This is a genomic window from Neisseria sp. HMSC065C04, assembly GCF_001815375.1.
Lineage (GTDB): Bacteria > Pseudomonadota > Gammaproteobacteria > Burkholderiales > Neisseriaceae > Neisseria > Neisseria flavescens_D.
Genome location: NZ_KV820419.1, coordinates 309025 through 364044 on the forward strand (window position 1 = coordinate 309025; position 55020 = coordinate 364044).

The 55020-nt window shown below is 49.0% G+C and carries 58 protein-coding genes, 3 tRNA genes and 2 pseudogenes; 27 read left to right on the plus strand and 36 right to left on the minus strand.

Annotation, left to right across the window (positions count from 1 at the left end):
• From HMPREF3022_RS11770 to HMPREF3022_RS08445, 23 genes and pseudogenes are all read right to left on the minus strand, one after another.
• Window positions 1-444, minus strand: a pseudogene (locus tag HMPREF3022_RS11770) (hypothetical protein); the annotation flags it as partial.
• Window positions 444-950, minus strand: coding sequence for a phage major tail tube protein (locus HMPREF3022_RS08335; RefSeq protein ID WP_070765445.1), 507 nt, complete (start codon window positions 948-950; stop codon window positions 444-446). The gene HMPREF3022_RS08335 and the pseudogene HMPREF3022_RS11770, both read right to left, overlap by 1 nt.
• A gap of 24 nt (window positions 951-974) precedes the next feature.
• The gene (locus tag HMPREF3022_RS08340; protein WP_070765446.1) at window positions 975-2177 is read right to left on the minus strand and encodes a phage tail sheath subtilisin-like domain-containing protein; all 1203 of its coding nucleotides are present in this window, start codon (window positions 2175-2177) and stop codon (window positions 975-977) included.
• 93 nt (window positions 2178-2270) lie between these two features.
• Window positions 2271-2750 (minus strand): hypothetical protein, encoded by a 480-nt coding sequence (locus HMPREF3022_RS08345; RefSeq protein WP_070765447.1) that lies wholly within the window; start codon window positions 2748-2750, stop codon window positions 2271-2273.
• A complete protein-coding gene (locus tag HMPREF3022_RS08350; RefSeq protein ID WP_070765448.1) occupies window positions 2751-3374 on the minus strand; it encodes a hypothetical protein in 624 nt (207 codons plus the stop codon).
• Entirely contained in the window at window positions 3355-5949 is a 2595-nt protein-coding gene (locus HMPREF3022_RS11920; protein WP_083315836.1) for a phage tail-collar fiber domain-containing protein, read from the minus strand. Before HMPREF3022_RS11920 ends, HMPREF3022_RS08350 begins: the two co-directional genes overlap by 20 nt.
• A 3-nt stretch (window positions 5950-5952) precedes the next feature.
• Window positions 5953-6573 (minus strand): phage tail protein I, encoded by a 621-nt coding sequence (locus HMPREF3022_RS08365; protein WP_070765449.1) that lies wholly within the window; start codon window positions 6571-6573, stop codon window positions 5953-5955.
• Window positions 6566-7480, minus strand: coding sequence for a baseplate assembly protein (locus HMPREF3022_RS08370; protein ID WP_070765450.1), 915 nt, complete (start codon window positions 7478-7480; stop codon window positions 6566-6568). Before HMPREF3022_RS08370 ends, HMPREF3022_RS08365 begins: the two co-directional genes overlap by 8 nt.
• Before the next feature lie 5 nt (window positions 7481-7485).
• A complete protein-coding gene (locus HMPREF3022_RS08375; protein WP_070765451.1) occupies window positions 7486-7818 on the minus strand; it encodes a GPW/gp25 family protein in 333 nt (110 codons plus the stop codon).
• Window positions 7815-8438: a phage baseplate assembly protein V gene (locus HMPREF3022_RS08380; protein ID WP_070765452.1), complete on the minus strand. Its 624-nt coding sequence runs from the start codon at window positions 8436-8438 to the stop codon at window positions 7815-7817. Before HMPREF3022_RS08380 ends, HMPREF3022_RS08375 begins: the two co-directional genes overlap by 4 nt.
• A 127-nt stretch (window positions 8439-8565) precedes the next feature.
• Window positions 8566-9237: a phage virion morphogenesis family protein gene (locus HMPREF3022_RS08385; RefSeq protein ID WP_070765453.1), complete on the minus strand. Its 672-nt coding sequence runs from the start codon at window positions 9235-9237 to the stop codon at window positions 8566-8568.
• The gene (locus tag HMPREF3022_RS08390) at window positions 9234-9677 is read right to left on the minus strand and encodes a phage tail protein (RefSeq protein WP_070765454.1); all 444 of its coding nucleotides are present in this window, start codon (window positions 9675-9677) and stop codon (window positions 9234-9236) included. The genes HMPREF3022_RS08385 and HMPREF3022_RS08390 overlap by 4 nt, the downstream gene beginning before the upstream one ends.
• Window positions 9649-9879: a TraR/DksA C4-type zinc finger protein gene (locus tag HMPREF3022_RS08395; protein ID WP_070765455.1), complete on the minus strand. Its 231-nt coding sequence runs from the start codon at window positions 9877-9879 to the stop codon at window positions 9649-9651. The genes HMPREF3022_RS08390 and HMPREF3022_RS08395 overlap by 29 nt, the downstream gene beginning before the upstream one ends.
• A complete protein-coding gene (gene lysC / locus HMPREF3022_RS08400; protein ID WP_070765456.1) occupies window positions 9876-10127 on the minus strand; it encodes an Rz1-like lysis system protein LysC in 252 nt (83 codons plus the stop codon). Before lysC ends, HMPREF3022_RS08395 begins: the two co-directional genes overlap by 4 nt.
• Window positions 10128-10169: 42 nt before the next feature.
• Complete coding sequence (locus HMPREF3022_RS08405) at window positions 10170-10478, minus strand: hypothetical protein (protein ID WP_070765457.1); 309 nt, start codon at window positions 10476-10478, stop codon at window positions 10170-10172.
• A gap of 10 nt (window positions 10479-10488) precedes the next feature.
• On the minus strand, window positions 10489-10980 hold the full coding sequence (locus tag HMPREF3022_RS08410) for a M15 family metallopeptidase (protein WP_070765458.1): 492 nt from the start codon (window positions 10978-10980) through the stop codon (window positions 10489-10491).
• 13 nt (window positions 10981-10993) lie between these two features.
• Complete coding sequence (locus HMPREF3022_RS08415) at window positions 10994-11284, minus strand: phage holin family protein (RefSeq protein WP_070765459.1); 291 nt, start codon at window positions 11282-11284, stop codon at window positions 10994-10996.
• Window positions 11281-11667, minus strand: a complete 387-nt coding sequence (locus tag HMPREF3022_RS08420; protein ID WP_283119067.1) for a putative holin — start codon at window positions 11665-11667, stop codon at window positions 11281-11283. Before HMPREF3022_RS08420 ends, HMPREF3022_RS08415 begins: the two co-directional genes overlap by 4 nt.
• 5 nt (window positions 11668-11672) lie before the next feature.
• Complete coding sequence (locus HMPREF3022_RS08425) at window positions 11673-11891, minus strand: tail protein X (protein WP_070765461.1); 219 nt, start codon at window positions 11889-11891, stop codon at window positions 11673-11675.
• A 12-nt stretch (window positions 11892-11903) separates the two neighbouring features.
• A complete protein-coding gene (locus HMPREF3022_RS08430; RefSeq protein WP_070765462.1) occupies window positions 11904-12380 on the minus strand; it encodes a head completion/stabilization protein in 477 nt (158 codons plus the stop codon).
• Between the two features lie 103 nt (window positions 12381-12483).
• The gene (gpM, locus tag HMPREF3022_RS08435) at window positions 12484-13140 is read right to left on the minus strand and encodes a phage terminase small subunit (protein WP_070765463.1); all 657 of its coding nucleotides are present in this window, start codon (window positions 13138-13140) and stop codon (window positions 12484-12486) included.
• Window positions 13141-13186: 46 nt separating this feature from the next.
• Window positions 13187-14212 (minus strand): P2 family phage major capsid protein, encoded by a 1026-nt coding sequence (locus HMPREF3022_RS08440; protein WP_070765464.1) that lies wholly within the window; start codon window positions 14210-14212, stop codon window positions 13187-13189.
• Between the two features lie 46 nt (window positions 14213-14258).
• On the minus strand, window positions 14259-15134 hold the full coding sequence (locus HMPREF3022_RS08445; protein ID WP_070765465.1) for a GPO family capsid scaffolding protein: 876 nt from the start codon (window positions 15132-15134) through the stop codon (window positions 14259-14261).
• Between the two features lie 158 nt (window positions 15135-15292).
• Here HMPREF3022_RS08445 and HMPREF3022_RS08450 point away from each other — a divergent pair, with 158 nt between their 5' ends.
• Both HMPREF3022_RS08450 and HMPREF3022_RS08455 read left to right on the plus strand, forming a co-directional pair.
• A complete protein-coding gene (locus HMPREF3022_RS08450; RefSeq protein WP_070765466.1) occupies window positions 15293-17107 on the plus strand; it encodes a terminase large subunit domain-containing protein in 1815 nt (604 codons plus the stop codon).
• Window positions 17108-17122: 15 nt separating this feature from the next.
• A complete protein-coding gene (locus HMPREF3022_RS08455; protein ID WP_070765467.1) occupies window positions 17123-18130 on the plus strand; it encodes a phage portal protein in 1008 nt (335 codons plus the stop codon).
• A gap of 249 nt (window positions 18131-18379) precedes the next feature.
• Here HMPREF3022_RS08455 and HMPREF3022_RS08460 read toward each other — a convergent pair whose 3' ends face one another.
• The 4 genes from HMPREF3022_RS08460 to HMPREF3022_RS08475 all read right to left on the minus strand — a co-directional run bounded on the left by HMPREF3022_RS08460 (window position 18380) and on the right by HMPREF3022_RS08475 (window position 20143).
• Window positions 18380-19606 (minus strand): tyrosine-type recombinase/integrase, encoded by a 1227-nt coding sequence (locus tag HMPREF3022_RS08460; protein WP_070765468.1) that lies wholly within the window; start codon window positions 19604-19606, stop codon window positions 18380-18382.
• Window positions 19607-19779: 173 nt separating this feature from the next.
• Window positions 19780-19870 (minus strand) — tRNA-Ser (locus tag HMPREF3022_RS08465).
• 61 nt (window positions 19871-19931) lie between these two features.
• A tRNA-Leu gene (locus HMPREF3022_RS08470) sits at window positions 19932-20018 on the minus strand.
• Window positions 20019-20056: 38 nt separating this feature from the next.
• Window positions 20057-20143, minus strand: a tRNA-Leu gene (locus HMPREF3022_RS08475).
• A 79-nt stretch (window positions 20144-20222) separates the two neighbouring features.
• Between HMPREF3022_RS08475 and rnr the strand changes: the two genes are divergently transcribed.
• The 4 genes from rnr to recR all read left to right on the plus strand — a co-directional run bounded on the left by rnr (window position 20223) and on the right by recR (window position 25835).
• Window positions 20223-22718, plus strand: coding sequence for a ribonuclease R (rnr, locus tag HMPREF3022_RS08480; RefSeq protein WP_070765469.1), 2496 nt, complete (start codon window positions 20223-20225; stop codon window positions 22716-22718).
• Between the two features lie 81 nt (window positions 22719-22799).
• Window positions 22800-23147 (plus strand): ArsC family reductase, encoded by a 348-nt coding sequence (locus HMPREF3022_RS08485; RefSeq protein WP_070765470.1) that lies wholly within the window; start codon window positions 22800-22802, stop codon window positions 23145-23147.
• A gap of 145 nt (window positions 23148-23292) precedes the next feature.
• On the plus strand, window positions 23293-25146 hold the full coding sequence (locus HMPREF3022_RS08490; RefSeq protein WP_070765471.1) for a SurA N-terminal domain-containing protein: 1854 nt from the start codon (window positions 23293-23295) through the stop codon (window positions 25144-25146).
• Between the two features lie 83 nt (window positions 25147-25229).
• Window positions 25230-25835 carry a recombination mediator RecR gene (gene recR / locus HMPREF3022_RS08495; RefSeq protein WP_070765472.1) on the plus strand — a complete coding sequence of 202 codons (606 nt, stop codon included), beginning with the start codon at window positions 25230-25232 and terminating at the stop codon, window positions 25833-25835.
• A gap of 67 nt (window positions 25836-25902) precedes the next feature.
• Here the strand turns inward: recR and HMPREF3022_RS08500 are convergent, their stop codons facing one another.
• Entirely contained in the window at window positions 25903-26190 is a 288-nt protein-coding gene (locus HMPREF3022_RS08500) for a hypothetical protein (protein ID WP_070765473.1), read from the minus strand.
• Window positions 26191-26404: 214 nt separating this feature from the next.
• On the opposite strand from HMPREF3022_RS08500, the gene HMPREF3022_RS08505 reads away from it, so the two are divergent.
• The 4 genes and pseudogenes from HMPREF3022_RS08505 to HMPREF3022_RS08520 all read left to right on the plus strand — a co-directional run bounded on the left by HMPREF3022_RS08505 (window position 26405) and on the right by HMPREF3022_RS08520 (window position 31522).
• Window positions 26405-27655 carry a lipoprotein-releasing ABC transporter permease subunit gene (locus tag HMPREF3022_RS08505; RefSeq protein ID WP_049333767.1) on the plus strand — a complete coding sequence of 417 codons (1251 nt, stop codon included), beginning with the start codon at window positions 26405-26407 and terminating at the stop codon, window positions 27653-27655.
• Window positions 27648-28331, plus strand: a complete 684-nt coding sequence (lolD, locus tag HMPREF3022_RS08510; protein ID WP_049333768.1) for a lipoprotein-releasing ABC transporter ATP-binding protein LolD — start codon at window positions 27648-27650, stop codon at window positions 28329-28331. The genes HMPREF3022_RS08505 and lolD overlap by 8 nt, the downstream gene beginning before the upstream one ends.
• 135 nt (window positions 28332-28466) lie before the next feature.
• Window positions 28467-30226, plus strand: a pseudogene (gene recD, locus HMPREF3022_RS08515) (exodeoxyribonuclease V subunit alpha).
• A 96-nt stretch (window positions 30227-30322) separates the two neighbouring features.
• Window positions 30323-31522 (plus strand): hypothetical protein, encoded by a 1200-nt coding sequence (locus HMPREF3022_RS08520; protein ID WP_070765474.1) that lies wholly within the window; start codon window positions 30323-30325, stop codon window positions 31520-31522.
• Window positions 31523-31616: 94 nt separating this feature from the next.
• Here HMPREF3022_RS08520 and HMPREF3022_RS08525 read toward each other — a convergent pair whose 3' ends face one another.
• The gene (locus HMPREF3022_RS08525) at window positions 31617-32018 is read right to left on the minus strand and encodes an RNA-binding S4 domain-containing protein (RefSeq protein WP_003679090.1); all 402 of its coding nucleotides are present in this window, start codon (window positions 32016-32018) and stop codon (window positions 31617-31619) included.
• 204 nt (window positions 32019-32222) lie between these two features.
• Between HMPREF3022_RS08525 and HMPREF3022_RS08530 the strand changes: the two genes are divergently transcribed.
• The 6 genes from HMPREF3022_RS08530 (at window position 32223) to HMPREF3022_RS08555 (ending at window position 37571) form a co-directional block, all read left to right on the plus strand.
• Window positions 32223-33182, plus strand: coding sequence for an acetyl-CoA carboxylase carboxyltransferase subunit alpha (locus HMPREF3022_RS08530; RefSeq protein ID WP_049333774.1), 960 nt, complete (start codon window positions 32223-32225; stop codon window positions 33180-33182).
• Between the two features lie 88 nt (window positions 33183-33270).
• The gene (gene tilS / locus HMPREF3022_RS08535; protein ID WP_070765475.1) at window positions 33271-34599 is read left to right on the plus strand and encodes a tRNA lysidine(34) synthetase TilS; all 1329 of its coding nucleotides are present in this window, start codon (window positions 33271-33273) and stop codon (window positions 34597-34599) included.
• Window positions 34600-34813: 214 nt separating this feature from the next.
• On the plus strand, window positions 34814-35413 hold the full coding sequence (gene rpoE / locus HMPREF3022_RS08540) for an RNA polymerase sigma factor RpoE (protein ID WP_036493687.1): 600 nt from the start codon (window positions 34814-34816) through the stop codon (window positions 35411-35413).
• Between the two features lie 5 nt (window positions 35414-35418).
• Window positions 35419-35967, plus strand: coding sequence for a sigma-E factor negative regulatory protein (locus HMPREF3022_RS08545; protein WP_049333778.1), 549 nt, complete (start codon window positions 35419-35421; stop codon window positions 35965-35967).
• Between the two features lie 118 nt (window positions 35968-36085).
• Window positions 36086-36877 (plus strand): TrmH family RNA methyltransferase, encoded by a 792-nt coding sequence (locus HMPREF3022_RS08550; RefSeq protein WP_049333878.1) that lies wholly within the window; start codon window positions 36086-36088, stop codon window positions 36875-36877.
• A 34-nt stretch (window positions 36878-36911) separates the two neighbouring features.
• Entirely contained in the window at window positions 36912-37571 is a 660-nt protein-coding gene (locus tag HMPREF3022_RS08555; RefSeq protein WP_049333780.1) for a YecA family protein, read from the plus strand.
• A 60-nt stretch (window positions 37572-37631) separates the two neighbouring features.
• Here HMPREF3022_RS08555 and HMPREF3022_RS08560 read toward each other — a convergent pair whose 3' ends face one another.
• The 4 genes from HMPREF3022_RS08560 to HMPREF3022_RS08575 form a co-directional block, all read right to left on the minus strand.
• The gene (locus tag HMPREF3022_RS08560) at window positions 37632-38120 is read right to left on the minus strand and encodes a DUF456 domain-containing protein (RefSeq protein ID WP_049333782.1); all 489 of its coding nucleotides are present in this window, start codon (window positions 38118-38120) and stop codon (window positions 37632-37634) included.
• Between the two features lie 143 nt (window positions 38121-38263).
• Entirely contained in the window at window positions 38264-39499 is a 1236-nt protein-coding gene (locus tag HMPREF3022_RS08565; protein ID WP_070765476.1) for an MFS transporter, read from the minus strand.
• A 100-nt stretch (window positions 39500-39599) separates the two neighbouring features.
• The gene (locus tag HMPREF3022_RS08570) at window positions 39600-39998 is read right to left on the minus strand and encodes a hypothetical protein (protein ID WP_049333786.1); all 399 of its coding nucleotides are present in this window, start codon (window positions 39996-39998) and stop codon (window positions 39600-39602) included.
• Between the two features lie 96 nt (window positions 39999-40094).
• Window positions 40095-42140, minus strand: coding sequence for a TonB-dependent receptor (locus HMPREF3022_RS08575; protein WP_070765477.1), 2046 nt, complete (start codon window positions 42138-42140; stop codon window positions 40095-40097).
• 395 nt (window positions 42141-42535) lie between these two features.
• Here HMPREF3022_RS08575 and HMPREF3022_RS08580 point away from each other — a divergent pair, with 395 nt between their 5' ends.
• Complete coding sequence (locus HMPREF3022_RS08580; protein WP_070765478.1) at window positions 42536-43156, plus strand: TetR/AcrR family transcriptional regulator; 621 nt, start codon at window positions 42536-42538, stop codon at window positions 43154-43156.
• A 91-nt stretch (window positions 43157-43247) separates the two neighbouring features.
• Here the strand turns inward: HMPREF3022_RS08580 and ttcA are convergent, their stop codons facing one another.
• Both ttcA and HMPREF3022_RS08590 read right to left on the minus strand, forming a co-directional pair.
• Window positions 43248-44207 (minus strand): tRNA 2-thiocytidine(32) synthetase TtcA, encoded by a 960-nt coding sequence (gene ttcA, locus HMPREF3022_RS08585; protein ID WP_049333792.1) that lies wholly within the window; start codon window positions 44205-44207, stop codon window positions 43248-43250.
• Between the two features lie 128 nt (window positions 44208-44335).
• Window positions 44336-44689 (minus strand): RidA family protein, encoded by a 354-nt coding sequence (locus tag HMPREF3022_RS08590; protein ID WP_049333795.1) that lies wholly within the window; start codon window positions 44687-44689, stop codon window positions 44336-44338.
• Window positions 44690-44788: 99 nt separating this feature from the next.
• Here HMPREF3022_RS08590 and HMPREF3022_RS08595 point away from each other — a divergent pair, with 99 nt between their 5' ends.
• The 5 genes from HMPREF3022_RS08595 (at window position 44789) to hemB (ending at window position 48658) form a co-directional block, all read left to right on the plus strand.
• A complete protein-coding gene (locus tag HMPREF3022_RS08595) occupies window positions 44789-45274 on the plus strand; it encodes an aminoacyl-tRNA deacylase (protein ID WP_049333797.1) in 486 nt (161 codons plus the stop codon).
• A 15-nt stretch (window positions 45275-45289) separates the two neighbouring features.
• Window positions 45290-45877, plus strand: a complete 588-nt coding sequence (locus HMPREF3022_RS08600) for a DnaJ domain-containing protein (protein WP_004519715.1) — start codon at window positions 45290-45292, stop codon at window positions 45875-45877.
• 3 nt (window positions 45878-45880) lie between these two features.
• Entirely contained in the window at window positions 45881-46753 is an 873-nt protein-coding gene (locus tag HMPREF3022_RS08605) for a DMT family transporter (RefSeq protein ID WP_049344792.1), read from the plus strand.
• A gap of 160 nt (window positions 46754-46913) precedes the next feature.
• Window positions 46914-47624 carry a DUF6973 domain-containing protein gene (locus HMPREF3022_RS08610; protein ID WP_070765479.1) on the plus strand — a complete coding sequence of 237 codons (711 nt, stop codon included), beginning with the start codon at window positions 46914-46916 and terminating at the stop codon, window positions 47622-47624.
• 32 nt (window positions 47625-47656) lie between these two features.
• A complete protein-coding gene (gene hemB / locus HMPREF3022_RS08615; RefSeq protein ID WP_049333805.1) occupies window positions 47657-48658 on the plus strand; it encodes a porphobilinogen synthase in 1002 nt (333 codons plus the stop codon).
• 193 nt (window positions 48659-48851) lie between these two features.
• Here the strand turns inward: hemB and HMPREF3022_RS08620 are convergent, their stop codons facing one another.
• Entirely contained in the window at window positions 48852-49382 is a 531-nt protein-coding gene (locus HMPREF3022_RS08620; RefSeq protein ID WP_049333807.1) for a hypothetical protein, read from the minus strand.
• Between the two features lie 419 nt (window positions 49383-49801).
• Between HMPREF3022_RS08620 and HMPREF3022_RS08625 the strand changes: the two genes are divergently transcribed.
• The 5 genes from HMPREF3022_RS08625 to HMPREF3022_RS08645 all read left to right on the plus strand — a co-directional run.
• Window positions 49802-50449 carry a heteromeric transposase endonuclease subunit TnsA gene (locus HMPREF3022_RS08625; protein ID WP_070765480.1) on the plus strand — a complete coding sequence of 216 codons (648 nt, stop codon included), beginning with the start codon at window positions 49802-49804 and terminating at the stop codon, window positions 50447-50449.
• On the plus strand, window positions 50446-52308 hold the full coding sequence (locus HMPREF3022_RS08630) for a Mu transposase C-terminal domain-containing protein (RefSeq protein WP_070765481.1): 1863 nt from the start codon (window positions 50446-50448) through the stop codon (window positions 52306-52308). The genes HMPREF3022_RS08625 and HMPREF3022_RS08630 overlap by 4 nt, the downstream gene beginning before the upstream one ends.
• Window positions 52305-53198, plus strand: coding sequence for a TniB family NTP-binding protein (locus tag HMPREF3022_RS08635; protein WP_070765482.1), 894 nt, complete (start codon window positions 52305-52307; stop codon window positions 53196-53198). The genes HMPREF3022_RS08630 and HMPREF3022_RS08635 overlap by 4 nt, the downstream gene beginning before the upstream one ends.
• On the plus strand, window positions 53195-54220 hold the full coding sequence (locus HMPREF3022_RS08640; RefSeq protein WP_070765483.1) for a TniQ family protein: 1026 nt from the start codon (window positions 53195-53197) through the stop codon (window positions 54218-54220). Before HMPREF3022_RS08635 ends, HMPREF3022_RS08640 begins: the two co-directional genes overlap by 4 nt.
• A gap of 60 nt (window positions 54221-54280) precedes the next feature.
• On the plus strand, window positions 54281-55020 hold a 740-nt coding region (locus HMPREF3022_RS08645), incomplete at its 3' end, for a DNA cytosine methyltransferase (protein ID WP_070765484.1).

The window sequence follows — 55020 nt, forward strand, 5'->3', positions numbered from 1 at the left end:
AGTCAGCCGTTGCTTGATGTCGCTGTCGTCGTAGGCCGTCTGGCTTTGGTTGCCAGCCGTGCGGATGATGGCGGCTTCGGAAACGGCAACGCTGACGGCCTCTTCGTGGATTTCGCCGCCTTCGCCAGCGGTCACGGGCGTGATGCTCGGCGTGATGTGCAGTTGTCCGCGCAAATAGGTTTTGACGTACTGGCCGCTGATGGCGCGTAGGTCGTATTCGGCGGTTGTGTGCGTGATGGCGGCGGTCAGGGCGGAGGGAAACAGCAGGCTGACGATGTTGCCGTCAACGGTCAGCTCGGGCGTGATGGTTGCGCCGTCTGGAAATTTGACGGCCAGCGCAAAAGACAGGCCGTCGGTTTGCAACGGCTCGCCTGCTTCGTTGGTCAGGGCGACTTTGAATAAATAGGTGTCGCCCTGGTAGATGGCCAAATTCTTGGTTTTCATCACAAGCCCAAAGCGGCGCGCAGTCCTGCGCGTTCGTCTTGGCCGCCGAAAGCGGCTTTATTGCCGATGACGTCAATTTCGACGATGGGGCTGCCGTCCACGCTTTCTTTCCAATAGACAAGCTCGACGGTAAATTTATGCTCGCCGCCTTCGCCTTGTTTGTCGCTGCCGGGGTCGGCTTCGGTAATGCGGCCGCGCGCTTCGCCTTTGAGGACTTGGTATCCGGTGCCGTCTTCTTCTTGCAGCGCGCCTTGATAGCGCAGCAGCTTGCCGTCAATGCTGCTTGACATAGATTTGAGCATATCGGCGTCGTAGCCTTTGGATGTGATTTCCATCGTCAGCTTTTCAAAGCCGTGGACGACGGTCATCTCGGTCATCGCGCCGCCCGGCGTGTAGGTTTCGGTTTGGCGGCTGATTTTGGGACGCGTAATATCGACGACGACGCCGTATTGGTTCTCGCCATCGACGAATAAGTTAAAGCCTTTGAGGACTTTTGGCATTTTCATGGGGTGGGTTTCCTTTCAGACGGCCTAGACGGTGGTCGGTTTCAGTGTGTTCGCGAATGTGATGACCTTGTCAACCAAATTAACAAAGAAGGTGTCAGTGACGTGTTGGTTGAAAACCATGTTTTCCAATGGCGGCACCCATGTGAACTCGTAACTAATCGTGAATTGACCGGCTTGTACGGTTTCGGAGGTGTTGAGGGTTTTGTCGATAAACACGCGCGCGCCCAAGATGTAGCCTTTGTTAACGTACTGCGCCAATTTGGCGTTGATGGCCATGATGATGTCTTCCATCAGGCTTGGGTGCATCGGCTTGTCGAGCGCCCACATGAAGGCAGAAGCGATGGTCTCTTGGATGATTTGAGCGGTACGCGTGGCAACTTCAAAAGCCATCATGCTGTCGTTTGTGCAGGTGCGGTTGCCCCAAACACGGAAGCCGTCTTCGCGTATCAGGGTGGTGACGTCTTTGTTGTTTAGGGTGTTGGCGTCGCAGTTTTTGTCCAAAAGGTCGAAGCTGCGCGCGAATTTGAGGCCGGAGACGCCGTTGATTTCGGTATTGGAGATTGATTTGTGCCAGCCGACATTTTTGTCGAGTTTGGCACGCGCGCCCAAGACGCGCGCAATCGTTGCGGCGGTTTCGGTTTTCTTGGTGGTCTGGTCGAACGCCATAAATTCGTTGTCAATCAACATCAGCTCACGCTGGCCGAAGTTTTTGCGGTAATTGCCCACTTCCGTGATGTCGGGATTGCCGCCTGCGCTGCCGTAGGCAAAGGCGCGCGTCGCTTGGGCAACTCCAACCAATTCGGTCAAGACGTCTTGGCTGTCAAGCTCGGGGCAGCCCAAGATTTTCGGGGTATAGCCTGTCACTGCTTTGGCGCGGCGCAGGGCTTTGAGGCCGGTGTAGTTGCCGCCCTCGGCTGTGCCGATGACGTTGGCTTTTTGTTCTTCAGTATTTTTGCTTTCGGCAACGCGCACGATGACGACTTGCGCGTCGGCTTGGTCAACAATCGCGTCGAGGGATTTGGCGAGCGTGCCTTTTGTGCCTGCTTTTGCCAGCAGGTCGTAGGCTGATGTCGCAAAAATCGGCGTATTGAGCGGAAATACCTTTGCGTCTGCATCTTCGGCGGTACAAACCATGCCGATGATGGCTGTCGAGATGTCGCTGATACTGCGCACGCCTTCGGTGTATTCGTTGGCTGTGATGCCATGATGGCGGTTTGCTTCTGCCATTGGGGCTTCCTTTTTGATGGGTTAGTCGATTGATACACTATTAAAAATTAATCCCACGCGTGTGGCGAGCGCTTTGGATTTTTTGGGGATTTTTTAAAATTGTTCCTGCTTCATGGCGGCGGCAAGGTCTGACGGCGAATATTTGGACGGCTCGCCAAAGCCGATGACGGCCGCGCACCATTCGGAGCAAAACCATTTGTCCGGCGCTTGGCGGAATTTCAGGCGGCGGAAAACCGACTTGACGGCCAAAACGCCTGACAGGTCATATTTCTTGCCTTTGGTTTCGCGCCATAGTTTCATCGTGCGGCCGTAGGTCAGATTGGGCTTGGGCAGTTCAATCAAATCCCACTTGTCAGACGGTAGCTCCATGCGCTTGCAGCGGACGCCGCCGTCCCGATGGGACGAGGTGTAGCAGTCAAACTGACCGTCAGGCAGTCGGACGGCGATTTCGCAGTGCGAATATTCGCCGCGCGTCGCTTTGCGGATGGCCCAATCAGTCAAGCGGTAGATGATGTCTTTGGGCGATTTGATTTGTTTGCGGCCTTTGTACAATGCCAAATAAATTTTACTCATTCAGACGGCCTCCGGCAGCTTAAACTCGATTTTGATTTTGTCTAAGGCTGATTTGGTTTTGGCAGCCTCGATTTGGTCTTGGATCGCTTGGCGTTGACCGGCAACGATGGCAGACATGGCAGAATATGCCAGAGATTTTTTTAGAGCGGCGGCCTTGAGCTTGTCTTTGTCCAAGCCGCGCGCGGCGGCAATGCCGTCTAGGATTGGGGTAGTGGCTGATTTATCGGCCGCCCACGCCTGCGCCTCGGTTGACTGGAGCGGCCATGTAGCCAGCTCGAAATCGGGAACTTGGCTCGCGCCGGAGTGGGCGTCAACAAAGTTTTGGGCGGCGGCATTGAGGTTTGTCAGCATGGCATCTTTTAAATCTGCCAGATTTGCCGTTTCCAATGGGGTCAGGCTGACGCCGTCAGGCAGACTGCCGATTTCTTTCCATACTTTCTCGCCGTCTTTGCTAAAGACAACCGCGCCGCGATAATCTGGGAGGACTTCCCAGCTCTCGCCCGTCCATCTTGCCGCTTGGTTTTCTTGTAGTGTCGGCACTTCGGCTTCGATACTTTGACGGCCGTCGTCAAAATATTGCTCTTCCACAAAAAGTCCGTCTGAATCAATTACGCATCGTGTCATTTTTTAATTCCTTGTTTTCGTTTTCCAATTTTTCAACTTTCTCGGCCAGCTCTTGGATGGCTTTTGTCAAAACCGGGATAAAGGTCTCATATTCGATGGTGTAGGTGTCGTTCTTAATATTGACCATCGGCAGGCGGCCGTATTCTTGCTCCAGCTCGGCGATGTCCTGGGCAATAAACCAATGCTGCTGACGGTCTTCTTTGTGTCGTCCGTCTTTGGTTGGGTTTTTCCACCATGCGCGCACTTTGGCGGCGCGCTCTTCTTCTGGCAGGTCGTTGAAAAGCTCGTCAACGTAGGCATCACGGCGGTCGTAGTAGCCTGTTACCGGCTTCAATTTCATGACAAATTTCAGGCCGTCTGAAAGCGGTTTGATGTCTGTTTTGTCGCGGCCGTCAGAGCGTATGTTGACAGTGGTCGGGGCGTATAGGGTTTGCCCGGTTGTGCCGATTTGGATTTCATTGTCGCCGTTGATTCGCGCGCCGTAGCCGATAGCGATGGAGTTTGTGATTTTGTTTTTTAAAATATCGCCTTGAACATTTCGATATCCGGCACTATCGCCGATGGCAACGCATTTCTCACTACTCGCTGTCGGCATCGTCCAATACCCGATGGCGGTCGTTGATATATGACCACCAGTCCGCAATGATGATGCCCCAATGGCGGTTGATTTTTGATAATTTTCTCCCGATAACGCAGCATCTGCGCCGATGATGGTCGAATAACCTGCGGTGACTGCCTTATTCATGGCGTTCGTGCCGATGACTGTCAGCTCTTCGTTTAGGGTTGCTGATGAGGTATCAGAAAAAACGAACTTCAGCTCGGCAGAGCCGGAGGCAGTCAGCTCTTTTGAGCTGCGAATTGTCAGAGTATTGCCGCCAACCGATACTACTTTCACGGGTATAACGTCGTTTTGTAAGGTTTGCGCCGCTCCTGATGTCAGGCGAATGCCTACCCAATAGTTAACCTTAGCCCCACGAATATTATTAAATGTCAAGGTAATAGTATCCGCCGATTGTGTGTAACTGCCTGTTTCTGTGCCTGTCCAGACAACATTTCCGCCGTTTGGGGCGCGGTTTTGTTCGAGGCTTTCCATTGCGTTCGCGCCGATGACTGTCACTTTCTCGGCGGTTTTCATATTTCTTGCCGCGTTGCCGCCGATTGCGGTTTGAGCGGCGCGGCCTTGATATGTTTGCAAGACGGCCTCGCCGATTGCGATTGTTTTCGATGTTGGAGACGGCCAGAAAACTTCGATGTCGCCAGTCAAACCGACTGGGGCCGTCCCTGCCAGCGCGCCTGCGCCAAGTGCAATATTTGATGATCCCTCGCCCAAGCCTTGCCCGGCGTTGCGGCCGATGGAAACATTGGCAAAACCGCTTGTGATTCCTCGGCCGGCATTGCCGCCGATGCCGATGTTTCGCGTGCCTGCCATTTTTGACTGGTCGTACCATTCCGTCTCGGCCTGTACGTTGATTAGGCTGTCTGCGCCGATGGCGATGTTGTCGCGGCTGATGCGTGAAAAGCCCTGCGCGCGGTCGCCGATGGCGATGCCGGAAACGCATTTCTCGGTTTTTGCCATAGCGCCCTCGCCGATGACGATGATTCCTGCGCCTGTCCATTCGTTGGATTTGAGATTCGCTGCCGCGCCTGTGCCGCTAATAAATCGCCCGATGCCGCTGCGGATTGGTTGGTATGGCATATCAACGGTAGCGCCGTTGACGGTAAATTGGCCGTTGCCGTATTTGTTTTTTGTTTGATATTTTTTATTTGTGTCGATTTTTAAGCCTAAGCAATCAACAAACACGCCCAAAGCGGCGCGCTCGGCTGCTTCGATAGTTTCGGCGGCGTTGTTTTTTGATTCTGCATAGCCAAAATCGCGAATACTCAAGGCGGTGTATTGGCGCAGCCAGCGTGCGCCGGATTCGCCGACGATGACTGTGGCGGCGTTGTCGGCTAATGCTTGGTTGTCAGATTTGACAAACACGCCGCCGCCGCCGTTGATGCCGTCATGATAGTTTTCGACGATGACGACGGATGCGCCGGGCTTATTAAATTCGCGCAGGGCGGCGATGCTGGGGACGCGGTAGGCGACGTTGCCGAATTTTTTATTTACTGTTTGCTCCACAAATTCACGCGTCGCCAAAACGACAGCCGGGTCAACCTTGAGGCCGACGGCGTCGGTGTTGTCGATTTGGATGACCATTCGGATGATTTGCTGGCTTGCCGTGCCGCTGGAGAGGCGCGGCTTGTAGCTGTCGGCGATGCTGCCGATGGCGATCAGGTTGTTGTTGTTGTCAAAGAGGCCGACTTCGCGGATTGTAAAATCGCCTTCTTCTTCTGGGATGAGCAGCTCGGCGATGACTTGCTTTTGGTTATTTTCGTCAACCTCCAACATATTGAGGCTGGCGCGGTACACTTCGCGCGTCAGGGCGGTGGCGGTGGCTGACGGCGTGATGGGTTGGCCGCCGCCGTCGCCGACTGCCATTTGGCTTAAATTAACGACTGTACCCAGCGCGGTCGCTTTGGCGATGCGCGCGGCGCCGATGTTTGTGACTAGTGTGTAGTATTGTTGGCTCATGGTTTAAACCTTTGGATTAATTGTGATGACGTCGATTTGTTGTAATGCGGCTGCGGCGCGGCCTGCCGGTTTTAAATTAATTTGCGGCTTAATGTATGGGTAAATTGTCGTGCGCTGGCCGCTGATGGTAATGCCGCTGGCTTTGAGTTTTCCGTAGGTCATAACGCCGACTGTCAAGCCGCTTAAATGACGGCTTACCGGCTTGACCTTTTGGACGATACGCAGCATTTCCTGATAGTCGGCTTGGCTGATGGCTTCTTCTGCCATCAGGGTTAAGCCGAAACTGGCAGGCGAGCCGATGGGCTTGGTCTGAAACCATTCTGTTATTTTTGCGGTCACGCCGAAGGGCTTTAGGGCTTCTTCGATTGCGCCGTTCGTGCCTTTAAATTTATGGGTGCGGTAGGCTGATTTGATGACGTCGCGTTTGCGCTGCTCGTCCCATGTGTCATTCCAGTAGTCAACCGACAGCGCCCAGGCGAGATACGGCAGCAGATGCGCAGGGATTCGGTCGGGGTTCCATAGGTCGGAGACGACGGCGTAGGGGACGGGGTAGATTTCGGCTTCGCCGAATTTCTTCTCAAAAGCCGTCCGCGTTGATGGCTGGGCGGTTTGGTATTTATTCATTTTGGCCGCCGTAGTTGATATTTATTTGCGTACACAAGGCCGCCTGATATTGTGTGACCGGCAGGGCGGCGGCCGGCTGGCTGATGACGACGCTCTGCACGCCTTCGACGCGCAGGGCAGCGTAAATCATGGAGAGGTCAACGTCTCGGCCCAGCTTGAAATTTTCGGCGACGGCTTCGCGCATACGCGTGCGCGCGTTTTCAAAAATCGGCTCATAGTCGGGAGTGGGATAGACGATGATTTGGGCGTTGATTTGATACTCGATGATTTGCGCGGCTTTGACGGTCACGCGGTCGGCGGTCGGGCGGCGGTATTTAGCATTGACGGCCTCGGTCACGGCTTTGATGACGGCTTCAGACGGCACGCCGCCTGCTTGATTGGAGAGGACTACAATATCGACAACCGCGCCGCTCGGGCTGATGACGGCGATGTCGGCGACTTGGCCGTGCGCGGATTTGGCGTGTTGGTAATAAGATTCTTCGCTGCCTGCCGTGGTCAGGGTTTCAAACGCGCCTTGCACGCGGCGGCGCAGGGATTCGTCGGATTCTAAAACCTGCTGAATGGGCGGCTCGACGGTGTAGTCGGCCTCGGTAATAACGAGGCGCTGAATATCGACATTGGCGGCGAGCTGGTCCAAGTCGCTGCCTGTTGCATATGCCAGCATCAGCCCTTTGGCGCGCTCGTTGAAATCTTGGCGCATGAGCATTTCGGAATAGGCGCACTCTTCCAGCAATTTGACAACCGGCTCGGATTCCAGCTCCAAGACTTTGCGCCAATAGTCGCGCTCGGCCGCCGTTTGGTATTCTGCGATGAAACGCTCCTTGCGCGCGGCAAGGATTTTCTCGAAGTCAATCTCTTCGATGACGTCGGGGGCAGGGATTTTCGATAGGTCGGCAATTTGCGGCATTTTTTTTACTTTCTAATGCTGTATGTCTCAAGTGTGCCGGTCGAGATGTTGACGGCTTCGATGTTGATGATGACTTTTGCGTCGTTGGCGGCGGCTGCCGATACGGTGGCCGCCTGAATTTCAATGCGCGGCTCCCACTTTGCGAGGGCGGCGATGGCGGCCGCTTGGCATTGCAAGAGCAGGGCGGGGGTAATCGGTTGGTCTAATAATTCGGGCAACAGGCTGCCATATTCTTCGCGCATCAGGCGCGTGCCGATGCGCGTGAACAGAATGTTTTTTATTGACTGGCGGATGTGGTCGTAGAGGCCGATCTGACGGCCTGTTTCGCTGTTGGTCATTCGGGTTTGCCTGTCTTGCCGCCGCTGTCGCCGGTGTGAATGTGGGTATCGAGGACGATGCCGTTGGATTCGATTTTGCCGGAGTTGGTCAGCGTGCCTTCGTGGTTGATTGCGCCCTTAATGGTTGTTCCGCCGCCTTCGCCTTCGCCGCCGCTGCCGCTCATGCCTGACGTGTAGGTCAGCAGGCCGTTGCTTGTTGTCATTTTTTGGATGACGACGTTGCCAGTGATTAGGGTGTCTGGCGCGTCGATGGTCAGCTTGGCGACGGCTTTTAATGTCATTTGTCCTGCGCCGTGGTTGTAATTAATGATTGCGCCGTCGGGGAATTTGACGACGGTCTCGTCAGCCGATTGGGCAGGGCTTGGGAATGAGGCCGAGGCCATGCCGCACAAAACTAGGCCGTTGGCGGTCTCGCCGCTTGGCGACAAGATGATGCAGTTTTCGCCGACGCTCGGGGGGCGGTGTACGGATACGCCGCCTGCGAATGGGACGAAATAGGGCAGCCAGTCGCTCGTCAGCTCGCCATGTTGCACGCGTACCAATGCGCGCGCAGGGTCTGATTCGGCAATCACGCCCTGCTTGATGATGTTGGCGATTTTGCGGTTTAGTTCGGCAGTCATTTGGTTTGTCTCGCGTGCGGGGGAATGGGCATAGTTTGGCAACGGAAACGCGGATTTTCTATTTTTGGCGGTTTTGATGGATTTTTTTAAAAGAGAGGCCGTCTGACAACGGGTTCAGACGGCCTTTTTATTCGTGGGCTGCTATGTGGCTGATGACTAGATTCTCGATGATTTCGAGGTCGTCATCGCTGAAACCTAAGAGATGACGCTCTGGACGGCCGTCGTCGCCGTATTGGTGTGCGGCGGCGATGTAGGCGGTCAGGCCGCTGACGAATTTGATGGCGACGCCCATGCTGTCGATTTGTGAGCGCAGGTATTTTGCGCGGTGGATTTTGGTGAACATGCGCGTTTTCAGCCGCTCTTTGGTGGGCTTGCCGTCTAAGACGCGGATGTAGTCGCGGTTGAATTTTGACACGCCGCGTGTTTCCAATTCGTAGCCCCACTCGTATTGCGGATCGTAGGCCGCCGTATTTGCGCGCGATTTCTTGGCGGCAGATGCGGCGGTCTTGATGTTTTTAAATTGTCGGATTCGTCCGGCGTGTTTGCCGGAGAGATAGATAAAACGCTGGCCGACTTTGAGCCGCTCGCCGTCTTTGAGCTTTCGCCCTTCTTCGCCGTGTCCGGCGCGTGGCGTCATGGCGTTGCCTTCAGGCTCGACGTTGGCGCGGATGCGATGGCGGTTGGCTTTGAGGACGACTTTGCCAATGTCGCTTTTCAGGCGGCGCAGCTCTGCAGGGGAGAGTTTGGCAATGTATTCGTCGATGTTCTTGATGTAGAGATTTAAGGCGTCGGCGGTCATTTTCGGTCTGTTCCGATGCCCAGCGCGGTCATCAGGTCTGAATGGTTGGCGTTGCGCGGATGGCCGATGACGATGTTGCCTTGGTCGTCGGTCAGCACGGTGGTGCGCTCGGTCAGGTTTAACTCAATCAAAATGTCGCAGGTGTCGTTGCTCAAAAGCTCAACCTCGAAACTGTAATCTGTCGGCGTGGTTGCGCCTGGGCCGATGATTTGGGGGTTTTCTTCTTGCAGCCAGGCGATGACGACGGCGTTCAAGACGTCGATGTTTCCGGTAAAGTCGGTAATCATGACGCTCAACCGGTATTTTGTCTCATGGCTTAATGTGCCTTTTGAGGCGACGATTTGGCCGTTTGTTACAAACATCGTCAGCTTGTCGGGATTTTGGCGCAGCTCCGGCAGGTGCTTTTGGATTTCAGCGCGCAGTAAAGCTGGTTTTTCCATATTTTTCCTGTTCGCGTTGGCAGTCGATACAGAGGCGGCAGCCGGGGACGGCTTGGCGGCGCGCTTCGGGGATGGGTTCGCCGCATTCTTCGCACTCAAATGCGGATGGGTAGTTTTGCTCGGCGCGGTCGGCCTGGCGTGCGAGGGCGTGGGCGCGTTGCATTTCTTCCAACGCGCAGGCGCGGTCGATGTAGTCGGTCATTTCTCGGCCTCCGCGTCGGGGTTAAGGCAGGCGGCGAGGGTGTCGCGGTAGAGGCGGCATTGATTAAAGGCGGTCTTGTAGGCGGAAATGGTATAAACCAAGTCGGCATTGGTTTTTATTTCGGCCGGCGGATTGACGGTGCATTTCGGCACGGGTGGGCAGGTGTCGGCGGCTTGGATGGTCAGCGGTTCTTTAGCGGCACATGCGGTCAGGGCGGCGGCGAGTAAGATGGGGAGGATCGTTTTCATGGCTGCGCTTTCTAAGATAGGGCGTGTTGAACACGCCCTTTTTTATTTGATGGATTTGGCTAGGTCTTCGGGGACTGCTTGATTTGCCCAATCGTGATTTTTTTGGATGGCCGTCTGAATCTGCTCATTGTGTCCGGCGGCTTCGGCGGTCAGTCGGTCGAGCTGCTCTTGCAGGGTGCGGCTGCGCTGGTGGTAGAGATTCATGGCGGCTTCTTTTTTCTTGATGGTCTCGGCCTGCGTTTTGATTTCCTGTTCTTTTGCTTTGATGGTGCGGTTGGCTTTGAGCAGGCCGTTCATCAATAGGGCGCAGGCAAGGAATAGGGCGATGCAGAATGAAATAACGGTTTTCATAGCGCGTCCTTTAGGAAAGCTCGAAATGTGGGCCATCGATAAACGCGCGTTTACCGGCGGCGCGGCGTTCGGCGACGTAGTCGGCGACAAGTTGGGTTGTCGGCTTGGTGGTGTCGTTGAGGGTTTCCCAGCAGCCGCCCCAACGGACGCGGATGTTTAATTCTTTGGCGGCGGCGCGCATGGCTTCTGCGATGGGGTAAAAGTTTTCCCATGCCCATGAAATCTCTTTTGTGCCGTTGCCGTCGAAGTCGCCCCACGGAATGAGGTCGGAGGCGTGGCCGTAGCCGTCTGTTTGTTTCAGGTGTTTGCTGTTGAGGGTACGGCTTGCACCGGCGGCGACAAGTCGCTTTTGTCGGTCGAGTGTGCGCAGCCCTTCGTTTACGCTGAAATCTTGGCTGGTCAGCTCAATCGCGCGCTGGATGACTTTAACGAGGTTTGGATGGACGCCGTTTAATTTTGACAGGCTGGTTTTTCCCAGGGTGTAGGTTTGTTTTTCAGTCATTTGTGAGGCTTTCTTATGGGTTGGTTTGATGTTTGGTCGAGGTCGGCAAAATACTGTTGACGTTGCCGCCGTGCCAAATTAATGCTCCGGTATGGAGGGCTAATCCGAAAATCAGCCCCCACACGGCGACGGAGTAGAGTTTGAAAATCACGGCTATCATCAGCCCGATCATCCAGGCGAATTTGAGCCAGGCAATAAAACAAATGAGGGGCTTGTGGGTGCGGCCGCGCGTATCGAAAAACAGGATGCGCCATGCTCCGGCAGCAGTCAGGGAGATGATGGCGGCGGCTTGCATTGGGGTCATTCGCTCTCTCCTTTCTTTTGGTTGGGTTGGCTTTTAATCTTGGCTGTGCCGACAAAGTCGATCAGGCGGTTGACGATGACGACGACGAGGGCGGAAAACAGGGCGGCGCCCAAAAATTCGTTAAATTTCAGCGGCGGCGCATCGGGTCGGATGATGCTTAATACCCAGTTGAAAATCCCTGCGGCGGTTTCGCCTCCAAAGATGCCGCTGAAAAAGGAAACGGCGAAGAGCCAAGCCTTAGTCAGTGGACTGTGTTGGTTTTGGCTCAAAATAAACAGGCTGGCGCCGACGGCTGCGCCGAAGGCAACAGAGGCGGCCATGTGATAACTGCCGATGACGATGACGGCAGCGTTGATGGCGGTGGTGGTTTTGGTTTCGTTCACGTTTTCTAATCCCATAAATTAATAGTTTTGATTGTTTGGTTTTGTTCGATTTTTGGCATGACGATGGTCAGCCCGGCTGGCAGTTGCACGGCTTGGCGGCTTAGTTTTGGATTGGCAGCGAGGATTTGCTCAACCATGCCGCTGGATTTGCCGTAATACTCGTAGGCGATGCGGCTAATGGTGTCGCCGTCGCGCGTGATGATTGTGTTGTTTTGGGTGTGCATTTCAGACGGCCTTTAGATTAGCTCGCAATCGATGCGCGGCTTTTTGAGCAGCTCGGCGATGGCGTGATGACCTTCGCGGCGGTAGTCTTCGGCGGTCTCTTGTTTGGCGTCGCTGCGCGCGGCTGTTTTGCCGGTACTGTCGTAGTCGTTGTAGATCTCTAGGAGCAGGGCTTTGGTGTAGCTGTACACGGCGCGGCGGTAGCGGATGTTGGCGAGCGGCTCGCCGTTGATTCGGCGTGGGTCGGTTTGGCTGATGTGTTGCGCCAATGGGACGATGGCGATGATGTCTTTGAGCTGGTCGTTGACGTAGGCGACAGCGTTGATGGCGGTGTCGAAGAGGCGGTCTGGCGTGATGGTGGTGTCGATGCGCATGTCGCGGCGCAGTTCGTCCAGGTCGATGACCGGCCAAAAGTCGCCGCTGTCGATGTGTTGTTTGTCGATGGTTTGTGTGTTGGCTGGGGCGGCGGTATTAAAGTTAAATCCGGTCATTTCAGACGGCCTTTTTTATTGGGGTATGGCAGGGGCGGCGGCGCAGGCTGGAAGGGATTGGGCTTGCAGACAGGCCGCCGTCTGCCATACGGCGGGGGAGCTTTTATTTTTCGAGCTGTTTTTTCAGGGCGTCGATGCGTTTTTTGACGCCGCTGCGCGCGTTGTAGGCGTAGGCTTGCTCGTAGAGGGCAAGGGCGTGTTCGTCTTCGCCTTGCTCTTCGGCGCGCTCGCCTGCGGCTTTGAGCAATTTGGCGCGGATTTGGTCGGGCATGTTGTTGATGTGCAGGCCGTTGTCTGCTTTGGCTGTGACCCAGTCAATCAGGGTTTGCAGGTTGGGCAGGCTGATGTCGCTTCCTGCGCTGATTTGTTCGGCCATTTGCTCGATGATGATTTCGGGCATGGTGCGGCTGTATTCGTCGGTCGAGGCCATTTGTGTCTCGATGGCGAGCTGCGCCAACGGCATGGCGGCATCGAGCGCGCCTGTGTCAATCATCCAAACCAAGAGCGTCGGGGTCACTTGGTCGTCTTCGGCGGCGCGGCCGGTATCGATGACGCCTTGAATCCAGTCGGAATAATTGGGAATCATGGCGGCTTTGGCGATGATTTTGTCTTGGATGGAATCGATATTTTTTAAAATCGCTTTGTCGTCTTTGAGGCTTTTGTAGAGGCGCTGATAGACGGTCAGGGCGTTGATGTCGATGCTGTCCGTCGAGGCGGCAGCGGCAATGCTTTGGTCAAAGTGTTGGCGAATGAGGGTCATTTCAGACGGCCTTTCTTTTTGTCTTCGGGGCTTGCGCCCCCTGTTTTTATTCGGTGTATTTCAGGTTTTCAATCAAGACGGCCGCGCCGTATTCTTCGACGATGAAGTCGATGTTTTTTGATTGCAGGCTTTCAAGCTGGTCTTTTCGTGGGTTGTCCACGATTAACCGGCGCTCGCCGCTGATTTGGTAGTAAATCGACAGATTCGATACTGGGGTAATCAGCAGGGTGTTCTGCGGCATATTGGGGACGTACATAACCGGCAGGCCGCCCAGTGTGCGCTCTTTGTTCAGACGGCCGCCTGCTTCGATTTCGGTGGCGGTGTCGCCTGATTTGTTGACAATGCGCAGGTATTTGTCGCCGACGGTACGGCGGCTGGCCAAGACAACAAAGTCGGAGCGGTCGGCGAAGCGTTCGTCCATGATGTTGAGCGCGTCAGTGACGACGGCATCGAGGTTTTTGTAATTGGTTGCGCCGGGGCCGTATGGGACGGCTGTGACCGATGTGCCTGCCGTGCCGATGCAGCGTGCTTTGTTTTCCTCGCGCATTTTTTGCAGCCAGCCTTTGGCAACGTCTTGCAGCATTGGGTTGGCGGAGGCGTCGGAATCATCGGCGCGGCTGGTGCCGTTCATGCCGATGGTGACCAAAGACAGGGCGATGGATTCGGCGATTTTTTTGTTGATGTGTTTCGGGAAATCGGTCAGGTGCGCCCATTGGTCGATTTCGTCATAGCGCAGGGCGGCGTCGAAGTTGGTTTTTTCGAGCGAGTATTTGCGTCCGCTCAAGTTGTGGATTGGCTTCGGTTTGCGTTCTTTGCCTGCGCCGGTGGTGTCGGTATTGCTGCCGATCAGGCCGGATGAGAGGCCGATGACTTCGCCGACTTTTTCAGTTTTCGGGCGCAGGTTGATTTTTTGCAGCAGTTCGGTGTTTTGTGCGATTTCGTCGTACATGGTCTGCACGGCGGTCGGGGCGATGGTGTAGCCGTTGCTGACTTGCTCTTTGCTGATGCCTTGGGCGGCGGCAACTTCGGAAATCATCGCGGCGATGGCGAGACTTAATTTAGTTTGGTTCATGATGCGCTTTCTGTGGTATTGGGGGGATGGGTGGATTTCGGTTTGCTTACCAAACGATGCGGTCGGCAGTTTGGCTGCCGCTGTGTTCTTGGCGGTGGCCGGTGTATGGGCTGGCTTCGATGTCGGCTTTGAATTTGTCAAACTCGGTGCGCAGGGCGTTGTATTCGGTTTGCTGGGCTTCGATTTTTTCGTCCAGTTTTTCGATTAATTGGGCGGCTTTGCCGAAACCGTTCCAGCCATCTTGCTTGAATTGCTGGCCGTCTTTTGGCTCGCTTGGCTGCTCCGGATTGATGGCCGTGGTTTCGGTCTGCTCCGGTTCTTTTTTGCCGAAGTATTTGGCAAACAGGCGGCTAAAAACGCTTTCTGCGTGTTCTTCGGTCATCGGTTTGTCGGTGGTAGCGGCTTGGTTGCTGTCTTGGTTGTTGTCTTGAGGCTTGGTCATGGCGGTTTCCTGCGTTTCGGTTTGTCGGTAGGCGGTAAAGATTTTTTCTTCGGCCTTGGTCTTGGCGGCGGTGTAGTTTGCGGTCGTTCCAAGGCTGGCCGGGGTGTCGGTAATGGCGAGGCCTGTCAGGTAGGCTTTTTTGGTATCGGCAAAGCGTGGCGTAATCTCCATGCTTGTGTAGATTTTTTGGCCGCTGTCCCAAAGTTTTTGGAGGCTTTCGGTAATATTCAGCTTGGCCAGCAGGGCGGTTTTGGTTTCGTCTTTTGCCCACGGCTCGGCTTTAAGCTCAATCACGTCGCCATAGCCGCCTGCGAAATCGGGGAACAGAAAATTCATGTGTTCTAAATTAATGCGCGCGCCGTAGATTTCGGGGTCGTATTGGTCGGCCATTTCTTGCAGCTCTTTGGCTGAAATGGTGCGGCCGTCTGCGGTTTCTCCGCTGACGCCGATTACGCGCCAATCGGTTTTTTTATAGGTCATAGGTGGATGTCTCGCGTGTGGATGGGCATAGTTTGGCAAGCGTTAAGCTCTTTATCTATGCTTTGCGATTTTTGAGGATTTTTTTAAAAGGCGTTTGGGTTTAAGGCGGTCTGAAAATCATTGATTGTTTGGTTTTCAGACTTTTTTATTTTTGAGAGATGACAAAAGAATCGTTAATCAAACCAAATGTCGATCCGCGCTTGATGGCGCGTGAGCTTTATTGGCAGGGCTGGCGGATTTCGGAGATTGCCCGACATCTTGGTCTTAAGGCTCCGGCGGTTTACTCGTGGAAAAGCCGCGATAATTGGGACGGCGGCAGTCCGGCGGTGCGCGTGGCTGCGTCTGCGGAAATGCGGCTGCATGTTTTGATTGCGCAGCCGAAGAAATCGGACGCGGACTATAAGGAAATGCGGCAGCTTTTTGCGCTGGTATCTGGCGGAAAAAAATCCGATGCGCGTCAGCCTGATTTAAATGAGGTCGAGCAGGCGGCCGCGCCTGTGGTTTCAGACGGCCTGCCCTGGGATGTGCCGACTATCGACAAGCCGCCGCGTGAGCGTCGGGAGCGTGAGAATGTGCGCGCGGCAACGAAGCCTGCGCCGAATAGTTTCACGGCAGAGCAGGTCTTGCGCTTGCAGGAAATCTTCAGGGAGCAGATGTTTGAGTATCAGCGGATTTGGTACGACCAAAAGGTACGTTTCCGCAATCTGCTCAAAAGTCGTCAGATCGGGGCGACGTTCTTTTTTGCGCGTGAGGCATTGGTTGACGCGTTGACGACTGGAAAAAATAAGGTGTTTCTGTCTGCGTCTAAGGCGCAGGCGTTTCAGTTTAAGCAGTATCAGATTGATATGGCGCAGATGGTCGGCGTTGAGTTGAAAGGCGCGGATATTCGTTTGGGCAATGGCGCGGTCTTGTATTTCTTGGGGACTAATTCGCGCACGGCTCAAGGCCGTCATGGCGACTTGTATGTTGACGAGTATTTCTGGATTCCCGATTTCAAGGAATTGACGCGCCTGGCGAAGCCGATGGCCTCTCAAAGACAGTATCGAATTACTTATTTTTCCACGCCGTCGGCTGTTTCCCATCCGGCTTATTCGTTTTGGAATGGGGAGCAGTTCAATGAGGGGCGCGAAAAATCGGAGCATATTAAATTAGATGTCAGCCATTCTGCTTTGGTTGATGGTCGCGCCTGCGAAGATGGGCAATGGCGCCAGATTGTGACGCTCGACGATGCGGAGCGTCGAGGCTGTAATTTGTTTGACCGCCAGCAGCTCCTGCTTGAAAACTCGCCGGCGGAATTTCGTCAGCTCTTTATGTGTGAGTTTGTCGAGGACGGCGACAATGTCTTTGACTTCACGGCATTGCAACGCTGCGCGGTCGATTCGTGGGACGAGTGGGCGGATTTTTATAAACCGTTCGCGGCGCGGCCTGTTGGAAATTTGCCTGTTTGGTTGGGCTATGACCCGGCCGATTCAGGCGATGCGGCGGCTTTTGTGGCTGTCGTGCCGCCTCGCTTTGCTGGCGATAAGTTCCGAATTGTTGAGCGTCAGATGTTGCATGGCAATGATTTTCAGAGCCAGGCGGCCTTTATTAAAAAGGCTTTCGAGCGGTACAACGTGCAAAAGGTTGTCATCGATAAAACTGGATTGGGCGCGGCAGTCTTCCAGATTGTGCAGGGATTTTATCCGCCTGTTGTCGGGGTTCAGTATTCGATGCAGGAGAAATATCTGATGATTAATAAGATGCACGCGCTCATGCGTGAGCGTCGCGTTGAGTGGGAGCTGGATTGGAAGGATTTCACGGCGGCTTTTATGAGTATCCGCACGGCTGTGACCGGCAGCGGACGCAATGTGACTTATGTCAGCGGTCGGACGAAAGAGTTGAGCCATGCGGATGTCGCGTGGGCGGCGTTGCAGGTATTCTACCAAGAGCCGCTCGACGGCTCGGCGGCGCGTGGTTCGGTTGATGTTTTTTAATGAGAGGGTTTTATTATGAGTAATGAGATTCTGAAAGAGGGTCAGTTTGACTGTGATGTCTTTTCTTTTGAGGACTACCAAGACGTTTACAGTCTTTTCGACTTTATCGGCTGCGTTGACAATGGGACGTGGTACGATCCGCCTGTCAATTTGTATGATGTCGAGCGTCTGCTGACCAAGGGGCTGCACCATGCTTCGGCGCTGCTTGCCAAGCTGAATATTTTGAAAGTCACTTTCAAGCCGACGGAGTTTTTGAGCCGCTCGGAATTTGAAAAGCTGGCTTTTAATTATTTGGTTTTGGGCAATGGCTATCTTGAGATGCAGCGCAATCGCTTGGGCAAGGTGGTCGGGATGAAAAGCCGCTTGGCTTTGTACATGCGCCGCGCGTCCAATTTAAAAGACTTTGTCTATTTGCGGAATAATTTTTTACAGTTGGACTATGAAGAAATCAAAGGCAGCGATGTGATTCATATCATGCAGCCGAATCTGAAACAGGAAATCTATGGCGTGCCTTATTATTTGGCGGCAATGGATTCGATTGATTTAAATTCGGCGGCTACAAAATTCCGCGTCCGCTATTATAAGAATGGTTCACATGCCGGCTTTATTCTTTACTCGACTGACACTCAAATCGACGAGAAGGGCTGGGATGCGGTCAAGTCGCAGCTCCGTCAGTCAAAAGGCGACGGCAATTTTAAAAATGTTTTGCTGCGCGCGCCGGGCGGAAATCCTGACGGCATTAAACTGATTCCCATCGCGGAGGTCGCGGCGAAGGACGAGTTTCTCAATATCAAGGCTGTCAGCGCGGAAGATATGATGGCGATTCATCGCGTACCGCCTGCGTTGATGGGGATTGTGCCTAAGTCTGCCGGTGGTCTTGGCGACGCGATGACCGTGGCAAAAGTGTTTGCAACCAATGAGGTCAAGCCGTTGCAGCAAAGTTTTATTGACGTCAATGAGCGGATCGGGCTTAAAGTTTTTGACTTCGACAGCTATCAGGTTGAGGAGCCAACGCCGAAATAAAATCAAACCAAAAAGCAAAGCTGAATCCAAAAAAAATGGATTCAGCTTTTTTTATTTTTGGAAATTTTGACCGGCCGCGGAGCGGCTCGCCGCGCACTGCCCTCCGCGCCTCCGCATTAAAAAAATCCTCTGCATTTTTATGCAGTCGGGCGAAATACTCAAAGTCTTATATTCAGGCGGCCTCTGGCATATTTTTTATTACGCGTTTTTTATGCGTTTTTACGCAAAATTCCGCGTTTTCTGTCTAAATTATTCGCCCGCTTTTCGGCGGCGGTATTTTTCGCGTAATGCCATCACATCACGGCCGAATAATTCCAATGCTTCTCGGCGTTCTTCGAGTAATTCGGAGCGGTCATAGGCGCGCTCGGTTTTGTCTGCAATGCCGTGAGAAAGCAATAATTCCCCCACATCGCGGCGGATTTTGTGTTTTTCTCGGAGATATGTTCGGGCAAGGCTTCGGAGGCCGTGGGCGGTCGTGTCTAGTTTCATTTTCCGCCGCAGTTTCAGACGGACGGTTTCACGGTCGAGCGATTTTTTAAATCCGCTTCCTTCAAATAAATAAATTCCGTTGACGTTGAGTTTGATCGCCTCGTTATAAATTTTCAGCAGAGCCGATGATAACGGCACGATGTGCGGCCGCGTCTTCATCCGCTCAAGTGGGATTTCCCATGTTTTCTGCTCAAGGTTAATTTCTTTGAGTAGCGTCCCAGCGGCTTCAGACGGCCGCGTCATGCTTAGGAGTTGCCAATAAATCAGCAGGCGCGCACGGTCGCCGATACCGTCGGCGGTTTCTAGCTTTTCGATTAGTACCGGCAGCTCGTCATATTTCAAAGACTTAAAGTGTCGTTCTTTGGGTTTGTCAAAAACCTGCTTTCCGATAACGGTCACGGGGTTGCTTCTTAGCGTTCCGTCGGCGACATAGTAGTCAAACATCAAATTTAAATTTCCTTTGACGCGTCGCAGATATTCCAACACGCCGCGCGCTTCCATTTTGCGGAGCATTTCTACAATCTCGGCCGTCTCGATTGTTCGGATGTCCCGGCCTTTAAAAACTGGTATCGCGTTCAGTTCTAGCGCCGACAATACGGCTTTGGCATAACGCGGCGCTTTTCCGTTGCCATCTTTGCCGCCCGATCTAGCCCAGCGGTCATACCAAACCGCCAAACAATTCTCGAAGCGATATTTCGCGGCTACATCATCAGATATTATTTTGGGGTCTTTCCCTTCGCCAATTTTTTTTAATATCTCTTCTCGCCATTGTCTGGCATCTGCAAGCCCAAATTTAGGAAAAAGTCCCAGTGTCAGAGTGTCTGCCTTGCCATCGGTAGGGCGGCGGTATTGGAGCCGCCATGACTTTTTGCCCGATGGTAGCACCCAAAGAGCAAGGCCGCCGCCGTCAGGTAGCTTGTACATTTTGTCTTTTGCTCTCGCAGCTTTGACTTGTGCCAGCGTCAACGGGGTCACGATTTTTGGCATTTTTTAATCCGTTTTTGGTCGATACCAAATAAAATACCACAAAAAAACAAAAAAGATTTAAACCTTTTTAAAAGCGTTTGATATGCTTAGACAAACAAAAGCCCCTTAAATTCTTAATATTTAAGGGGCTTTTTCTGTTTTTGAAAAGTTCGTAAAACTTTTAAAAGTATCTATGGCAGAGAGGAAGGGATTCGAACCCTCGATACGCTATTCACGTATACACGCTTTCCAGGCGTGCGACTTAAACCACTCATCCACCTCTCTGTGGACTATTATCCTGACTTGTTATCAGAATAATGTAAAACTTGACTGATTGATTTATCAGTGGTGCCCAGGAGAAGACTCGAACTTCCACACCCGTGAGGATACTAGCACCTGAAGCTAGCGCGTCTACCAATTCCGCCACCTGGGCAATTTAAATTTTCTTAAGCAAAGAAGCACCAAATTATTTGGTGCCCAGGAGAAGACTCGAACTTCCACGCCCGTGAGGACACTAGCACCTGAAGCTAGCGCGTCTACCAATTCCGCCACCTGGGCTTTGCTTTATTCTTCAATTTAAGGTAGAGTTGACTACCTGAACTGCGAAGAAGCAGCTATTATATATTTTAAAAAAAGAATGTCAACTATCAAAATGAACAAAAATACTAAATCTTTAAATTTACGAGAAAAAGACCCATATTTGGAGCGGGAGAAACAACGTTACGCTCATCCGTTGCCCAGCCGTGAATGGGTTATTGAATTATTGGAACAAAAAGGTGTGCCGACAAAAATTGAAGCTTTGGCACATGAATTGTCGATTGCAGAAGATGAATATGAATTCTTCGAGCGCCGTCTGAAAGCGATGGCGCGCGATGGTCAGGTGTTGATCAATCGACGTGGTGCGGTATGTGCGGCAGAAAAATTGGCATTGGTTAAATGCCGTGTCGAAGCGCATAAAGACGGCTTTGGTTTTGCCGTGCCGCTAACGCCGACAGGCGAGGGCGATTTCGTTTTGTATGAGCGTCAGATGCGCGGCGTGATGCACGGGGATATTGTTACCGTTCGTCCTGCCGGTATCGACCGCAGAGGCCGTCGTGAAGGTACGGTTTTAGATGTGGTGGAGCGTGCGCAGTCTAAAGTGGTCGGCCGTTTTTATATGGATCGCGGTGTGGCTATTTTAGAGGCAGAAGACAAGCGTTTGAGTCAAAGTATCGTGTTAGAGCCTGAAAGCGTGGCGCAATTTAAACCGCAATCCGGTCAAGTGATTGTGGCTGAAATTGAGACGTATCCTGAAGCGCATCGTCCTGCAGTGGCTAAGCTGATTGAAGTGTTGGGCGATTATGCCGACAGCGGTATGGAAATCGAAATCGCTGTACGCAAGCACCATTTGCCTCATCAATTCAGCGAAGCATGTGTCAAAGCTGCGAAGAAAATTCCCGATCATGTGCGTAAAACCGACTTGAAAGGGCGCGTGGACTTACGTGATTTGCCTCTGGTAACCATTGACGGTGAAACTGCGCGGGACTTTGACGATGCGGTTTTTGCTGAAAAAGTCGGCCACAATTACCGTTTGGTGGTGGCGATTGCCGATGTCAGCCATTATGTCCGTCCTGATAACGGAATTGATGTAGATGCTCAGGAACGCAGTACCAGCGTGTATTTCCCACGCCGTGTGATTCCGATGCTGCCGGAGAAGTTGTCCAACGGTATCTGCTCGCTCAATCCTGATGTCGAACGCCTGTGTATGGTGTGCGATATGGTGATTACCTATGCCGGCAATATCAAGGAATACCGTTTCTATCCGGCAGTAATGCGTTCGCATGCGCGACTGACTTATAATCAAGTTTGGGATTGGATTTCAGACGGCCGGGATCATCCGTTTAAACCGCAAATCGATACTCTGTATAAGTTATTTAAAATCTTGCAGAAAAAACGTTTTGAGCGTGGCGCGGTTGAGTTTGAGAGCGTTGAGACTCAGATGGTTTTTGACGACAACGGTAAAATCGACAAGATTGTTCCCGTTGTCCGCAATGATGCGCACAAGCTGATTGAAGAATGTATGTTGGCGGCGAATGTTTGCGCGGCAGAATTTTTGTTGAAAAACAAACATACGACTTTATTCCGCAATCACTTGGGCCCGACTCCTGAAAAACTGGCTACTTTACGCGAGCAGCTTGGTTTGCTGGGGCTGAGTTTGGGTGGCAGCGATAATCCGACGCCGAAAGACTATGCTGCGCTTGCCGAGCAATTCAAAAACCGTCCGGACGCGGAGTTGTTGCAAGTGATGATGTTGCGTTCTATGCAGCAGGCGGTTTATGAGTCTCATTGCGACGGTCACTTTGGTCTGGCTTATAGCGCATATGCACACTTTACTTCTCCTATCCGTCGTTATCCCGATTTGACGGTACATCGTGCCATTAAGGCTGTGTTGAACGGACAAACTTACCAGCCCAATAAAACCTGGCAGGCTTTGGGCGTGCATACTTCTTTCTGCGAGCGCCGAGCCGATGATGCCAGCCGTGATGTGGAAAACTGGCTGAAAACTTATTATATGCGCGACAAAGTCGGCGAAGTTTTCAGTGGCAAGATTTCGGGTATGACCAGCTTCGGTATTTTTGTAACCTTGGACGATATTCATATCGACGGCTTGGTTCATATCAGCGATTTAGGTGAAGATTATTTCAACTTCCGTCCTGAAATTATGGCGATTGAGGGCGAACGCAGCGGTGTCCGTTTCAACATGGGCGATACGGTCACTGTGAAAGTCGCTCGTGCCGATTTGGATACCAGTAAGATTGATTTGACCTTAGTCAGCGGCGGTTCAGTCGGTAAGAAACGTGGCAGTAGAAAAGCAAAACCTGTGAGCAAGCCGATAGCTGCTGACAAACCTGTCGAAAAGCGTAAGCGTAAACTTTCGGCTAAAGAAATTGATGAAGCGTTGGCCGCTCCTGTGAAGGCAAAGAAGAGCAAGGTGAAAAGTAAACCTGCCTCCAAGCCGGCCAAGCCAAGCAAACCTAAAGCGGCAAGCAAGAAAAAAGCGCAGGCGAAAACAGCTTCCGTCAAAGCCGGAGGTAAAAATAATGCTCAAGGCAAAAGTGTGAAGATTAAAGTGAAGAAAGCTGCTAAGAAATAAGTGGCATTCAATTCAGGCCGTCTGAAAAGTTTCAGACGGCCTGAATTTGTGATTTTATGAATAACACCAAGGATAAATAAGATGATAAAACTATACGGTATTCCCAATTGCGATACGGTTAAAAAAGCGCGCAGTTGGTTGGCGGAAAACGGTATCGAGTTTGAGTTTGTAGATTTTAAGAAAAACGCCCCGACTGCTGAATTGATTAATGGCTGGTTGGAGCAGGCAGCTTTGGAAATTTTGCTCAATAAAAGAGGTACGACTTGGCGCAAGTTGGATAAAGGTGCACAAGAATCTGCCGCTACAAAAGAAGGGGCGATTGCTTTGATGGTGGAAAATCCCAGCATCATCAAGCGGCCTGTGTTGGTCAAAGAAGGACAGGTTCATGTCGGATTTTCAGTAGAAGCGTATCAGGAAATGTTCGGATAAGGTATTTTTAGGTTTTTAGGCCGTCTGAAAAAGCAAGCCTCGAAAAAATACGTTACAATACGCGCTCTGAGCCTGTTTTCAGGATTTTAAGATTTTTGCGGCAGCATTTTCCGGCTGCTGCGCCAAACTTTTCTTTCGGATAAATATGTTCCATATTGTTGAAAAATATAAAACACCCGCCCAGATTGTTTTAGGTATCATCGGTCTGACCTTTATCGGATTCGGTGCCAATAACTTGTCTTCGCCGGGTTCTGATTACATTGTCAAAGTCGGGGATGAGAAGGTCAGCGAACACGCTTTACAGATTACGATACAAAACGAGCAGGCTGCCGGCAATAATGCGCCTTCGCGTGATGCGGTATTCCAATCGTTATTGCAACGTGCTTATCTGAAGCAAGGTGCCAAGCTGATGGGCATCGCTGTGTCTCAGGAACAAATCAAGCAAGTTATCGTGGATGATCCGAATTTCCATGATGCTTCCGGTAAATTCAGCCAGGATTTGCTCAAGAAATATTTGGATCAACGCAGGATGACCGAGGATCAGTTCGTTGAAGATATCCGCGAACAGTTCCAATTGCAAAATCTGTTGAATTTGGTGCAAAACGGCGCTTTGGTCAGCGATGCGCAAGCGCGTCAGTTGATTAACCTGACTCAAGCTACGCGTACCATCCGTTCATTTACGTTCAGCCCTGAAGCATTTGCGGCACAAGTAAAAGTAGATGATGCGGCTTTGCAAAAGTATTATGAAGCGCATAAGAAAGATTACTTGATTCCTCAAGCCGTTAAGCTGGAATATGTGGCTTTGAACATCAAAGATTTAGCTGACAAGCAAACTGTCAGTGCGGAAGAAGTACAAAAAGCTTATGACAGCAAAAGTGTAGATTTGTCGCCGAGAGCCGAAATTGCGCATATTTTCATTCCGGTTATGCCTAACGGAGATGAAGCAAGCAATGCGGAAATTAAAGCCGAAGTGGACAAAATGGCTGCTGAGCTCAAAGCGCACCCAGATGCTTTTGCTGAGCTGGCGGCCAAGTACTCCAAAGACTTGTCCAGCAGCAACAAAGGCGGCAATTTGGGATATCTAAGCAAAAGCGGCGGCAGCGGCTTTGGACCTGAATTCGATAAAGCGGCATTTGCATTGGGCAAAGGCGAAGTCAGCGATACCGTTAAATCATCTTTGGGTTATCACGTCATCAAAGTTTTGAATGTCGAAGCTGAGCCGACTTTGGAACAAGCCAAAGCTCGTATCGAAACAGCCTTGAAGCTGAAAAAAGCAGCTTCTGCCTTTAATGCCGCTAAAGAAAAACTGGGTGAAGATACCTTCAATGATCCATCTTCTTTGGCAAAAGCAGCCGCCAATTCAGGTTTGAAAGTAGAAAGCCTGGATGAATGGGTGACCAAAGCAGGAGCTAAGGAAGCCGGCTTGCCTGAAGCATTGATTAATGCCGCGTTTAGTGATGATGTACTGAAGAAAAAACACAATTCTGAAGTGATCGCCATTAACAACGATACCGTTTGGGTCATTCGTGCGAAAGAAGTGCGCGAAGAGAAAATTGCACCATTTGCAGAAGTCAAAGACAATGTCCGTGCAGCATATCAGCGCTCTGAAGCCGCCAAACTGGCAGAGAAAAAAGCCCAGGAAACTTTGGCTGCATTGAAAGCCGGTAAAGCTGCCGATGTTCAATGGTCGCCTGTTTCTCAATTGAGCGCGCAAGATGCACGTAAAACCATGTCTCCGGAGGCTTATGCGGCTTTGCTGAAAGCGCGTCCTGTCGGTGGTAAACCTGCGTACGCATTGTTGGAAGGTATGCCTGCACCAGTGATTATGGAAGTTCAGAGCGTTTCTGCTCCTGAAAATGCCGATTCACAGATTCCGGCTGCTAAACAGGCTTTGGTTCAGCAGCTTTCTGCCAATGTTTTCGATGCCTTGCTCCAGTATTTGGGTAAGAAAATCGATCGTACGCAAGGTGCACAACAAGTTAATAATGCTGCCGAATAAGCAGAAATATTAGAGTAGGGCAGCCGGATGAATTCCGGCTGTTTTCTTATTTTTAGCTATCTTTTTAAAGGCCGTCTGAAATCATGAGTAAAAATCCTGATGCCTTTGTCCGTTTGATTAATGCATTAAAAATCCTGTCTAATGTCGGCCCGAAATCCGCACAACGCATGGCTTACCAGCTTTTACAGTACAAACGCGAAGAAGCGCAGGAGTTGGTAGATGCTTTGCAGTTTGCCTTGAGGCAGGTGCAGCATTGTCGGATGTGTAATACATTTTGCGAAGGCGATTTATGTGAAATTTGCGCCGACGAAAAACGCGAGAAAAGCCGCTTGATGATTGTGCATATGCCGGCAGATGTTTCCAGTATGGAGGCGGCCAATTGTCATGATGGCCTGTATTTTGTTCTGATGGGGCAAGTCAGTCCGGCGCAGGGCATGGATATTTCGGCAGTGGCATTAGATAAGCTGGTTGCCCGTTTGCAGGCGAGTGATATTGAGGAAATTATCATTGCAACCAACTTCACAGCCGAAGGCGACGCGACAGCATATGTATTGGCGGAATTGTTTAAAAATCTTCCTTATAAAGTCAGCCGGTTGGCAAGGGGAATCCCTTTGGGCGGCGAGATGGAATATGTAGATGCCGGTACTTTGGCTCAGGCTGTTTACGATAGAAGGAATATCCAATCTTAAATGGCAATGCAATATGAAAAGGCCGTCTGAAAGTCTTTCAGACGGCCTTTTCATTGATTAAATCAGATTATTTGCAACTGACGCCTTGAATTTGAGGCGTATCGCCGTTGCCGACTTTGAATGCGCATTTGGTTGCGCTGCTGCCGGATACGGTCACAACACCGTTTCCGCTGTTGAGGCTGACAGGTTCTTTTACGCCCATGCCGACAGCAGTGGTTGCCAGTTTTTGAACATCGGCGTCGGAGTAAGCGGTATTGTTTGAACTGATTTTGATTTCTTTGGCGGCATATGCATTGAAGCTGAATGACAAACCTACAGCTACGGATACGAGGGCCAAGAATTTTTTGCTGTTCATTAGTGTATTTCCTTTTTGATGGTGACAAAGTGTGTCACAGCTTCAGAATAAGGGCGATTGGCCGATTGTGCAAGTTTTTCAGCGGAATTTACGGGAAGATACATGGTTTTACATACACTTTATCCCTGAATGCTACATCAGTCGGGCAATCGGACGACCTGTCGGTTTTACGGTACAATAAGCCTTTTTTGACAAACGAATGAGGCATTTTTGAATGGCTTCTTTAGAAACTTGGATAGGCCTGCGCTATCTGCGTGCGAAAAAACGCAACGGCTTTATGTCATTTATTACCATGATTTCAATCGTAGGTATCGCCTTGGGCGTAACGGCGCTGATTGTGGTGTTATCGGTAATGAACGGATTTCAGAAAGAGATACGCGGTCAATTGTTGAACGTCGCACCTCATGCGGAAATCGGCTATTACGATATCGGCAGTGCGCCGGGTTGGCAGAGTTTGCGCGAATTTGTAAAAGGCAAAAAGGAAGTGTTGGCCAGCGCACCTTATGTTTCCGATCAGGCTTTGCTTGCCAATGCCGGGGAAGTGCGCGGTGTGCAGATACGCGGTATCTTGCCGTCTGAAGAAAAAAATGTTGTTGATTACGGCAAGGATATGCCGGCCGGCAGTTTTGACGATTTGAAGCCGGGCGAATTTGATATTATTTTGGGTCAAGGGCTTGCTGAGGCATTGGGCACGGAGATTGGAGGCAAGGTTACAGTGATTACGCCTGAGGGGAATGTTACTCCTGCCGGTGTAGTGCCGCGCTTGAAGCAGTTTAATGTAGTCGGTGTGGTAAAAACAGGTGTTTATGAAGTCGATAACACATTGGCCATGACGCATATCAAGGATGCGCAAGTCTTGTATCGACTGGGAGAAAATGTCGGTGGGTTGCGTTTGCGATTGGCTGATCCTCAGAATGCGCCGTCTTTTATTGCCAAGTTGATTCCTGATGCTAAAAAAGATGAAGTATGGGTGCGGGACTGGACATTTAACAACCGCAGCTATTTTGAAGCCGTTGAGTTGGAAAAACGCATGATGTTTATTATTTTGACGCTGATTATCGCGGTTGCTGCGTTTAACCTCGTTTCTTCTTTAGTAATGGCGGTAACGGAAAAACAAGCCGATATTGCGATTTTGCGCACTTTGGGTTTGTCCCCGGGCGGCGTCATGAAGATTTTCTTGGTGCAGGGTGCTTTTGCAGGGTTCTTTGGTACGCTTGTTGGTGTCGTATGCGGTGTATTGCTGGGTTGGAATATCGGCAAGATTGTCGCGTTTTTTGAAGACCTGTTTGGCGTGCATTTGATTAACTCACAGGTTTATTTCATCGATTACCTGCCTAGCGATGTGAATTTAAAGGACGTCGCCGTTATTGCCTGCATTTCGCTTGGTTTGGCATTTATTGCCACACTGTATCCGAGCTGGCGTGCAGCAAAAACCCAACCTGCGGAGGCTTTGCGCTATGAGTAAGACAATTTTGAAATGTATCGGCGTTGGCAAAAGCTATAATGACGGCGCATTGAATGTACAAGTGTTGAATCATTTGGATTTTGAAGTTGCCGAAGCGGAAAGCGTGAGTATTATTGGTTCGTCAGGCAGCGGTAAATCTACGTTGCTGCACCTTCTTGGTGGCTTGGATATGCCGTCTGAAGGCAAGGTAATACTGATGGATCAGGATTTGGGCGGTTTGAGCCAAAAACAGTTGGGCGAATTGCGCAACCGTTATTTGGGCTTTGTGTATCAGTTCCACCATCTATTGCCTGAGTTTTCTGCTTTGGAAAATGTCATGATGCCGCTTTTAATCGGCAAAATGCCCAAGGCGATGGCTGAGGAGAAGGCTGTCAATATGCTGAAAAAGGTTGGCTTGGATAAGCGTATGTTGCACCGTCCGAGTGAACTTTCCGGAGGCGAGCGTCAGCGTGCGGCGATTGCCCGTGCTTTGGTTAATGAGCCGAAATGCTTATTGGCGGATGAACCGACGGGGAACCTTGACCGTAAAAATGCGCAAAATGTGCTGGATATGATGCTGGATTTGAAACGCGAATTGAACACCAGCCTGATTGTGGTGACTCATGATGACGAGCTGGCTGAGCGTTTTGACCGGGTAATGACCATGAAAGACGGCAGCCTGCAAGTGCTGCAATAAGGTTATTATTTTAGGCAAATATTTTATGCTTTGAACGGTATAATAGAGGCCGTCTGAAAAATAGGTTTTCATTTATGGAAACACTGTTTTTCAGACGGCCTTTCTTTTTCCGTATCAATCAAGCTTGAGCCATGAATCCGACCGACTCCATCCTTTCCTCTGCCGCAGATGCGGCCATAGCGTTTTTCCGCCGCCACAAAGTACAGGGCGCATCCGTTATTGAGCCTTATGTGGTTCGACTGTTTGCAGCTTTGCAAAACGGGCATTCGTTTGTTTATTTGGATAAAGCGGATGTTGATGCTTTAAGCAACTTGCCGAATTTGGTCGGTAATGCGGATAAACCGCTTATCCTGCAAGGCCAGAAATTGTTTTTAGGGCGGATGTGGCAGTTGGAGCATGATTTGGCTGTTGAAATCAAACGGCTGGCAAGTGCAGAGGCGGAAGAAGTGAATTTCATGGCGGCTTCAAAAAGCCTGAGCGACTGGTTTGATACTAAAGACAGCAAAGAGCAACGGGATGCTGCTGCTTTGGCCTTGCTGCAAAACTTTATGCTGATTACCGGCGGGCCGGGTACGGGTAAGACGACGACCGTAGCAAAGCTTTTGGGTCTGATTTGCAATAACAGTACGAAGCTGCCCCGTATCGCATTGGCGGCACCGACGGGCAAAGCGGCTGCGCATATGGCACGGGCCTTGCAACGTGCTTTGGACGGTTTTGATTTGTCTCCGAGCGTCAAAGCGCATCTGGAAAACTTGGAAGGGCAGACTGTCCATCGTTTGTTGAAACTGCGGCCGCCGCAAATGCGCCCTGCGTTCAATCATGAATATCCGCTTGCTTTGGATGTTTTGGTAGTGGATGAGGCTTCGATGTTGGATTTGCCGCTGGTGTTGGATTTATTGAGCGCCGTGCCTACCGGTTGTCGTCTGGTGTTGCTTGGTGATGAAAATCAGTTGCCGTCGGTTGGCTTGGGAGCTGTGTTGGCGGCATTGTCGCGTCCGACGGCTTTGGATAAAGAAACCGCTGAAAAGCTGGAAGTGTACCTGCCCAATCATGGTTTTGAGATTAAAGAGTGGCCACAAGCTTTATCGCAAAACAATGCCAAATTGACGTTCAGCCACCGTTTTGGTGCAAACAGCGGTATTGGTTGTTTGGCAAGGGCGGTGGTGTCCGGGGAAAAGCAAACTGCGGTCGAACAGTTTGACAAGTTCCCCAAAGAATTGGAAATGAAACCAGGCCGTCTGAAAGAGCAGGTCGCTTTGCTGTATCAAAAGCAACAGGATTATTGGCAGGCTGTGGCAAAGAATAATGTTGCACTCGCCTATGGTCATGCGGCCGATGTGGTGGTATTGGCAGCTTGGCGGCAGGATGCGGATGATTTGAATCAGGCTTATCAAGAATACTTGCAACGACAAGGCAAGGTTTCGGGAGAAACGCCTTGGTTTGCTGGACAAATCATCATGATTACCCACAATGATTACATGCTGGAAGTGTTTAACGGCGACATCGGTCTGATTATGAAAGATGAAGAATCGTTGAATGGCTTGTCTGCCTATTTTCCTGAGAAAGATGGATTCAAAAAAATTGCCATCAGCCGTTTGCCCGATTTTGAATCGGCTTTTGCCATGACGGTGCATAAGAGCCAAGGTTCGGAATATCGGGAGGTATGGTTGTTGCCCCCGTCAGTGCCTGCAACGACGGAGAGTGAAGAAGAGGCACGGGGTTTGGATAAGGCTTTGCTTTACACAGCTATTACCCGTGCGCGTGAACGTTTTGTGTTTTGGGGAAATGCGGAGGAATTGTGTCAGGCTGTGGGATGCCATCAAAAACGTAGGACGGCATTGGCCGATGCCTTGAAATGGCAGTTTGAACAGCCTGATGAGCAGACTTCCGTTTGACCTGAATCAAGAGGCCGTCTGAAAGAGGATAAAGCGTTTAAATCTGCTTGACTGATTACACTAATTTACATACGATAAAAATAATTAGTAAATAAAATGAATAATTTATACAAAATTCATAATTCTGTACGCTTTATCGAATACTTCACTTTCAATACCTTCTTTTGGAGAGTCGGCATGAAATTTCAAACCAAACTGATTGCAACCTGTATTTTATTGGCTTCATCATCTTATTCATTGGCAGAAAATGCTGATGGCGGACGTGATGCGGCGGCTTTGGCCACCACCAACGATTATGTCAATTCCGGCAGCATCATTCGCAAAGATGACGATAAAATCAGCATTTTCAATGATTTGTTGACTGTAAATGGTGGCTTGCGCGTACGTGCGGATACCAAAGACATCAATGCCAATAACAGCGGCATCAATCCGACACCTGAAGATACCAATGCCAACTTCAATGCGGAGTTTTGGTTACGCGCGAAACTGTACAAAGATTGGAAGTTGGTTGCCCAAATCGAGCCGAATATTGATTTGGAAACCGGTAAGTTCAACGGCGATCATGATGTGCCGGTGAATAAACTGTATGCCGAAGGTACTTTGTACAACAATATTAAAGCGCGTGTCGGTAAATTTGGCGCGTTCTCTTCATACGGCCGCGTATGGGATACCGAAGTTACCGGCGGCGAAATCTTCTTTGACAATAAAACCCTGCCTACCAAAATCTATGCGGGCCGCCGTACTGGCAATCTGAACGACAACACATGGGGCATTGGTGGCCGTCGCAGACATTTTGTCGCAGTTCAAAGCGTGTTGCCTGTAAATGAGAATATCAACGTCGGCGCAACCGTCAGCTACATGAAAGACATCGATGTACGCGGTGCGAAGAAAAATGCAGTCTTCGGAGAAATCGGTACGGACATCAAGTTTAATGACGATTGGCATTGGATGGCTGCAGTCAGCAAGTCCAATATCAAAGCCTATAATGATGCCGGCCAAAAAATCAAAAATGATGGCGTGTTCACTGAAGTGCGCTATAAATCAGCCGACTGGAACGTCCGCAATTCTTACGACGTATTCTTGAACTACCGCCGTGTCGGTTCGTTGTCCGGTGTCTCTTCTGTTGAGGATTACAGCAAAAACGTCCAAGGTGTGCAAATCGGTGCGACCTATATTCCTTGGAAAAACTGGAAACTCAAAGGCTTCTATTTGGCCGGCAAACAGGTTACGCCTACTGTTGGCACGGATAAGCAGGACGTAAACGTTATTCGTGGTCAGTTAGAATATAAATTTTAATCATCACAAATAAAAAAACAGGCAGGATGTCCTGCCTGTTTTTGGTTTTCAGACGGCATGGATATGGGACCGTCTGAAACAATGGATTCAACGCTTACCAGCTATCGCGCTTCATACGGTCAAGCTGGCGGCGGTCGCGTTTGGTTGGGCGTCCGTCCGGATAAGCAGCACTGATGCGGCTGGCTTGGTCGAGCTGTTTTTGAGCTTCGCGTTCGGCAGCCGTTTTCATGTCTTCTTCGTAGAGTAAACGCGCTTCCGGTGCCGGGCGGCGTTGATGATTGAGTGCGGCAACTTTGAATTTGTAGGGTAGGGAGTTCAAAGTCATGTCGATGGTGTCGCCGGCAGAAATATTTTTGCTGTTTTTCACCTTCGAGCCGTTTACCAAAACCCTGCCCAGCTCAATATGTTTTTGTGCCAGCGCGCGGGTCTTGAAAAAGCGTGCGGCCCACAGCCATTTGTCCAAGCGCATGGACGAATTGTCATGATCGTTTTTCATAGCCTGTTTGAAATGATTGAACTGAATTGAAGTTTATCATAAGATACGGCACTTCATTCGTTTAGTGCAGATATACTATTTCTTTGTTAAAGGCCGTCTGAAAGATTTTTTATTGCAAAAGATGGCAGTTTCCCTTTGAGAAATGCTGTCAAATACGTCTGATTAGCGTATCATGTCAGCAACCGTTACCGAGAGCTTTGTTTTATGAAACCCGTTTTTTTGGACTTCGAACAACCCATCGCCGAATTAACCAATAAAATCGACGAATTACGATTCGTACAAGACGAATCAGCCGTCGATATTTCCGACGAGATTGCCAGACTGCAAAAGAAAAGCAGCGAGTTGACTAAGTCGATTTTCAGCAAGCTGACTCCGGCTCAAATTTCACAAGTGTCCCGCCATCCGCAACGTCCTTATACTTTGGACTACATCAACGGTATTTTTACCGATTTTGAAGAATTGCACGGCGACCGCCATTATTCTGACGATCATGCCATTGTCGGCGGTTTGGCGCGTTTCAACGGCCAAAGCGTGATGGTTATTGGTCATCAAAAAGGCCGCGATACCAAAGAAAAAATCCGCCGTAATTTCGGTATGCCGCGTCCTGAGGGTTACCGTAAAGCACTGCGCTTGATGCAGACTGCCGAAAAATTCAATATTCCGGTCATGACCTTTGTCGATACCCCGGGTGCGTATCCGGGCATTGGCGCGGAAGAGCGCGGCCAGTCTGAAGCCATCGGCCGTAATTTGTACGAACTGACCCGCTTGCATGTGCCAGTATTGTGCACCATCATTGGCGAAGGCGGTTCGGGTGGCGCGTTGGCAGTGGCTGTCGGCGACTATGTTAATATGCTGCAATACTCGACTTATTCGGTGATTTCTCCCGAAGGTTGCGCCTCTATTCTTTGGAAAACTGCTGAAAAAGCAGCAGATGCCGCGCAAGCATTGGGTATTACCGCCAAACGCCTGCAAGAATTGGATGTCATCGACAAAGTGATTGATGAACCTTTGGGCGGTGCACACCGTGATTTTGAAACCACGATGAAAAACGTTAAAACCGTTTTGGAGCAGCAATTAAGCGAAGCGCAAAGTATGACCATGCCTGACTTGCTTTCTCGCCGTTTTGACCGCATCATGGCTTACGGTAAATTTACCGATAAATAAGTTTGACTGCTGAAAAAGCAAGCAGATGTCGCTGCTTGCTTTTTTTGTGTTCTATTTTTGAGTCATTCACAATTTCAGGCCGTCTGAAATGTCGCAAGTATCCCCTGATTCCCTATTTAAAAGTTTTCAAACAGCTTTTCCTGATTCGCCGAACCATACTGTTTTTGAAGTCGGTTTGAGCGGCGGATTGGATTCCGTTGTCCTGCTGCATCTTTTGCACCGGATGCGTGAATTCTGCCGTTTTGATTTGCGCGCCGTCCATGTTCATCATGGTTTAAGCACCAATGCCGACAGTTGGGCTAAATTTTGTCAGGATTATTGTCAGCGTTTGAATGTTGCCTTGCGGGTGTGCCGTGTCAATGTGGAAAAACAAGGAAAAGGTTTGGAAGCAGCGGCCAGGGCTGCCCGATATCAGGCATTTTCAGACGGCCTGAAGAAAATTATTGTTTTGGCCCATCACCGTAATGATCAAATCGAAACATTTATGCTGTCGGCCGTGCGCGGCGGCGGATTGCGCGGTATGGCGGCCATGCCGGTATGGCGTGATTTAAATGAAGAGATCCAAATCTGGCGGCCGCTTTTGGCATTTTCCCGTCAGGAATTGGCAGGGGATGCGCAACAATGGAGGTTGTCTTTTGTCGAAGACGAAAGTAACGAGGATCCTGTCTATTTACGCAATTGGATGAGAAATCAGGCCTTGCCGCAATGGCAGCAGCGGATTCCGAATTTTGAGCGGCAAATTTGTGCCAATATCCGATTATTGCAGGAAGATTTGCAGCTTTTAGATGAATTGATTGAGTCTGAATATCAGCGCATCAGTCCGGACGGAATATTCAGTATCAGTCTGTGGCGGCAATGTACGCCGCTTTTGCGCCGTCGGTTGCTTTGGTATTTTTTGAGAAAGCAAACGGAATCATTGCCTTCTTATCACAGCATTGCCGATTTCGCCCGAGTATTGGAAACCGCAGAACAGGCGCAGTTGAGTTTGCCAAACGGCGAATTGGTCGCCTATCGGGATCAGTTGTTTATTTGGCAAGAAAGTGAATTTCAACAGCTGCCTTGGTGTAATGGTAGGGAAGTTCGAGGCCGTCTGAAAGATATTTTGCTGGAAAACGGTTTTGTTTTATTACCTGTTAAAGGCGGTTTGCCGGAAGAGGAGTTGGAGAAGCCGGCTGTGCTTAGAACTGTATCCGAGGGCGACGTGATTCAGTCCGGGCAGAGGGGAAAATCAGTCGAAAAACTATTGCAAGAGTGTCATATCATGCCACTCGTGCGTAAATATTGGCCGATTATCATAAGTATGGGCAACAAGTGCCTTGCTGTTGCTAACCTTAGGGTTGGAAGCGATGTTCAAATAGAGCAAGGCTATCTGCCAGTTCATAGAAAGTTGGTCGAATATATGGCAAAAGTAAAGTAAATAACTCTAAATTTAGTAAGTATCAGTAGTTTAACTACTTTTGCTAAGTATTGGTATATTAAGTAATATTGTTAATGTTAGAGCATCTGCACGAATAAACTTTAGCCATTGAATGTAATCTTATGGAACTATTTCAGAGCGTTGCTGTCTTTACTGTGCACAGCACGCTTTACTATTTTTGGGTTTAAAGCAGTAAAATGATTAAAGGGTGGGTATGAACGATCGCCAAATAGATCAAGTTTTGGTGGAGCGCGCGCAGAAAGGTGACCATAAGGCATTTGAGATGCTGATGTCCAAATATCAGCGTCGGCTAAACAGACTGATTTCTCGTTTTATTCAGGATGAGCATGAAGTGCACGATGTAACCCAAGAGGCAATGATTAGGGCTTATCGTGCATTGGCAAATTTTCGTGGAGAAAGTGCATTTTATACATGGCTGTACCGTATCGGTATCAATACGGCAAAGAATTTCCTGACCACTTCGGGTCGTCAGTTTTTTGTCAGTTCGGAAGCAGCCAATGAGGAAGGAGATGTTCTCGATTTAACCGATCAGATTGCGGATTACCATACGCCGGAAGCTGAGATGATGAATCGGGAAATCTTGCAGACCGTCGAGGCAAGCATTGCGCAACTGCCAGACGATATGCGTCAAGCCATTACGCTTAGGGAAATGGACGGCTTGTCTTACGAAGAAATAGCTCGGGTAGTGGATTGTCCGATAGGTACTGTACGTTCGCGTATTTTCAGAGCGCGTGAACTGATTGCAAAAGATTTGCGGCCGCTGTTGGATACTTCTGAAGATCAAAGGTGGTAATAAAAATGAACGAAAAAACAAATAAAGCATTGGAGTATGTGTCTGCATTGATGGACGGTGAAGCATTGACTGATGAGATGCTGGATGCCGTATTGGCAGACGAAGAAGCCATGCGCGCTTGGCATGAGTACCACATTATCGGCGACTGTATCCGTCAGGGCGCGGCGGTGAAGGTGGCTGATGAAAGCATGCAAAGCAAAGCATTTACAGTGCCTCAAGCCGAAGCTGAAGGCAAACAGGAAAAATATGCTCAGCGTGAAGCGGCCAATAGCGGCTTCTTCAAATTCTTCGCAGCCGTTGCCAGCGTGTGTGCCATTGCTGTGACGGCATGGCAGTTTACGCCGCAAACTTCTCGTGACACTCTGCCGGTTGCAGAGAAGTCTATTACTCAGCCTGCCCAAAATATCATTCCAGTGAGCGGTACGCCTAGTGATAAAGCGGCTTCCGAGCCTAGCGAGACTGTTGTGCCGAATGCGGCAAAAGACGGCAAACTTGAAAACCGTCCGACTGTCCGCACCGAGCAGCAAAATGAGCAGCAGACTGTTGTGCAGTAAAAAATGAAATCATGTGAAACCCTTGCTTCATTGCAAGGGTTTTTTATTTCCGAAGTAAAACCGTCAGGCCGTCTGAAAGCATAGCTTCAATGAAGTCAAAACAGTTATAATGCGCTCCATGAAACTGATTACCTCTGCTCAAAACGAACAGCTCAAACATTTATTCCGTCTGCTGACGCAGGCCAAAGCAAGGCGTGAAAGCGGTGAAACCGTATTGGAAGGCGTACATCTGCTGCAAACTTATTTGCAAAGCGGCGGTACGCCCAAACAGGTTTATCTGCCTGAAAAGAAACAGCAACATCCTGAAATTCAAGAAATTACGGCACAGTTGGATGAGGGATTGATTACTTGGGTCGGTAACGAAGCACTGTCTAAAATCACCAGTCTGACCGATGCCGATGATGTGATGACTTGGATTGATATTCCGCAGCAGGCAGGTTTGCCTTCAGACGGCGATTGCGTGGTATTGGAGCGGGTACAAGACCCCGGCAATGCAGGGACGATTTTGCGCAGTGCGGCAGCGGCCGGAGTCAGGCAAATTGTGTGCGGCAATGATTCCGTGGATATCTGGTCGCCCAAAGTGTTGCGAGCGGGGATGGGTGCTCATTTTCTGCTGTCTATTTTCAGTCGAGTGGAATTATCAGCTTGGATGGAAACGTATCGGCATCAAATTTGGGCAACTGCCTTGGGAGGGCGCAATATCGGTTTGTATGAAATGGACCTTAGTCAACCTTGCGCTTGGGTGTTTGGCAATGAAGGTAGCGGTGTGAGCGAAACGGTAAAAGAGAAGGCCGATGCCTGTGTCAAAATCCCAATGTTGGGACAAACCGAATCCTTGAATGTCGCGATGGCGGCAACGGTTTGTCTGTTTGAACAAATGCGGCAGCGTATCCATGCCCAGGCCGTCTGAAAACAATAATACGATTTTATTTTAAGGAACAAAAATGCAAATACTGACTTTTGATGAAGCGGCACGCAGCCGCTTGATGGAATTGCTGGATGCCAAATCTGAAGCTCACAACACCATGCGTTGTGATGAAGTTCAAGGTTTTATGATGGCTTTATTGAGTGGTCCGGATGCTTTGAATCCGACCAACTGGCTGCCTGAGATTTTAGGTGAAGAATCTTTGTTTGATGCCAAAGAGCGCACCGAAATCGAGCGTTTGGTGATGGCAATGGCCGCCGATATGCGCATGAAGCTCAACGAAAAAATTCTGCCTGATTTGTGGTTTTATGAAGATGAAGCCGGCAATCCGGATTTCTACACTTGGTGTAACGCCTATCTTTACGCATTGGATATCGTGCCTACCGATTGGTTTGAAGCAGTCGATCAAGAAGAGTTTGAGGATTTGTTCTATCCGATTATGGCTTTGGGTGGCATTTATGACGATGAAGAAAACGGCGAAGTCATCTTGCATCTGAATGAAAAAGAGTTGATCCAGCTGGAATCTGATTTGCCGCATGTCCTGCTTGATATTTACTGGTATTGGCAGGCCATCATCAATAAGCCGCAAACCGTACGCCGCGAAGGCGAAAAAGTGGGGCGCAACGATCCTTGCCAGTGTGGCAGCGGTAAAAAGTACAAAGCCTGCTGCGGCAAATAAACAGTGAAATGAAAAGGCCGTCTGAATGCTTGAAATTCAGACGGCCTTTAATGTTTTGTCTTAGAACAACGAGGCCAACCAAACAAACAGGATGGTCAGTGCGATGGTCAAGGCGCAGCCGATTTTGGCCACGGTGCCGATAATAAAGCCGATAAACGTACCGATACCGACTTTGCCTGCCTGCCAAGTGTCTTTGCGTGCGATAAATTCGCCGATGGCCGCACCGGTCAAAGGGCCGAGCAACAAGCCGGGAATAGAGAAGAATGCACCGACGATACCGCCGATAAACGCGCCCCAAACTGCGGTTTTACTTGCTCCGGTATATTTTGCGCCCAATGCACCCGCCACATAATCCATCGCAGTACCGAATACGGCAACGATGGCCAAAAATGTCAGCGTACCCGAGCCAAACACTTGATAATCGCCGGCATAACCCAACAGCCATGCACCACCAAACATCAAACCCAATCCGGGCAAGGCAGGATAAATCGTGCCTAAAATGCCGACAACAATGGCGATCAAGCCGAGAACGATGAGAACAGCAGTCATAAGGTTCCTTTTGAATTTAAGAGTGTAATAACGGCAGTATTATGGGCACGTTTTGTTATATTTTCATGAGAGATTGTGCAATAAAATGAAAAATTATCCGGAGGCGTGCTCAATTAAAATCGATGGATAAATATCTGAGCGAATTATTGTGAATCACGATCCGAATGATTGAATAAATTTCTATTCAAATATAAAAGCAGGCCTACCAATACGGCTAAGTACACTGCAACCCAATACGCATCTGTATAACCAATAGCCTTTGCCAGCCGCAGGGCGGCGAAACCGGCCACGTAACTGCTGAGCAGGACGACGGAAAATTGCAGGCTGCTGTCGAGTGCAGCGGTGGTGCGGTCGGATTTGTCCATCACCAACGCCAGTATCACCGGCAGCAGCAGCGTGTAGCTCAGGCTCAGGGCGATGATTTGCGCGGGCGGCAGCCAAGGGTGGACACGTGCGAGCGTATCGATGGCGATCATGGACGCCAAAAGCGGCAGTTGCAGCGCGTAGAGCAGGAACACAAGTTTGCGGCGCGGATAATTGCGCGAAAACCAGCCCGACAGCGGCGTAACGATCAGGCAGGCAACAGGAATGCCCACCGCCAGAATTCCGCCCGTCTGCTTCGGGTTGAAGCCCAAATCCGCCAGCTTGGGCACAAAAGTCGCCGCCGCAAACGCATACGGTGCGGCAACGGCAAACAGAAAAACCAGCCACCGCCAGCCCGTTTCAGGTTGCTGCCAAAAAGAAACCAGCCGTGCTGCCAACACCGTCCAACTGCCTTGCGCAGTCGGACTTTCCGGCTCGCGGTAGTACAAGAGTTGCAGCAACATTAGCAGGCTGAACGCCAGCATAAAGCCCGCTGCCGCCGTCTGTCCGTATTCCTGATACAGCCACAACACCAGTGCGCCGCCGATCATCTTGCCGCCGCGTGCCGCCATCGTTTGAATCACGCCGCCGAAACCGCGTTCGCGGTGCGGCAGGACGATGCACGACAAACCCAGCATCGCGCAGCCGTACACCGCCGACATCGCCGAGAGCAGTACGCAGCAGGTCAAAAGCAGCGCGAAGTTCTGCGTTATGTCGGTACAGGCCATCAGCCCGAACACTGCCGAAAGCCCCAGCGTCGCCGCCAGCAGCCAGCCGCGAAACCGCCCGAACCGCCCTGCCGGCCGATGCTCCATCAGTGCGGCAAACAATACCTTCGCCGCTTCGATACCGCCGATTAAATGTATCCAGCTCAGTTGGTTCAGGCTGTAACCGTGATTTTTCAAAATAGCGACCAGCGCGACCAGATAAAAACCGGTTAGCGTGAATTTGTAAGTGCTGCCGCCGATAAGCAGCAGCCAGTCGCGTGAGTTTGGGGAAGTCTGATTGTCGGACATCACATGATTCTTTTGAAGATGAGGCAAATAAAGGGACAAGGCCGTCTGAACATATTGGGTGGCAATACTTGATTTGTATTTAAATAGGTTTAGTATCTTTTCAGACGGCCTTCAACGCTTCTTCTGCGCGAAGCAGGGCGGTTGTTTCATCTGCTTCGACGATGTAGTTCACGCCCAGCGCGGGGCCGAGTTTGGACGATTGTTCGCGGAAGAACGCCAGTTGCGCCGTGTCGGGTTCGATAAGGAGCATGGCGGCGCAACGTTCGGACAGTTGCGGCCGATGTGCCTTTATCCATTCGATGTAGGTTTTGCGGTCGGCAATGCGCTGTTCGTCGCTCACCTGCCGCCGCATCGGGGTGCAGACGGTGGCGAAGCGGGGGTTTTGGTTTAACAGGATTTTGAATTCGGCCAGCCAGTCGGCGAAGTCGGCGACGTGGGTCAGGTCGGTCAGGTAGATGGTGCCTTCGGGCAGGGTTTTGGCGGGGGTGAAGTAGTGCATGGGGTTCCTTTGGGTGTTTTAGCGGAATAAATGGTAGGTCGGGCATAAATGTCCGACCTATGTTTTTTCAGACGGCCTTGATCATTTCAGTTTCATTTAAAACTTCCATTCCGCGCTCACGCCCACGCTTCTGGGGCGTTGGTAGAGCGCGTCTTGGCGGTCGGCGCTGGAAATGAATATGGGTTGGCGGCGGTTGAACACGTTTTCGGCGTAGAGCGAGACGCGGCCTTGTTTGAAGTTGTAGGCGGTGTAGAGGTTGACTTGGTTGTATGCGCCGATTTTGCCTGATTCGGCATTGTCGGCAGCGGAGTAGTAGCCGCCGTAGAAGCGCACGTCGCCGCCGGCTTCCCAGCCTTTGTCGTTCAGGTATTTCACGCCGATGTTGGCGGTGTATTTTGGTGCGCGGCCGAGTTTGTTGCCTTCGATGCCACTGTCGGGATAGCTTTTGATTTTGGTGTTGAGCAGCCCCAGTCCGGTGGTGAGTTTCAGGCTGTCGGTCGCCTGCCAGTCGGCGGCGAGTTCTGCACCGTAGGTGTGGACTTTTTTGGCATTGCGGATGACGACGGAGTTGGTGCCGAGATAGAAGGGGAGCTGCATGTCGCGGTAGTGGTTCAGGAACAGGTTGCCGGAGAGTTGCAGGCGGCGGTCTGCGCTGCGCCAGCGGGTGTACCACTCGTAGTTGTTCACATATTCGGGCTCATAAGTGTAGGTTACGACGGGGCGGCCGAAGGTGATGCCCGCGCCGCCGGGGTTGTAGCCGCGCGCGGCTTTGATGCCGCTGACCCATTGGTCGGTGGGTTTGAAGGCGATATCGATTTTGGGCAGGAACACGGTCTGGCCTTTGTCTAAATCAAGGTGCAGTGCGCCGCTGCCGCCGCTTCGTTTGTGCGTTTCTTTTTCAAGGCGTGCGGCGGCCGTGATGTCCCATTTTTCGCTGGGGCTGTATGTGGTTTCGGCAAACAGGGCACGCACGTTGTTGCGGTCGTCAAAGGTGTTGCGACCGCCGACGCTGCGGATGTCCACCCATTCATCTTGTTTGCTGCGGAAGTAGTGCAGTCCGGCAAGGCCTTTCAGACGACCTTTGTTGGAAAAATGCAATACCGGCTCCCATTGCAGTTCACGGCCTTTTAGTTCGGCGGGCACGCCTTGCGGGCTGACGGTCATCGGCAGATGCAGCCGCTCGTTGTGGTAGCGGCCGTAAACCAGTTTGTTTTCCAGTTTCAGATAGTCATTAAGCTGCCACGATACGTCCCAGATGCTCGATGTCGAGCCGGTTACGAACACGGGCTTTTCTTTTAAGAAACGGCGGCTGGCGGTGTTGCCCATGATTTCATTTTGCGGCGCGCGCGAACGGATGTGGTTCAGCGTCAGGCGGCTGTAAAAATCGGGATGGTTTTCGGGCGTGAGCAGGAGTTTGAAGCGCACGTTGGTATTTTCCACGCGGCGCGGGTTGCCGGTCGGCTCATAGGACACGAACGGCTCATAGCTTTCGCGTTGCTGCCGCTCCGCGCTCAAGCGGAAGGCAAGGTTGTTTTTCACAATCGGACCGGACACTACGCCGGCGATGTTGCGTGTTTTCTGGTTGCCCAAACCCAAGCGCAGCGCGCCTTCCCATTCGTCGGTCGGGTCTTTGGAACGCATCACCACTGCGCCCGCCACCGCGTTCTGTCCGCGCACATGGCTTTGCGGCCCGCGCAAGATTTCCACTTGCTGCATGTCCCACAGCGACTGCGTGCCGAAGGCAAATTCATTGTAAGTGGCGGAGCGGCCGTCTATGGACAGGTTCAGGCGCGGCCGCGTGCCCGCGAAAAATGCTACCGCGCCGACGGCGGGGCCAGAGCCGTCTACGCCGCGCACGGTCGGCAAATCGTTGCCGCTGCCCGAGTCCACCGTGTTCACAGTCTGTTTGAGCAGGTCGGTTGCGGAAAGATTGTGGCCGCTGCGGTCGATGTTCGGCGTGGAGAAAACGCGGTTGGATGTGGCGGTTTCAAAGCCGCTGCGGTTGGTGCGTTCGCCGGTGACGACGACTTCTTCCAACTGTACCTGTTCCGCATCTTGCACCGCATCGGCGGCATAAATCCATTCGGAGGCGAAAGCAGCGGCAATCAATAGGGGGAGGCGGCGGAGGGCGGGTTTCTGCATTTCCTTATCCTTTCAGACGGCACACGTCGGGGCTGATTGAACATCAGATAATCCAACCGCTCCGGCAGTATGCAAATATTTGTGTTTACGCATTTACATAAAACAAACTATTAATGTAAAGTATAAGAAATAAGAAACAGGAATGCAAATGTTTATCATTCACTTTACTTCCCTCTTATCTTGTGAATCGTCCAAAAAATCCCTCTCCTATTTTTGGGAGAAGGTTGGTGGAGGCAGATTCTGTAATCTTCATGAATTTGGCCTGCTAAGTATCCGATAGCCCTCATTCGTAGGGCGGAGCGGAGGGATAAGGAAAGAGGCCGTCTGAAACGCCGCCATATTGCCATTGCCGCCGTGGGGAAATATGATGAGTATCCGACTTGCGGATAACTTTAATGAAAACCCTTTATGAACAAAATCAAAACCTTCTTACCGTCATGACTGCCAGTAAACAACAAACCATCGCCGACACCGCCCGCCGTCTGTTCCGCGAACACGGCTTTTCCGCCGTATCCGTAGGCAGCATCTGCGCCGAGGCCGCCGTCAGCCGCGTTACCTTTTACAAATATTACAGCGGCAAAAACGCGCTCTTGCAGGAAATCGTTACCGAACAGAAAAACCGCGTCCGAGCCGAATTTGAGGCGCTACTTGAACGGCAATGCAGCCTGCGCGAAGCCGCCGAGGCTGTGTTTACCCTGCAAAAACAATCGTTTGAAGAACTTTATTCCGCCGCTTTCCTGCGCGACATCGAAGAAAACACCGATTTGGAGCTGGAGCGGTTTTTTCATGAATTGAATGAAGAAAAATACGCCTTTATGCGCGGCTTCTTCCACACCCTACAACAACGCCGCCTGATCCAGCCCGATTTGCCGGTGGAACTCATCGACCTGTTCATCCGTCAGGCGGATATATTGATGCGCCATCCGCAACTGGCCGCGCTTTATGCCGCCGCGCCGCAAAAGCTGCCGCAAGACGTATTGGGATTGCTGCTGCACGGTTTGTCAGGGAAAGAATAGATAAAAAAGAATAGAAGAAATTTCAAATATGAATATTCAGACGGCCTTTCAGTAAATAGCTACCGAAAGGCCGTCTGAAAATTAAATAGAATTATAAACCGCAGGTTTTAGGTTTGTTTGCCAGAATATTGATGACTTTGCGTTCGGCTTTTTGTGGTTCGATTTTGATTTCGCTTTTGTCTTCTTCGCTGCCGTCGGAGAAACGTTCCGGCATTTTTTCGCTGTCAAACGCCAAGTCGCCGCCGTGTTTCAGGCTTTGACCGCGTTCCAAGCCGACAAAGTCGAAAAGTTCGGTATCGGCCAAATGTGACGGAACGACGTTTTGCAGGGCTGAGAACATAGACTCGATACGGCCGGGGAAACGTTTGTCCCAATCGCGCAGCATGTCGCCGATGACTTGGCGTTGCAGGTTGGGCTGAGAGCCGCAGAGGTTGCATGGAATAATTGGGAATTGCTTCAGCTCGGCATATTTGATCAAGTCCTTCTCTTTGACATACGCCAGAGGACGGATGACGATGTGTTCGCCGTTGTCGCTGACTAGTTTGGGCGGCATGGCTTTGAGTTTGCCGCCGTAAAACATATTCAGGAACATGGTGGCAAGGATGTCGTCGCGGTGGTGTCCCAAGGCGATTTTGGTGCAGCCCAATTCTTTTGCGGTGCGGTAGAGGATGCCGCGGCGCAGGCGGCTGCACAGCGAACAAGTCGTTTTGCCTTCGTCCAATACGCGTTTAACGGTGGAGTAGGTGTCTTCTTCAACGATTTTGTAGGGAACGCCGATGCTTTCGAGATAGGTCGGCAATACTTCTTCAGGGAAGCCCGGCTGTTTTTGGTCGAGATTGACGGCGACCAGTTCAAAATCAATCGGCGCACTGGCTTGAAGCTGGCGCAGAATGTCTAAAAGGGCGTAGCTGTCTTTGCCGCCGGAAAGGCAGACCATGATTTTGTCGCCTGGCTCAATCATGTTGAAATCGTTAATAGCATCGCCGACGGCGTGGCGCAGGCGTTTGCTGAGTTTGTTGTTTTCTAATTCTTGCTTGGTTTTTTTGGACATGGCTGTTTGTGCTTTGAAATAATAGAAAAATTTAAGGGCGGTATTGTACCGCAAAAGAATAAAGGCCGTCTGAAAAACTGCGCTTGCTTGATTGAAGCGGCGTTTTCAGACGGCCTGATATTTGTGCTTTATTTGATTTGAAGGGCAGTAATTTTGATTTCAACCTTCCAGTTGGGCGAAGCCAGTTTCGCCTCCACGCAGGCGCGGGCGGGAGCGCGCTCAGGGGCTGCCCATGCGTCCCAGGCTTCGTTCATGGCGGCGTAGTCGTTCATATCGGGCAGATAGATGGTGGCCTCCAAAATATGGGCTTTGTCGGATTGGCATTGTGCGAGCCATGAATCGATTTGTGCCAAAACATTTTCAGTTTGCGCTTTGGCATCGGCTTCAGGATTTTCGGGAACCATGCCGGAGAGGAAAACCAAGCCGTTGGCCACGACGGCTTCCGAATAGCGTTTGCTTGTGCCAAGATAGCGGATGTCCATGTTGTCTCCTGATTTCAAAAAGAAGGTATGGTAACATTGCAGTTGTTTACGTTCCACATTTAAGAGAGGCCGTCTGAAAAGGATGGCGGAAAACAACCCATGAGTAAAGCAGAATATCCGGTTACGCAGGCAGTACGCTTTTTACGCAGTAAGAAAATTGATTTTGTCCCTTATGTTTACGCGTATGAAGAACACGGCGGTACGGCACGTTTTGCCGAATGTGCGGGCAAGCCCGAGCATCAAGTCATCAAAACGATCGTCTTGCAGGATGAGCATAAAAAAGGCTTGGTTGTTTTAATGCATGGCGACAAACATATTTCCACCCGCAATCTGGCGCGCGAACTGGGCTTGAAACACATCGAGCCGGCAACGGCGGATCAGGCGGCGAAATGGACGGGCTATTTGGTCGGCGGAACATCGCCATTCGGTATGAAAACCGTGTTGCCAGTTTATGTGGAAGAAAGCATTTGGGCTTTGGACGAGATTTTTATCAATGGCGGCAAACGTGGGTTTATCGTAGGCATGAAGCCTGAAAACCTGCGGACGCTCAATCCGCAAGATGTTCATGTTGCAGTGGACGCGTAAAGGAGGGGAATATAGATGGAACAAGTGAATTTATACGAAATCTTGGGTGTATCTCAGGATGCGGATATCAACGTTATCCGCGAGGCTTATGGCAAATTGGTGGCCAATCCGGATATTCAAAAAGATGCGGAGCGGTTTAAAGCCATCGGACAGGCATTTGAAGTATTGTCTCATCCGGAAAAACGTCTGGCTTATGATGCGGCTATGCAGTACGAGCGTCAGGAAGCCAAAGACAACAGCTTCAATAATACGGCGACAAATGTGGTCAACACGCCCAGCTCTGACGTAAAAAACTATGTTTTTATTGCTTATGTTACATATGCTGTGGGCTTATTGATTTTGTTTACCCCCGTTGTCGGTGTGATTATGGCGTATGTTAAACGCGATGAGGCTCAAGGCAGTATTTACGCCAGTCATATCGATTATTTGATTAAGACATTTTGGGTGTCTTTAGTGGGTACGGTTTTGGGAACTTTTACTACACTGATCTTAATTGGTTGGCTGATTTTATTGGTAACTGCCATTTGGTTTATTTACCGTGTAGTCGTCGGACTGATTAAACTGAATGAAGATAAGCCTGTTTCCAATCAAGGATGGTTTTAAAGCATGGCATATTTATTGGCAAGTATCGTTTGCAGCGTGTTGGTGTCTGTCTTGCTGAAAGTGGCGCGCAAGCAAAAAATCAATATCGAGCAGGCGGTGGCGGTGAATTATATCGTTGCCGTCACTTTGACCATGCTGGTGTTAAAACCCGATTTGAGCAATCCGCAGGTATTTTTACCGACGTGGTGGCTTTTTGCGGCCTTGGGCATATTGCTGCCAAGCGTGTTTGTCATTATGGGCAAATCCGTAGATGCGGCAGGTATCGTCAAATCGGACGCGGCACAACGCTTATCGCTGTTTCTGCCGATTGTCGCTTCATTCACGCTTTTCCATGAGCAGTTGACCGAAGGCCGTCTGATCGGTTTGGTATTGGCATTTACGGCACTGTTTTTCTTGCTTTGGAAAAGCGATGGCGGCAAGAAATCCGGCGGCTTCAGCACGCAAGTAATGCTGCTTTTGAGCGTCTGGTGCGGCTACGGCGTCATCGATATTTTGTTCAAACAAGTGGCGAAAAGCGGTACCGCTTTTGCCGGTAATTTGCTGGTGGCGTTTTGTTTGGCCGGTATCTTGATGTTTGGCTACCTGTTTGCCAAAGGAAGCAAATGGACCAAAGAGGGCATAGTGGGCGGTATGATTTTGGGCTGTCTGAACTTTTTGAATATTGTTACCTACATCTCGGCACACCAAATCATGAAGGATAATCCAACCTTGGTCTTTGCCGGTATGAATATTGGCGTGATTGTTTTGGGTACGCTGATCGGTGCGGCAATATTTAAGGAAAAAATCAGCAGCATTAATGCAGCCGGTATCAGTATTGCTATTTGCTCGATAGCCTGCCTGTTTTATTGGCCGCAGATTCGCAGCTTACTGGGTTAAAAATACTCAGGCCGTCTGAAAGTTTTCAGACGGCCTTATTTTTATTATAAAATAGCCATTCATGCGCTGATTTGGCCGTGTGGAAATTATTTTGCGCTTACGGGCGTTTCTATGTTAAACAAAGAAGTTGAACTCACACAATAATATCGATAGTTACATCATGAAACATATTAAAAAACACATTCAATGCGCCGTTTTCGGCATGCTGGTATTGTCCGGTTGCCAATCGTATCAGGAAGATCAAAGCCGCCGCAGTAAAATGGCTCAATTCGCGCTTAACCATCCCGTGGCCGCCCAAGTTATCGGGATGGAAGACGAAGGCTTAATCAATATGACCAGTAATGCCACACGCTTTGCCGAGCGTACAGGTTTGGACGACAAAGCAAACGGCGACAGCAGGGGAACACAGGTCAATGCCGTACGCCAAGCATTGTGGCAGGCGGCGATTGCTTCTAAATTCGACAGCATTATTGCAGAAAAAGCAGGTAATGCGCGTCTGACGGATATGGAGTTGCGAGAAGGTAAAGACGACTACTTCAGCCGCTACCTTGCCGACCAGGCAGTCGATCAACGTAATAACCGTATCGGCCGCAGTATCGGCAGTGCCAAACCCGACAGCGATATGAAGACGCTGGCGGCAAGCATTTTGTTCTACTACAACAAAGTAGGCTTATGGACGGCTTCCGAAGTGAACAACCGTTGGCGCATCAAACAGGAAAAACTTTCAGACGGCCAGTATGCCGAGGCATTGAAAAATATCGCCAAATTGGATCAAAACGGTATGGCCGAACAGGAACGTAATAGTTATAAAACCGGTACGCTCAGCGAAATCAAACGTTCGGTCAAAGCCATACGTCAAGTCGAAGACTGATTTTAAGACTTCATTATTGAAAGGCAATTGTTATGAATTTCCCTCCGCGTTATGTCTCAAACACCCGTATGCGCCGTATGCGTAAAGATGATTTTTCACGTCGTCTGATGCGCGAGCATACTTTGACAGCAGATGATTTGATCTATCCGGTTTTTGTATTGGAAGGCCAGAATCAGGAAGAGGCAGTCCCATCCATGCCGGGTGTCAAACGCCAAAGTTTGGACAAATTGTTGTTTACCGCTGAAGAAGCACTGAAGCTTGACATTCCTATGCTGGCTTTGTTTCCCGTGGTAACGCAAAACAAAACCGAGTTTGCGGAGGAAGCTTATAACCCTGAAGGCTTGGTGCCGACAGTAGTACGAACCCTGCGCGAGAAATTCCCAGAGCTGGGTATCATGACCGACGTTGCCTTGGATCCTTATACCATTCACGGCCAAGATGGTTTAACCGATGAAAATGGCTATGTCCTCAATGATGAAACCATTGAAGTTTTGGTAAAGCAGGCTTTGTGTCATGCTGATGCGGGCGCACAAGTCATTGCCCCATCAGATATGATGGACGGACGTATCCTTGCTATCCGCGAAGCCTTAGAAGATGCAGGACATATCCATACGCGCATCATGGCATATTCGGCAAAATATGCTTCAGCATTCTACGGCCCGTTCCGCGACGCCGTCGGTAGCTCCGGCAATTTGGGTAAAGCAGACAAGAAAACCTACCAAATGGATCCTGCAAACACTAACGAAGCCTTGCACGAAGTAGCATTGGATATTCAAGAGGGCGCAGACATGGTAATGGTAAAACCGGGTCTGCCGTATCTGGATGTCGTCCGCCGAGTTAAAGACGAGTTCGGCGTACCGACTTATGCTTACCAAGTTTCCGGCGAATATGCCATGCTTCAGGCAGCCATTCAAAACGGTTGGCTGGATGGCGAAAAAACCATTTTGGAAAGCTTATTGGCATTCAAACGCGCCGGTGCCGATGGTATTTTGACTTACTATGCGATTGAAGCGGCAAAATTGTTGAAGAAGTAAAATAAAGAAATAAATTAAAAAGCGGCAAACAGTGTTTATCCTGTTTAGCCGCTTTTTTGTATTACTTAAGATTGGCTCAATCATTATATTTCAGACGGCCTTGATACGGAAAAATGTATAGTTATTAATAGATTAATTGAAATCTAAGTTACTGAATTTCAAATTATGCAATTTTGAAATTTATGGTTTGTTTTTAATAATATCGTCTGATACTTAAGACTTCCAATACGTTTTCAAGCAACGGCATGGTAACGAACGACAGTATTAATGAAGATACGATGCTTATCAGAATAATCTTATTTAAAAATTGAGCATATTGAGTTTTTGTAAAAGCCAAAGCCACAGCAATAATGAAATACAGTAATGTCATGAAAGGTGGGAATGCCAAGTAGTAAAAAGCAGCACCGCATATCACGCCGGATAGGACGATTTTGCTTAATTTGGACAGTTTCTCAAACTCAAGAGGAACGATAACTATTGAAAGCACAAATGGTTTAAAAAATAGATAATTCATTTGTGTAAATAGTGGATCAAATGCCCAATATTCTTTTATGCGGACGTATTTCAAAAAAATAAAGGTATGTAGGAATATAGATAGTAATACACCATAGAAAATAACTTGTTTTCCAAGCTGCTTCTTAGAGTAGAATCCAGCAAGCCTGATAAAGGCAATGACAGCTGCAACTAAGCATAGACCCATTAGGAGGAAAAGGATAAATCCCATTTTTTTCTCAATTTGTTATAAATATCGGTGGATTGAATTTTTAGTTTTCTTTAGAGCACGACTAAGGTTTATTTTTTGAAAATCTAAAAAAAATCGTATTGTTATTTATGGTCAAACAAAGGCCGTCTGAAAAAATAGTTCCCTGATTTTTCAGACGGCCTTATATGATTTAAACCTTAGTGGTGGCTGCAACCGCTGTGAATTCCAACGTTGTTTGCGACTAGAATATGCAAAATCTTATACTTCTAATAACGTTATTTGCGACTGAAAACAAAAATTTTGCATTAAGATTTGAAAATAATATTGTTATTTGAGACTAAATTATAAGAAAGCTAATTGAGTTTGGGTTATTGATAAAGGGCATTAACTCATTAAGATTGTCTTCCTTTTAATCCTTTTTCTACTACACATATAAAACTATGCCAATCCGTAAAATTCCTAAAAACTATCGAAATATTACAGGCATCGCTCCATATAACAAAGCTATAGGCATTGCAGCTTATGAGTCATCTTTGGAGCGTGATTTTTTAACTCTGCTGGAATTTGATTCTAATGTGCAGCATTTCGAAGTACAGCCTATCACGATTGAGTGGTTTGACCCAGCAGGAAAGAAGCATATCTATACCCCTGATGTTTTGGTTCATTATCAAAATGATGTAATTATTTACGAAGTAAAATATCGTAGCGATTTACGTAAAAACTGGTGTGAACTCAAACCTAAATTTCAGGCTGCCTTACATTTTTGCAAATTACACGGTTGGCATTTTAAACTGATTACAGAGTTAGAGATTCATACTGATTATTTATGCAATGTACGCTTTTTATTGCCATATCAACAAAATGGCTTATCTGGCGAATACAGCGAAGCATATATGACTTTATTGGATGAATCGTTACGCGAATTGAAAAAATCCACACCTAAACAGCTTATTCAACAGACTTTTCAGGATGAATACAATCAAGCAAAATTATTGCCTGTATTGTGGTACTTAATTGCAGAACGAAAAATTGGCGCAGATTTAAATCAACCACTCACTATGCAATCCGCTATATGGTTTAAAAAATGAAAGCAACTTTAAATGTGAATGTCGGTGCAATGGTTTTGTTTCAAAACAAAATCTGTGTAATTACAGCAGTCCTGGATTTAGAAACATATCAGTTACGCGATAGTGTAACCGGTGCAGATTACCAAGCAAAATTAGCGGATCTATCAACAGTCCAGAGTGCTGAATTAACCCACTTAGATAGTATTCCTGAGCAAAAATGGCAATTAGCTCAACAACATTTCGATGTAATTGAGCCACTTATCCGAAATCCAAAACGTAGTAAATCTGATGTTCAAGCGAGAGCTGCCGAATGCGGTGTACATATCAGTACGGTTTATCGCTGGTTAAAAAGTTATAAGGAAAGCGGCGTTCTGACTGCTTTAACACGTAAGCAGCGTAGTGATAGTGGTAAAACACAGCTTTCTGATGATGTAGAACAGCTTATCAGGCAAGTATTGGAAGTGGATTATTTAAGCACACAACGTAAATCAATACAGAAAATAATTAGAGAAATTACACGGCGTTGCCATAAACAAAATTTACCAGCTCCTCATGCTAATACCATTCGTTCTCGAATCAAAAATATTGCGCCTCAAATTAAAATTGCTAAACGGCTAAGCCATAAAGCAGCAGAAATGAAATTTTCTCCTTTACAAGGTAGCTTTCCAAATGCCGATTATCCGCTTTCAGTGGTACAAATAGATCATACAAAGTTAGACATTATTTTAGTTGACGATATATATCGTAAGCCTATTGGTAGGCCGTGGATTACGCTGGCGATTGATGTGTTCAGCCGAATGGTTACAGGATTTTATGTGTCATTCGATCCACCAAGTGCATTATCTACAGGTTTGTGTTTAGCACATAGTATTTTGTCTAAGGAAAGCTGGTTGGCAAAACATGGAGTGAAAGGGCGGTGGCCTGTGTGGGGTTTGCCACGCAAAATTCATTTGGATAATGCAAAAGAATTCCGTGGCAAAGTGCTGGAAAAGGCGTGTAAACAATACGGTATTGAAATTGAGTGGAGGCCTGTGGCACGTCCTCATTTCGGAGGACACATTGAGCGTTTACTAGGTACGATTTTGGATGAAGTCCACGGTTTAACTGGTACTACTTTTGCAAATACACAACAGAGAAAAGATTATGCTTCCGAAAGCAAGGCGGCATTAACGCTAACTGAATTTGAAACGTGGTTAACACTATTTATTTGTGATGTTTATCATCAGCGTACTCATTCTGGATTGGGGATCTCACCGTTAGCCAAATGGAAATCAGGTGTATTAGGAGATGATGTTTCTTTAGGAACAGGATTACCTGATAAAGTGGTTGATGAGACACTATTGCGCTTGACCTTTATGCCGTTTGAAATGCGAACGGTGCAGCAATATGGGGTAGTTATCCATAAAATCACTTATTGGCATGACGTTTTACGACCATGGATTGCAGCAACTAATCCGACTAATCCTAGACAGGCTCGCCAGTTCATTTTTCGCATAGATCCACGTGATTTAAGCGTGATTTGGTTTTATGACCCAGATTTATTGATGTATTTTCCAATACCTTATCGGAACAGTTCGAATCCGGTTATCAGCATTTGGGAGCTACGAGAGATTCAGAGACAATTAAAAAATGAGCAGAAACAGAATATTGATGAGAACATGATTTTCGCAGCATACGGACGAATGCGAGAATTGGAAAAGCAAGCTCAAGGTAAGACTAAAGCTATCCGTCGCGCTCAACAACGTCGCCAATTAGATCAACGTACTCGAGCATCTTTACCTATGCCTCAAATTGATTCGAGGAATATTATATTGTCTGAAAATGAGGAAAATATGTTTGATGATATTCAACCTTTTGATGATTTGGACGATTTATCATGAATTATCCTCACCTTTCTCCCAAAGCAGAAGAACAACTAAAGTATAGTGATATTGAGCGCATCGAATACATACGTTCCCCGCGTTGGATAGGTTATCCGCAGGCTCAACAGGTTTTGGTAAAACTGGAAGATTTGCTAAGTTTCCCGAAACAAAACCGTATGCCTAATATGTTGTTGGTTGGTGATACTAATAACGGTAAAACCATGTTGATTAAACATTTTTTGCGGCAACATCCAGCCCATGATAATCCACATGGAAATGGTATTATCGCACCAGTAGTGATTATTCAAGCACCACCTATACCTGATGAAAGCCGTTTTTACAATGCTATTTTAGATTTACTGTTTGCCCCCTATAAAACTCATGACAGGACAGATAAAAAACTTGCCCAAGTGCTTCATTTGCTCAAATACGTTAATACTAAAATGTTGATTATTGATGAAATCCACCATATCCTTTCCGGTAGTTTGAATAAGCAGAAAACGTTTTTAAATGTAATTAAATACTTAGGAAATGAATTACAAATTCCGATTGTAGGTGTAGGTATTAAAGACGCATATCGAGCCATTCAAACTGATGCACAGTTGGCCAACCGTTTTGAACCTGCGGTGCTTCCTCGTTGGGAATTAAATAAGGATTTTATGCGTTTATTGATGAGCTTTGAACGGATGCTGCCGCTTAGTCAGCCGTCGGATTTACATGAAATTTCGTTGGCTACAAAGTTATATGGCATGAGTGAAGGATATATTGGAGAGCTTTCTCGTTTGCTGACACAAGCTGCTGTAGCCGCCATTCAACAACAAACTGAATGTATTAACGAAACAATCTTAAATTCAATCAACTGGATTAGTCCAAGCCAACGTAAACGTCAATTGGATAAACTCAGATGATTTTACCCGCTCATCCGAAACCTTATCCTGATGAATTGTTTACATCATGGTTGGTTCGCTTAGCACATGCAAACGGGTTGAAAGTACAAACCTTCTGTCATTTGCTATTTCCTAATTATGAGATATGGAATAGGGATATAGATCGCCATACTCCTGACTGGTTGGTCAATACATTGGCTGAAAAAACAGGCTGTTCAACCATTCGAATCAAAACAACCACATTAGATAGCCTACAAGGTCGATTATTTGACAAAAACAATTTTTCAGGACAATTGACGTGGATAAACAGCCTTAAAGCCAATCACCGTAAACGCGATAATAATGCTATTGTTTATTGCCCGCTATGTCTAGCTACTGACCATGAAACATATTTCCGAAAATCATGGCGCATAGCCCTATATACATTTTGTCCAATACATCAAATCATGATGCATGATTGCTGTCCTAAATGTGGTATATATATTGCTTTTCACCGACAAGATTTAGGTAAACCTAATTTGCAGCGCTTTACAGAGTTGAAATATTGTTGGAATTGTCAATATGACTTGAGCAACAGTCCTTGTGAGAATGTTATTTTCTTTAATGATGAAATCAGGCTGCAATGGCAAAATTGGTTAAACCAAATTGCTAATCTTGATTATCTTTTTAACCAATCTGAAAAAGAACAACTAAAAATTCTGCATCACTTTTTGGCGATTACTACATCAAAGAAGCTTGCACCGGATTTGTACTCTTATTTGTGCAAGCAAATACATCAGATTCCAGTTCAATTAGAACGTTCTCGTCGACTGAGTTGGGAAAGTCGCAGTTTGGCGGAACGACACAGTACTATTCATGCTTGTTTGTGGTTAATACAAAATTTTCCAAAAAATCTATTTAAAGCATGGCAAGATAAAGCCGTCCGTTATAACCATTTATTGAAGGATTTTAATGATTGCCCCCAAAGTTTTCAGGAAATAATTTTAAAAATGAATAGAAACGTTCATAAGGAACTGTACTATTCAGAGCTTATATACTATTAAAAGCTCGACTCCAATCAAAGTTAAGGATATAATCCTTATATCAAAAATATGAGTTGAAAAATGAAAATTGAAGCAGTAGATTTATTTTGTGGAGCAGGTGGGTTGACAGCAGGTTTACTTCGAGCAGGAATTAAAGTGAAAGCTGGATATGATATTGATGCAGCTTGTGCATATGCGTACGAGTATAACAATAAAGGTGCAAAATTTATATTACAAGATGTGGAAACAGTTACTGGAGATCAGATTCAGGCGCACTATTCAAAAGATGCAGTTAGATTATTAGCTGGTTGTGCTCCTTGTCAGCCATTTTCTACTTACAATCAAGGTCGTGATGTTCGTAATGACAAAAAATGGCCATTACTATACGCTTTTTCTCGCTTGATTCATGAAGTGCAACCAGAGCTTGTGACTATGGAGAATGTGCCAGATGTTGTAAAACATGAGGTATACCAAGATTTTGTAAATAATTTAAAACAACAGGGATACCAAGTTTGGGCTGAAAAAGTATTATGTGCAGATTATGGAGTCCCTCAATCACGACGTAGACACGTATTACTTGCATCACGTATCGGTAATATTCAGATGGTTCCTCCAACGCATTCAAATTGCCATGTAACAGTTCGTCAGGCTATTGGACACTTGCCGCCACTGGCAGCAGGCAAACAAGATACTATAGATGTATTACATCGGTGTTCATCAATGTCAGCTCGTAATCTAGAACGGATTCGTGCTTCTCGTCCAGGAGGAACATGGATGGATTGGCCAGAAGATTTACGAGCCGCATGTCATCGCAAAAAAAA

Bases quoted from the DNA above. Each gene is read 5' to 3' on its own strand.
- HMPREF3022_RS08385 (WP_070765453.1), bottom strand. From the start codon at position 9,237: ATGACCGCCGACGCCTTAAATCTCTACATCAAGAACATCGACGAATAC.
- HMPREF3022_RS08560 (WP_049333782.1), bottom strand. From the start codon at position 38,120: ATGACTGCTGTTCTCATCGTTCTCGGCTTGATCGCCATTGTTGTCGGC.
- HMPREF3022_RS08350 (WP_070765448.1), bottom strand. From the start codon at position 3,374: ATGACACGATGCGTAATTGATTCAGACGGACTTTTTGTGGAAGAGCAA.
- HMPREF3022_RS08580 (WP_070765478.1), top strand. From the start codon at position 42,536: ATGAAAACCCTTTATGAACAAAATCAAAACCTTCTTACCGTCATGACT.
- HMPREF3022_RS08640 (WP_070765483.1), top strand. From the start codon at position 53,195: ATGATTTTACCCGCTCATCCGAAACCTTATCCTGATGAATTGTTTACA.
- HMPREF3022_RS08380 (WP_070765452.1), bottom strand. From the start codon at position 8,438: ATGACTGCCGAACTAAACCGCAAAATCGCCAACATCATCAAGCAGGGC.
- rpoE (WP_036493687.1), top strand. From the start codon at position 34,814: ATGAACGATCGCCAAATAGATCAAGTTTTGGTGGAGCGCGCGCAGAAA.
- HMPREF3022_RS08485 (WP_070765470.1), top strand. From the start codon at position 22,800: ATGATAAAACTATACGGTATTCCCAATTGCGATACGGTTAAAAAAGCG.
- HMPREF3022_RS08605 (WP_049344792.1), top strand. From the start codon at position 45,881: ATGGCATATTTATTGGCAAGTATCGTTTGCAGCGTGTTGGTGTCTGTC.
- HMPREF3022_RS08620 (WP_049333807.1), bottom strand. From the start codon at position 49,382: ATGGGATTTATCCTTTTCCTCCTAATGGGTCTATGCTTAGTTGCAGCT.
- HMPREF3022_RS08630 (WP_070765481.1), top strand. From the start codon at position 50,446: ATGAAAGCAACTTTAAATGTGAATGTCGGTGCAATGGTTTTGTTTCAA.
- HMPREF3022_RS08555 (WP_049333780.1), top strand. From the start codon at position 36,912: ATGCAAATACTGACTTTTGATGAAGCGGCACGCAGCCGCTTGATGGAA.
- rnr (WP_070765469.1), top strand. From the start codon at position 20,223: ATGTCAACTATCAAAATGAACAAAAATACTAAATCTTTAAATTTACGA.
- HMPREF3022_RS08565 (WP_070765476.1), bottom strand. From the start codon at position 39,499: ATGTCCGACAATCAGACTTCCCCAAACTCACGCGACTGGCTGCTGCTT.
- HMPREF3022_RS08500 (WP_070765473.1), bottom strand. From the start codon at position 26,190: ATGAACAGCAAAAAATTCTTGGCCCTCGTATCCGTAGCTGTAGGTTTG.
- HMPREF3022_RS08415 (WP_070765459.1), bottom strand. From the start codon at position 11,284: ATGACCCCAATGCAAGCCGCCGCCATCATCTCCCTGACTGCTGCCGGA.
- recR (WP_070765472.1), top strand. From the start codon at position 25,230: ATGAGTAAAAATCCTGATGCCTTTGTCCGTTTGATTAATGCATTAAAA.
- HMPREF3022_RS08405 (WP_070765457.1), bottom strand. From the start codon at position 10,478: ATGAAAACCGTTATTTCATTCTGCATCGCCCTATTCCTTGCCTGCGCC.
- HMPREF3022_RS08335 (WP_070765445.1), bottom strand. From the start codon at position 950: ATGAAAATGCCAAAAGTCCTCAAAGGCTTTAACTTATTCGTCGATGGC.
- HMPREF3022_RS08525 (WP_003679090.1), bottom strand. From the start codon at position 32,018: ATGAAAAACGATCATGACAATTCGTCCATGCGCTTGGACAAATGGCTG.
- gpM (WP_070765463.1), bottom strand. From the start codon at position 13,140: ATGACCCTCATTCGCCAACACTTTGACCAAAGCATTGCCGCTGCCGCC.
- HMPREF3022_RS08545 (WP_049333778.1), top strand. From the start codon at position 35,419: ATGAACGAAAAAACAAATAAAGCATTGGAGTATGTGTCTGCATTGATG.
- lolD (WP_049333768.1), top strand. From the start codon at position 27,648: ATGAGTAAGACAATTTTGAAATGTATCGGCGTTGGCAAAAGCTATAAT.
- HMPREF3022_RS08365 (WP_070765449.1), bottom strand. From the start codon at position 6,573: ATGAATAAATACCAAACCGCCCAGCCATCAACGCGGACGGCTTTTGAG.
- HMPREF3022_RS08445 (WP_070765465.1), bottom strand. From the start codon at position 15,134: ATGACCTATAAAAAAACCGATTGGCGCGTAATCGGCGTCAGCGGAGAA.
- HMPREF3022_RS08600 (WP_004519715.1), top strand. From the start codon at position 45,290: ATGGAACAAGTGAATTTATACGAAATCTTGGGTGTATCTCAGGATGCG.
- hemB (WP_049333805.1), top strand. From the start codon at position 47,657: ATGAATTTCCCTCCGCGTTATGTCTCAAACACCCGTATGCGCCGTATG.
- HMPREF3022_RS08610 (WP_070765479.1), top strand. From the start codon at position 46,914: ATGAAACATATTAAAAAACACATTCAATGCGCCGTTTTCGGCATGCTG.
- HMPREF3022_RS08395 (WP_070765455.1), bottom strand. From the start codon at position 9,879: ATGACCGACTACATCGACCGCGCCTGCGCGTTGGAAGAAATGCAACGC.
- HMPREF3022_RS08410 (WP_070765458.1), bottom strand. From the start codon at position 10,980: ATGACTGAAAAACAAACCTACACCCTGGGAAAAACCAGCCTGTCAAAA.
- HMPREF3022_RS08590 (WP_049333795.1), bottom strand. From the start codon at position 44,689: ATGGACATCCGCTATCTTGGCACAAGCAAACGCTATTCGGAAGCCGTC.
- HMPREF3022_RS08340 (WP_070765446.1), bottom strand. From the start codon at position 2,177: ATGGCAGAAGCAAACCGCCATCATGGCATCACAGCCAACGAATACACC.
- HMPREF3022_RS08550 (WP_049333878.1), top strand. From the start codon at position 36,086: ATGAAACTGATTACCTCTGCTCAAAACGAACAGCTCAAACATTTATTC.
- HMPREF3022_RS08345 (WP_070765447.1), bottom strand. From the start codon at position 2,750: ATGAGTAAAATTTATTTGGCATTGTACAAAGGCCGCAAACAAATCAAA.
- HMPREF3022_RS08370 (WP_070765450.1), bottom strand. From the start codon at position 7,480: ATGCCGCAAATTGCCGACCTATCGAAAATCCCTGCCCCCGACGTCATC.
- HMPREF3022_RS08425 (WP_070765461.1), bottom strand. From the start codon at position 11,891: ATGCACACCCAAAACAACACAATCATCACGCGCGACGGCGACACCATT.
- HMPREF3022_RS08505 (WP_049333767.1), top strand. From the start codon at position 26,405: ATGGCTTCTTTAGAAACTTGGATAGGCCTGCGCTATCTGCGTGCGAAA.
- HMPREF3022_RS08575 (WP_070765477.1), bottom strand. From the start codon at position 42,140: ATGCAGAAACCCGCCCTCCGCCGCCTCCCCCTATTGATTGCCGCTGCT.
- HMPREF3022_RS08595 (WP_049333797.1), top strand. From the start codon at position 44,789: ATGAGTAAAGCAGAATATCCGGTTACGCAGGCAGTACGCTTTTTACGC.
- HMPREF3022_RS08440 (WP_070765464.1), bottom strand. From the start codon at position 14,212: ATGAACCAAACTAAATTAAGTCTCGCCATCGCCGCGATGATTTCCGAA.
- HMPREF3022_RS08635 (WP_070765482.1), top strand. From the start codon at position 52,305: ATGAATTATCCTCACCTTTCTCCCAAAGCAGAAGAACAACTAAAGTAT.
- ttcA (WP_049333792.1), bottom strand. From the start codon at position 44,207: ATGTCCAAAAAAACCAAGCAAGAATTAGAAAACAACAAACTCAGCAAA.
- HMPREF3022_RS08625 (WP_070765480.1), top strand. From the start codon at position 49,802: ATGCCAATCCGTAAAATTCCTAAAAACTATCGAAATATTACAGGCATC.
- HMPREF3022_RS08450 (WP_070765466.1), top strand. From the start codon at position 15,293: ATGACAAAAGAATCGTTAATCAAACCAAATGTCGATCCGCGCTTGATG.
- lysC (WP_070765456.1), bottom strand. From the start codon at position 10,127: ATGAAAACGATCCTCCCCATCTTACTCGCCGCCGCCCTGACCGCATGT.
- HMPREF3022_RS08570 (WP_049333786.1), bottom strand. From the start codon at position 39,998: ATGCACTACTTCACCCCCGCCAAAACCCTGCCCGAAGGCACCATCTAC.
- HMPREF3022_RS08530 (WP_049333774.1), top strand. From the start codon at position 32,223: ATGAAACCCGTTTTTTTGGACTTCGAACAACCCATCGCCGAATTAACC.
- HMPREF3022_RS08460 (WP_070765468.1), bottom strand. From the start codon at position 19,606: ATGCCAAAAATCGTGACCCCGTTGACGCTGGCACAAGTCAAAGCTGCG.
- tilS (WP_070765475.1), top strand. From the start codon at position 33,271: ATGTCGCAAGTATCCCCTGATTCCCTATTTAAAAGTTTTCAAACAGCT.
- HMPREF3022_RS08375 (WP_070765451.1), bottom strand. From the start codon at position 7,818: ATGACCAACAGCGAAACAGGCCGTCAGATCGGCCTCTACGACCACATC.
- HMPREF3022_RS08390 (WP_070765454.1), bottom strand. From the start codon at position 9,677: ATGGAAAAACCAGCTTTACTGCGCGCTGAAATCCAAAAGCACCTGCCG.
- HMPREF3022_RS08490 (WP_070765471.1), top strand. From the start codon at position 23,293: ATGTTCCATATTGTTGAAAAATATAAAACACCCGCCCAGATTGTTTTA.
- HMPREF3022_RS11920 (WP_083315836.1), bottom strand. From the start codon at position 5,949: ATGAGCCAACAATACTACACACTAGTCACAAACATCGGCGCCGCGCGC.
- HMPREF3022_RS08455 (WP_070765467.1), top strand. From the start codon at position 17,123: ATGAGTAATGAGATTCTGAAAGAGGGTCAGTTTGACTGTGATGTCTTT.
- HMPREF3022_RS08430 (WP_070765462.1), bottom strand. From the start codon at position 12,380: ATGACCGGATTTAACTTTAATACCGCCGCCCCAGCCAACACACAAACC.
- HMPREF3022_RS08520 (WP_070765474.1), top strand. From the start codon at position 30,323: ATGAATAATTTATACAAAATTCATAATTCTGTACGCTTTATCGAATAC.